This window comes from Streptomyces sp. NPDC041191, from assembly GCF_055591945.1.
Window position 1 is genome coordinate 1 of record NZ_JBVIZC010000001.1, and the last position, 54,433, is coordinate 54,433.

Consider the following 54,433-nt stretch of genomic DNA (forward strand, 5'->3'; position numbering starts at 1 on the left):
CACCCTCGTCGGGCTTTCCTCCGGGCTTTTCCCTTCGGTCTTGCGTTTCCGACTCTATCAGATCTTTCCGATCCGATTTCCCCGGTGCTTTCCGGCCCCGTTCGCTTTCGCTCCGGGCCCTTCCGGCGTGTTCACTACGTTAGCCGATTTCTCCGGCGACTCATAATCGAGCCATTCGAAACGAATTTCGGCATGCCGAAATACGCCCCAGCCGGGGATTCGTCTTGAGTAGTGGGTGGCCGTCTCGGGGTGCTTGAACAAGCGGACCCGTCTCCAACGGCTCGGACTACATTACGCACCGGGACGGCGCGAGTCAAGGCGCCTCTTGCGGGGCGTGTGGGCGCGGTACGGGCTGACCGTCGGGTCCCCGTCGATCCAGAAGCGCCAGGGGTGGGGAGCGCCGTCGCCGCCGACGCCCGTGCGGGGGCCGGCGAGGACGCGGTCCGGGGTCGGCGGGGTGCCGGTGAGGACGGTGAGCGGGGCGTCCGGGCCGGCGCAGGCGTCCTCTCCGTTCAGGGTGAGGGCGATGTCGAGGGCGGTGGCCAGGCGTGCCGGACCCTTGGCCAGCTCGTTGTCGTTGCGGGCCGAGCGGCGGCGGGGGCGGGCCTGCTCGGCGCCGCTCACGATCTCCCCCGCGCGCAGCAGGACCCCGCTCGCGCTGCCCTCGGGGCCGCACACCAGGTTGAGGCAGTGCCACATGCCGTAGGTGAAGTAGACGTACACGTGTCCGGGCGGGCCGAACATGACGGCGTTGCGCGGCGTCCGACCCCGGAAGGCGTGCGAGCCCGGGTCGATCTCCCCGGCGTACGCCTCCACCTCCGTGAGGCGCAGTTCGATCCGTCCCTCCTCCGTGGTGCGGACCAGGGTGCGGCCCAGGAGGTCGGGGGCGACCTCCAGGACGGGGCGGTCGAAGAAGGAGCGCGGGAGCGGCGTACGGTCGGGGCTTTCGTTCATGCCGTCCGAGCGTAACGGGGTGCGGCGGGGAACCGGCTACGGTCGTCGCGCGTATGTAGGGGTCAGGACCGAGAAGGAGTGAAGACCATGGGATTCAAGAAGCTGCTCGCGAGCCTGGGTGCCGGCGGGGCCACGGTGGAGACGGTGCTCACCGAGGAGAACGTGGTCCCCGGCGGGGTCGTCCAGGGCGAGGTGCGCATTCAGGGCGGCAGCGTCGACCAGCGGATCGAGGGGCTCTCCGTCGGGCTCCAGGCGCGGGTGGAGGTCGAGGGCGGCGACCAGGAGCACAAGCAGGACATCGAGTTCGTGAAGGTGCGTCTGGGCGGGGCCTTCGAGGTGAAGGCCGGCGCGGTGCACGTGGTGCCGTTCGGTCTGGACATCCCGTGGGAGACGCCGGTCACCGCCGTCTCCGGCCAGCAGCTGCGCGGCATGCACATCGGTGTGACGACGGAGCTGGAGATCGCGCGCGCCGTGGACTCCGGTGACCTGGACCCGATCAACGTGCACCCGCTGCCGGCGCAGCAGGCGATCCTGGACGCCTTCCTCCAGCTGGGCTTCCGGTTCAAGAGCGCGGACATGGAGCGCGGGCACATCCGGGGGACGCGGCAGAGGCTGCCCTTCTACCAGGAGATCGAGTTCTTCGCGCCGCAGCAGTACCGCGGACTGAACCAGGTCGAGGTCAGCTTCGTCGCCGACGACCGCGAGATGGACGTCGTCCTGGAGATGGACAAGAAGCCGGGCCTCTTCACCGAGGGCAGCGACTCCTTCCGGTCCTTCACGGTGGGGCTGCACGACTTCCACACCACCGATTGGGCGGCTTACCTGAACCAGTGGCTCGCCGAGGTCGGCGGCCGTCGCAACTGGCTCTAGGCTCGCGTCCGTAAGGCCGCCGCGGCAGGGCTGCCGGGCGGCGACGGGCGATACGGAGGGTTTCGACGTGTCCGAGGGCAAGAGGGCGCCGCTCCCCCACGACTTCCATCCGCCGGTGGCGGCGTTCACCGTGGTGAGCGACGATGTCACGCCGAGCGGAGTACTGAAGGACGCGCAGGTGTACGCGGAGGGGAACACCTCCCCGCAGCTGCGGTGGGAGGGGTTCCCGGCGGAGACCAGGAGCTTCGCCGTCACCTGCTTCGACCCGGACGCCCCGACGGGCAGCGGGTTCTGGCACTGGGTGCTGTTCGACATCCCGGCGTCGGTGACGGAGCTGCCGGCCGGTGCCGGGTCGGGTTCGTTCGAGGGGCTGCCGACCGGGGCCGTGCACGCGCGGAACGACTACGGCGCGAAGGAGTTCGGCGGCGCGGCTCCCCCGGCCGGGGACCCGGCGCACCGCTACGTGTTCACGGTGTACGCGGTGGACAGCGAGAAGCTCGGGCCGGACGCCGACGCCTCGCCGGCGGCCGTCGGGTTCAACCTGCGGTTCCACACGCTGGGCCGCGCGCAGTTGATCGGTGAGTACGCCGCTCCCGCGGAGGGCTGATCGTTCGTTTGTTGTTTGCCCGCTTCTGGTCTTGGAGAGATCAGAAGCGGGCACCTTTTGTTTCGCGAGAAATTGCGTTGTCCGACCCGGCCGGCCCGGCCATCGTTGTTCCAAGCCCGCCGGGGAGTGGGCCGGCATACGGGAGGTGGGCAACATGCGGGACACGCTGGTACTCAACGCGAGCTTCGAACCGCTTTCGACGATCACGCTCAACCGTGCGGTGGTGCTCGTGCTGCAGGCCAAGGCCGTCGTCGAGCAGGCCCATCCCGAGCTGCGGGTGCGCGGTGCCGCCGTCGATCTGCCGGTGCCCCGGGTGATCAGACTCTGCCGGTACGTCCGGGTGCCCTTCCGAAGACAGGCGCCGTGGTCGAGGCGGGGGGTCCTGGTCCGGGACCAGCACCGGTGCGCGTACTGCGGGAGGCGGGCGACGACGGTGGACCACGTCGTGCCGAGGGCCCAGGGCGGCAAGGACACCTGGCTGAACACCGTGGCCTCCTGCGCCGAGGACAACCACCGCAAGGCCGACCGGACCCCGGAGCAGGCGGGAATGCCACTGCTGCACCAGCCGTTCGAGCCGACTCCGGCCGACGCGATGCTGCTCGCGATGCGGGCGAGCGAGCGGTCCTCGCTGCCGGAGTGGCTGGCGGCCTCGGCCGCGTAGACGCGTACCGCGGATCCGGCACGTACCCGCGGATCCGGCCGATGGGCGAGGGGCCCGTCTCCCCCCGGGGGGCGACGGGCCCCTCGCCGCGTCCCGCCGTACGCGCCGCTACTTGAGGGTCAGCTGGAGGATCGCGACGACGCCGACGGCGATGATCACGCCCCGCAGGACGGTGGGCGACAGTCTGCGGCCGACCTTGGCACCGAGCTGGCCGCCGATGGTGGAGCCGACCGCGATGAGCAGGACCGCCGTCCAGTCGAACTCGGCGACGAAGAGGAAGAAGACGGCGGCGACGCCGTTGACGAGCGCTCCGAGGATGTTCTTGACGGCGTTGATCCGCTGGATGTCGTCGTGGAGCAGCAGGCCCATGAGGGAGAGGTAGAGCACGCCCTGCGCGGCGCCGAAGTAGCCGCCGTACGCGCTGGCGAGGAAGAGGCCGGTGAGGAGGGCGGGGCCGCCGTCCGGGTGGCCCTCGGTGCCGGTCCGTTCGCGCCGGCGCTTCACGGCCGCCGCGATGCGGGGCTGCACCAGGACCAGGATCAGCGCGAGCCCGATGAGGACGGGGACGATCGCGTCGAAGGCGTCGGACGGGAGGGCGAGGAGCAGGACCGCGCCGAGGAGACCGCCGAGGAGGGCGGCGGCGCCGAGGCGGAGGACGCGCTTCTTCTGACCCTTGAGTTCCCTGCGGTAGCCGATGGCTCCGCTGACGGAGCCGGGGACGAGGCCGAGGGCGTTGGAGACGTTCGCGGTGATCGGCGGCAGTCCGGTCGCGAGGAGGACCGGGAACGTGATCAGCGTTCCCGATCCCACGATCGTGTTGATGGTGCCGGCGCCGATGCCGGCGGCGAAGACCGCCAGGGCTTCCCAGATGGACAACGCCCTCTCCTTACAGGGTCGGTGAGTCGCCTCCCCGCTCCGGTGCCACCGGGGTCGAGGGGCTCGTACCGATCATGCACGAGAGTTACGTGTACGTGTCAGTCGACCGGGGGTTCGTCTCGCCGTTCGGTACCGCCGGACCTGGTGTTGAAGCCGGGGGCGCCGCCGCCGATGTTGCCGAAGGCGCCGGAGAGGCCCTTGAGGGCGTCGCCGATCTCGCTGGGGACGATCCAGAGCTTGTTGGCGTCGCCCTCGGCGATCTTGGGGAGCATCTGGAGGTACTGGTACGAGAGGAGCTTCTGGTCGGGGTCGCCGGCGTGGATGGCCTCGAAGACCGTGCGCACGGCCTGGGCCTCGCCCTCGGCGCGCAGGGCGGCGGCCTTGGCGTCGCCCTCGGCGCGGAGGATCTGCGACTGCTTCTCGCCCTCGGCCGTGAGGATCGCGGACTGGCGGGTTCCCTCGGCGGTGAGGATCGCGGCGCGCTTGTCGCGTTCGGCGCGCATCTGCTTCTCCATCGAGTCCTGGATGGAGGTCGGCGGCTCGATCGCCTTGAGTTCGACGCGGTTGACGCGGATGCCCCACTTGCCGGTGGCCTCGTCCAGGACGCCGCGCAGGGCCGCGTTGATCTCCTCGCGGGAGGTGAGGGTCCGCTCCAGGTCCATGCCGCCGATGATGTTGCGGAGGGTGGTGACGGTGAGCTGCTCGATCGCCTGGATGTAGCTGGCGACCTCGTAGGTCGCGGCCCGGGCGTCGGTGACCTGGTAGTAGATGACCGTGTCGATGTTGACGACCAGGTTGTCCTGGGTGATCACCGGCTGCGGGGGGAACGGGACGACCTGTTCGCGGAGGTCGATCCGGTTGCGGATCGAGTCGATGAACGGGACGACGATGTTCAGTCCCGCGTTGAGCGTGCGCGTGTAGCGGCCGAAGCGCTCCACGATCGCCGCGCTCGCCTGCGGGATGACCTGGATCGTCTTGATCAGGGCGATGAAGACGAGCACCACCAGAATGATCAGGACGATGATGACTGCTGACATCGTGTTCCCCGTGCCCTTCGCTGCCGGTTGACTGCCGGGTTGCTTTCGATGATCGAGTCTCGCAGACGTCGGAACGTCATGGGCGGGGTTCGGTCACATGACCACGGCGGTCGCCCCGTCGATCTCGACCACGTCGACCTGTTCGCCCGGCTCGAAGGTCTGTCCGGCGTCGAGCGCGCGGGCGGACCAGATCTCCCCGGCGAGCTTGATGCGGCCCCCTCCGGCACCGTCGACCCGTTCCAGGACGACGGCCTGACGCCCTTTCAGGGCGTCGATCCCGCTGGAGAGCCCGGGGGCGTCACCTCGGTGCCGGGCGGCGATCGGGCGCACCACCGCGACGAGCGCCACCGAGACGACGACGAAGACGAGCACCTGGGGAACGACGCCGAAGCCGAGGGCGGCGGTCACCGCCCCCGCGACCGCTCCCACGGAGAACATGCCGAACTCCGGCATGGCGGTGAGGACCAGCGGAATGCCGAGTCCCACCGCGCCGATCAGCCACCAGACCCACGCGTCGAAATCCACAGGGCCATGGTAGGGCGGCGGGTCCTCCCGGGACAGGGCGCGGGGCGGCGGGAAACCCCGGGGCGGGCGCGGTGCCGTGCGGTCACGGCGCCCGGCCGGGTCACTTCAGGGGCAGGCCGTGCGCGGTCCAGCGGTCGCCGACGCGCTCGACCACGAGCGGGAGGCCGAAGCAGAGCGAGAGGTTGCGGGAGGTGAGTTCGGTCTCGACGGGACCGGCGGCGAGCACCTTTCCCTGACGGATCATCAGGACGTGGGTGAAGCCCGGGGCGATCTCCTCGACGTGGTGGGTGACCATGATCATCGAGGGGGCGTACGGGTCGCGGGCGAGGCGGCCGAGGCGGCGGACCAGGTCCTCGCGGCCGCCGAGGTCGAGGCCGGCGGCGGGCTCGTCCAGGAGGAGCAGCTCGGGGTCGGTCATCATCGCGCGGGCGATGAGGGTGCGCTTGCGCTCGCCCTCGGAGAGCGTCCCGAACTTCCGGTCCAGGTAGTCGTTCATGCCGAGGCGGTCGAGGAACGCCTTGGCGCGCGCCTCGTCGACCGGGTCGTAGTCCTCGTTCCAGGTGGCGGTCATGCCGTACGCGGCGGTGAGGACGGTCTGGAGGACGGTCTGGCGCTTGGGGAGCTTCTCGGCCATGGCGATGCCGGCCATGCCGATGCGGGGACGGAGGTCGAAGACGTCGGTGCCGACGCCGCCGAGCCGTTCGCCCAGGACGCGGGCGGTGCCCTTGGTGGGGAAGAGATAGCTGGAGGCGACGTTCAGGAGGGTGGTCTTGCCGGCGCCGTTGGGCCCGAGGATCACCCAGCGCTCGCCCTCCTTGACCGACCAGGAGACCTCGTCCACCAGAGCCCGTCCGTCGCGGACCACGGATACGTCCACCAGCTCCAGTACATCGCTCATGAGCGCGTTGTCTCCCCTTGCGGTCGAGTGTCGTCGCCTTGCGCCGGTGGGCGCGGCGTCCAGGGGAAAACCTACGTTATCGGCGGAGCGGGCCGGTCCCTAGGGCTTCCTTCGGGTCCTTAATCTGGGGGGATGCTTTCGGAACCACGCTCAGGACGCCTGGCCGCCTGGGGCAATGCCCTGCTGGCCGGGACGGTGTCGCCGGACGAGGCGGCGCTCGCCATTGTCGGGGAGGACGCGGTGCACCGCGTGGAGGGGCTGCCGGGTGAGACGGGGCCGGTGGGGCTGACGCTGGCGCTCGGCCGGCTGCGGCGGCTGGGGGTGACCGGGTGGCGGGTGGCGCTGCCGGCGCCGGGCCATCCGCTGGGGCTGAGCGGACCGCCGGAGTTCAACGCCCGCGCGCTGGAGGCGGAGGAGGCGGCGGTGGGCTTCGGCGCGCCCTACGGCCTGGTGCCGGAGGTCTCGGAGGCGGGGCCGGCCGGTGACGTGCGCGTGGAGGTGGTCTGGCGCTGTCTGGCGGTGCGGGAGGCGCCGCCCGCGGACGTACCGTCGCTCGGTGAGGCGGAACGGGAGCTCGCGGAGGCGCTGCGGGACGCGACGGCGGTGCTGACCCGGCTCGACGTGGCGGCCTCGGGACCGGTGGCGGACGCGGCGCGGGAGGCGTACCGGGCGCGGACGGAGACGGGGGGCGAGGTCCTGGCGCCGGGCTATCCGCAGCGCGCGGTGCGGGTCCTGGAGCTGGCGCGCCGGGTCGGCCTCCTGGTGGACCTGGCGCACGGCCACGGCCACGGGGGCGCGGTCAGCGCTTCGGAGATGGCGGCGCGGGGGGAGGCGCTGCGGCCGGTGGAGCGGGTGGCCCGGCGGGCGCGGGTCGCCGCGTACAACGCGTACGTGGAGGAGAGGGAGCGGGAGCGGGGGTTCTGAAGGCCCGGCGCCGGGCGTGCTCGGCGCGCGGGTACGACCGTCGCACAGGTATGACCGTCGTACGGGCGCGCCCGGCCGGGCGAGGCGGCCGTGGTGCCGGGGACGGGCGCGGGGTACGGGGTGCGGGCCTGCCCCGGGGCCACCGGAGGGAGGCGGCGCGCGTCAGCGGGTGAGGCCGTGACGGACCGCCCAGAGGGCCGCCTGGGTCCGGTCCGCGAGGTCGAGCTTCATGAGGATGTTCGAGACGTGGGTCTTGACCGTCTTCTCGGAGAGGACGAGGGCGCGGGCGATCTCGCGGTTGGACCGTCCGTCGGCGATCAGGCCGAGGACCTCGCGCTCGCGTTCCGTGAGGGAGGGGCCGCGCCCCGTACCACCGGGGGAGTCGTCCTGGGAGAGGAGCGCGCCGGCGACCTCGGGCTGAAGGAGGACGTGCCCGGCGTGGACGGAGCGGATGGCGCCGGCCAGGGCGTCGGGGTCGATGTCCTTGTAGACGTATCCGGAGGCGCCGGCGCGGAGGGCGGGGACGACCGTGCGCTGCTCGGTGAAGCTGGTGACGATCAGGACCCTGGCGGGGTTGGCCAGCTCGCGGAGCCGCTTCAGGGCCTCGATCCCGTCCGTGCCGGGCATCCTCACGTCCATGAGGACCACGTCGGGGCGCAGCTCCTCGGCGCGGGCGACGCCCTCGTCGCCGTCGGACGCCTCCCCCACGACCTCTATGTCGTCCTGCACCTCCAGGAAGGTGCGCAGACCGCGCCGGACGACCTGGTGGTCGTCCACCAGCAGGACACGGATCGGCTTCTCAGCCACCGGGGACCTCCATCTCGATCGTGGTGCCCTCGCCCGGGGCCGAGGTCACGGTGAGCCGTCCGCCGACGCCGCCCGCCCGGTCCCGCATGGAGACCAGGCCGAGGTGGCGGCCGGCGCTGCGGACCGCGCGCGGGTCGAAGCCCCTGCCGTCGTCGGTGACGGTGAGCCGCGCGCCCTGGCCGCTGCGGGCGAGGGTGACGCCGACCAGGCGGGCGTCCGCGTGCCGCAGGGCGTTGTGCAGGGCCTCCTGGGCGACCCGGAGGACGGCTTCCTCCTGGGCGGCCGGCAGGGCGCGGGTGCCGGAGCTCTCGAAGGTGACCCGGGCGGAGTGGGCGCGGTCCAGGACCTGGATCTGGGTACGGAGGGTGTGGACGAGGCCGTCCTCGTCCAGGGCGGCGGGGCGCAGCTCGACCACGGCGGCGCGCAGCTCGTCGGCGGCCTCGGCGGCGAGCGCGGCGACCTGCTGGAGCTCGCCCTTGGCGCGGACCGGGTCCCGGTCCACCAGGGCCGCGGCGGCCTGGGCGGTGAGCCGGAGCGAGAAGAGCTTCTGGCTGACGGCGTCGTGCAGCTCGTGGGCCAGGCGGGAGCGCTCCTCGGCGATGGTGAGCTCGCGGCTGCGCTCGTACAGGCGCGCGTTGGTGAGGGCGATGGCGGCGTGCTGGGCGAGGATCGAGAGCAGTTCCTCGTCCTCGGCGGTGAAGCCGCAGCCGCCCTCTTCCCGGGGGCAGCGCTTGTTGGCGAGGAAGAGGGCGCCGAGGATCTCGTCGCCGTCCCGGACGGGCAGGCCGAGGAAGTCGGACATCTCGGGGTGGGCGTCGGGCCACCCCCCGAAGCGGGGGTCCTCGCGGACGTCGGCGAGCCGCTCGGGTTCGGCCTTGTGGAGCATCGAGGCGAGGATGCCGTGCTGGCGGGGCAGCGGGCCGATCGCCCGCCACTGCTCGTCGCTGACGCCGTCGACCACGAACTGGGCGAAACCGCCGTGGTCGTCGGGGACGCCCAGGGCCGCGTACTCGGCGTCGAGCAGCTCACGGGCGGAGGCCACGATCGTCTTGAGGACGTCGCGCACCTCCAGGTGGCGGCTCATCGCCAGGAGGGCGGTGCTCACGGCGGCCAGGCCGGAGCTCGGTCGATGGCTCATGCCCTCACCGTACCGGCGGGGCGTGACGGTCCGTATCCGTCCGGGGGCGAGGCCGGGACGGGACTCCGGTCCTAGGCCGTGTCCGGGAGGCAGCGCCGTCCGCACGGCGGACGGGCCCCGGGGTCGCCCGTCCTCCTCCACCGGGAAGGCGCCTCACCGTATGCGTTGCTCCAGCAACCCGGGGTGAGGTCGATGCCCCCCGCCTGTGAGGCGGCACATAGGACGCACGTCACTTACGAAGCTCCCTAGTGGTGACCTCAAGGACGGATAAGGACGGAGAAAACGGGTCATCACACCTGCCCCGGCAGCCATACCCGACCCCCTGATCCACTACCCGGCTTCGTACGTCACACCTTTGCCAAGGGATTTTGCCGCCGCTAAGAATTGCATCCGTCGCCGCCCAGTGAGGCGCAGTGCCGCCCCGGCCGAGCGACCCCCTGCGATTCGAAGAGGTAGTCCTGCATGTCTGCGAACACCCCTGATCACAGTCGTCGTGCCCTGAAGAAGACCCACAAGGCCACGATCGCCGGCGTCGCCGCCCTGGGCGCCGCGGCCATCACGCTCTCCCTGGTCCCCGGCAACGGCTCCACCGAGACCGAGCCCCAGGCCCTCTCCGGCACGCAGCGGGTCGCGTGGTCCTACGACGCCCACAGCCCCCAGGCCAAGGCCCTGGCCGCCAGCCTCAACGAGCAGCAGACCACCATCGGTCTGAAGGCCCAGCAGGAGGCGCGGGCGAAGGCGAACCTCGCCGCGCAGGCGAAGGCCGCCGCCGAGGCCAAGGCCGCCAAGGCCCGGGCCGTCGCCAAGGCCCAGGCCACCGCCAGGGCCAAGGCGGCTGCGGCGAAGGCCGCCGCGAAGAAGCGCGCCGCGGCGAAGGCGGCCGCGAGCCGTTCCGCCACCCGCACCCCGGTCTTCGCGAACAACCTCGACGGCTGGATCCGCGAGGCGCTGTTCATCATGGACAAGCACAACATCCCGGGCACCTACTCGGGCATCCACCGCAACATCATGCGGGAGTCCAGCGGCAACCCCCGGGCCATCAACAACTGGGACATCAACGCCATCAACGGCATCCCCTCGAAGGGTCTGCTCCAGGTCATCCAGCCGACCTTCGCGCGGTACCACGTCAAGGGCACCAAGTTCGACCTGTACGACCCGGTCGCCAACATCGTCGCGGCCTGCAACTACGCCGCCCACCGCTACGGCTCGATGGACAACGTCAACAGCGCGTACTGATCGCGTTCGCGCCCCGGTGCGCCGGAGGGCGGCACCCCGTGCGGGGTGCCGCCCTCCGGCGTGCCGGTCCCCCGGTCGCCTACTTGCGCATGACCTCGGGCTCGTGGCGGCGCAGCAGCCGCGCCACGAAGACGCAGCAGACGGCGGCCATCAGGAGCTGGACGCCGAGGTCCATGCCCCACTGGCCGGCCGTGTGCTCCCACAGGGGGTCGGTGTCCGTCGGGTTCTTCGGGTCCCACGGCGGCATGAGGCGCCCCAGGTCGAGGGTGGTGCCCGCGCCGGCGATGCCCCAGCGCGAGGGCATCAGCCAGGCGAACTGCTCCAGGCCGGGCGAGCCGTACACCTGGAACAGGATGCCGGTGAAGACGACCTGGACGATCGCGAACATCACCAGGAGCGGCATGGTCTTCTCCGCGGTCTTCACGAGCGCGGAGATGACCAGGCCGAACATCATCGAGGTGAGGCCCAGGGCGATGACCTGGACGCACAGCTCGACGGCGGGCGGCATGAAGAGGCCCTCCGCGGGCAGCGCCCGGGTGGAGAAGCCGATGCCGCAGATGATCAGGCCCTGGAAGGCCGTGATCAGGCCGAGGACGATGACCTTGGACATCAGGTAGGCCGAGCGGGACAGGCCGGTGGCGCGCTCCCGCTCGTAGATGACCCGTTCCTTGATCAGTTCGCGGACCGAGTTGGCGGCGCCGCTGAAGCACATGCCGACCGCGAGGATCAGCATGATCGTTCCGGCGTCCCCGTTGAAGCGGGACGGCGGCGTCGGCGAGCCGAGGCCGAAGTCCGCCGGGATGACGACCGAGACCGCGCCGAGGACGGCGGGCAGGATCACCATCAGGCCCATGAAGCCCTTGTCGGAGGCGATGACCGAGACGTAGCGGCGGATCAGGGTCCACAGCTGGGATCCCCAGCCCTGCGGCTTGGGCGGGCGGGCCATCGCCTGCTGCGGCACCTGGACGGGCTGGGCGGCGACGGCGTCGATGTCCGCGGCGTACATCTGGTAGTGCTGCGAGCCCTTCCAGCGGCCCGCCCAGTCGTAGTCGCGGTAGTTCTCGAAGGCGGAGAAGACGTCGGCCCACGTGGAGTAGCCGAAGAAGTTCAGCGCCTCCTCCGGCGGCCCGAAGTACGCCACCGAACCGCCGGGCGCCATGACGAGCAGCTTGTCGCACAGGCCCAGCTCGGCCACCGAGTGGGTGACGACGAGAACCGTGCGGCCGTCGTCCGCGAGGCCGCGCAGGAGCTGCATGACGTCGCGGTCCATGCCCGGGTCGAGGCCGGAGGTCGGCTCGTCCAGGAAGATCAGCGAGGGCTTGGTGAGGAGCTCCAGGGCGACGGAGACGCGCTTGCGCTGGCCGCCGGAGAGGGAGGTGACCTTCTTCTCCTTGTGGATGTCCAGCTTGAGCTCGCGCAGCACCTCGTCGATGCGGGCCTCGCGCTCGGCGGTGGCGGTGTCGCCGGGGAAGCGGAGCTTGGCCGCGTAGCGGAGCGCCTTCTGAACGGTCAGCTCCTTGTGCAGGATGTCGTCCTGCGGGACCAGGCCGATGCGCTGGCGCAGCTCGGCGAACTGCTTGTAGAGGCTGCGGTTGTCGTAGAGGACGTCGCCCTCGTTGGCCGGGCGGTAGCCGGTCAGCGCCTTGAGGAGCGTGGACTTCCCGGAACCGGACGGGCCGATGACGCCGATCAGCGACTTCTCCGGTACGCCGAAGGTGACGTCCTTGAGGATCTGCTTGCCGCCGTCGACGGTGACCGTGAGGTGGCGGGCCGAGAAGGAGACCGAACCGGTGTCGACGAACTCTTCCAGCTGGCCGCCGACGATCCGGAAGGTCGAGTGGCCGACGCCGACGATGTCCTGCGGGCCCAGGAGGGCGGTGCCGCCCTTGGGGATCGGCTGGCCGTTGACGTACGTGCCGTTGTGCGAGCCGAGGTCGCGGATCTCGAAGCGGCCGTCGGGCGTCGCGTGGAACTCGGCGTGGTGCCGCGAGACCTGGAGGTCGGAGACGACCAGCTCGTTCTCCAGGGCACGGCCGATGCGCATGACGTGGCCGAGGGCCAGCTGGTGGAACGTGGTGGGGCTGCGGTCGGCGTAGGCCGACGACGCCCCCGCGGCGACGCCGGGGTGACCGTTTCCGGGACCCTGCTGCTGGTGCGGGACCTGCGGGTTCACGGGCTGCGGCGCCGGCTGGTGCTGCTGGTACGGCTGCGCCGGCTGGTGCTGCTGCGGCGGCTGGTACTGCGGCTGTGCCTGCTGCGGCTGCTGCCGGTGCGCGGCCCACTCGGCCTGCTCCGCGGCCGGGTGGCCGGGGACGGGCTGGGCCACCGGCGGCTGGTGGTGCTCCGGGGGCCGGTGACCCGCCTGGCCGGCCTGCGCGCCCCGGTCCCCGGCGGTGAGGTCCAGCCGGGGACCGTCGGTCGCGTTGCCCAGGTGGACGGCCGAGCCGGGGCCGATCTCCAGGTGGTGGATCCGCTGCCCCCGGACGAACGTGCCGTTGGTGGAGCCGTGGTCCTCGATGACCCAGCTCCGGCCGTCCCAGCTGATCGTGGCGTGACGCCACGAGACCCTGGCGTCGTCGATGACCAGGTCGCCCTGGGGATCACGCCCCAGGGTGTACGACCTGGACGGGTCGAGGGTCCAGGTCCTTCCATTCAATTCCAGTACGAGTTCTGGCACTCCACGCCCCACTACTTGTCCCCCGGTGTACCCCCGTCGCAGGGAGTCTGGGGATGGTGAACATCCGGGGGAACTATTTCAGGCCCGGTCCCCTCTCCGAAAGTCGGGCCGCGTGAACACCGGGCGGAAACCGCCCGCGACCGCCGCGGCCGGCCGGCCCGGAGGACCCGCGGCCGTCCGGCTGTCCGGTACGCGGGACGGGGGGCCGGGCGGCGGGCGGCGCCCGATACGGTGGAAGCACCATGAGCGCATCGCAGACCTCAGACGTTCCCACCCTTCTCGTCAAGATCTTCGGGAAGGACCGTCCCGGGATCACCGCGGGACTCTTCGACACCCTCGCCGCCTACTCCGTCGACGTCGTGGACATCGAGCAGGTGGTCTCCCGCGGCCGCCTCGTCCTGTGCGCGCTCGTCACCGAGCCGACCGTCGTGCCGCAGGGCGAGCTCCGGGCCACCGTGCACAGCTGGGCCGAGTCGATGAAGCTCCAGGCCGAGATCATCTCGGGCACGGGCGACAACCGTCCCCGGGGCGAGGGCCGCTCCCACGTCACCGTGCTCGGCAACCCGCTCACCGCCGAGCAGACCGCCGCCATAGCGGCCAGGATCGCGGAGACCGGCGGCAACATCGACCGCGTCTTCCGCCTCGCGAAGTACCCGGTGACGGCGGTCGAGTTCGCCGTCTCGGGGTGCGGGACCGAGGCGCTGCGGACCGCGCTCGCCACCGAGGCGCACACCATCGGGGTCGACGTGGCCGTGGTCTCCGCCGGGCTGCACCGGCGGGCCCAGCGGCTCGTCGTCATGGACGTCGACTCCACCCTGATCCAGGACGAGGTGATCGAGCTCTTCGCGGCGCACGCGGGCTGCGAGGACAAGGTCGCCGAGGTGACGGAGGCCGCGATGCGCGGCGAGCTGGACTTCGAGCAGTCCCTGCACGCGCGGGTGGCGCTGCTCGCCGGTCTCGACGCCTCGGTGGTGGACAAGGTCCGCGCCGAGGTGCGGCTGACGCCGGGGGCCCGCACCCTGATCCGTACGCTCAAGCGGCTCGGCTACCAGGTGGGGGTCGTCTCCGGCGGGTTCACGCAGGTCACCGACGACTTGAAGGAGCGGCTCGGCCTCGACTTCGCCTCCGCCAACACCCTGGAGATCGTGGACGGCAGGCTCACCGGCCGGGTGACCGGTGAGGTCGTGGACCGGGCGGGCAAGGCGCGGCTGCTGCGCCGGTTCGCCGCGGAGGCGGGAGTGCCGCTGGCGCAGACCGTGGCCGTCGGCGACGGGGCGAACGACCTGGACATGCTGAACGCGGCCGGGCTCGGGGTGGCGTTCAACGCCAAGCCGGTGGTCCGCAGGGCGGCCGACACGGCGGTGAACGTGCCGTTCCTGGACACCGTCCTCTACCTGCTCGGGATCACGCGCGAAGAGGTCGAGGCGGCAGACGGCGGTGAGGACCTGCTGCACTGAGCCGCACCGGCGCGGACCGTGCGGATCCGGTCGCGCGACCGGACCGGGTGGCCGGGCCGTACGCCGTACGGTCCGGCGATGGGGGTCCGGCCGTCCCGGGACGGCCGGACCCCGTGCGTGCGGGGCGGGCGGGGATCCGTCGGGTCGTGCGGAGGCGGGCCCCGTCAGTCGTGCGGGGTCCAGAACTCGACGAGACGGCCCACGCCGTGCTCCACCGACTTCCAGGAGCCGTCGAAGGCGATGACGGCGAAGGCGGAGGTGGGGAAGCCGCTGCGGTTCATCCGGGTCGCGGTGTCGCCCTCGGCCGTGCCCGCCAGGGCGTCGGCGAGGGCGTGCATGCCGGGGTTGTGGCCGATGACCAGGAGGTCGGAGACGTCTTCCGGGACGTCGTTGAGCAGGGCGATGAGCTCGCCGAGCGACGCCTCGTACAGCCGGTCCTCGTACACGGTCCTGGGGCGCTCCGGCAGTTCCTGCACGGCGAGCTTCCAGGTCTCCCGGGTTCTGACGGCGGTCGAGCAGAGGGCCAGGTCGAAGCCGATGCCGGACTCGGCGAGTCTGCGGCCCGCGACGGGGGCGTCCGAGCGGCCTCGTTCGGCGAGGGGCCGCTCGTGGTCGGACACCTGGGGCCAGTCTGCCTTCGCGTGCCGGAGCAGCACGATCCTGCGGGGTGTGTCGACGCTCATGGTCCACAGCTTCGCACGAAAAGGGGCGCGTCGGCTCAGAGGAAGAGCGTGTGCCGGATGCTCTCCAGGAGCCGGCCGACCGTCGCGTCGCTCGCGGTCGCGCCGGTCCCTCCCGGTCCGGTCACGAGCAGCAGCAGGGCGACGAACGCGGCCGCCGGAAGGGCCAGGGCCCACCAGGGCAGGCGGGTGTCGATGCCGACCGTCGTGGTCCGGGTGCCGCTGCGCGTACGGGTCGGCATGGCCGCCTCCAGGGGTGTGATCTCGCTTCCGCCGTGATCTCCACGGTACGGAGCGCGGGGGCCGCGGCCCATCCGGTGATCCACCCACTCGACCCTGACACCCGCCCCCTAGGGGATACGGGGGCTGTCCCCCCTCCGGGGGCCGGACCGGAGCTGTTGCCCGTCCTGGTCCTGTCCCGGTTCCGGTTCCGGCCCTGCCCCGGTTCCGGCCCGGCGCCGGGCCGGTGCGGGAGGCCGGACCCGCCCGGCGTGCGACGCCGGGGGTCACGTCACGGGGAGGCGACCGACGCGATGACGGCGATGACGACCGTGATGGCGAGCATCGCGCCGAGGACGACGAGCAGCTTCTTCTGCCCGTTCTGGGGATCGGGTTCGAGGACTGGCATGGGAACAGTCTCGCACTCCGGTGTCCGCCCCGGCGGCCCGGCCCCGCCCGGCGGGCGCTCCCCGCCGTCCGGACCCGTTCAGCACTCGTCCTCGACCGTCCGGTCCCTGCCCGCCAGGGTGCCGACGATCATCTGCGGCACCATCAGTCCGCCCACGAGGGCGATGGGCAGTCCCCAGCCGCCGCTGTGCTGGTAGAGCACGCCGACCAGGAGGGGGCCGGGGATGGAGATGAGGTAGCCGACGCTCTGGGCGAAGGCCGAGAGGCGGGCGACACCGGCGCCGGTGCGCGAGCGCATGCCGATCATGGTGAGGGCGAGCGGGAAGGCGCAGTTGGAGACGCCGAGCAGCAGCGCCCAGGCCCAGGCCCCGGCGGCCGGGGCGAGCAGGAGGCCGGTGTAGCCGCCGAGGCCGCACAGGCCGAGGACGACGACGATCGGACCCTGGTTCCTCATGCGGGTCGCGAGCCGGGGGATGACGAAGGCCAGCGGGACGCCCATCACCATGGTGACGGCGAGGAGCACGCCGGCGGTGGAGGCGGGGACGCCCGCATCACGGAAGATCTGCGGCATCCAGCCCATGGTGACGTAGGCGCCGGTGGCCTGGAGGCCGAAGAAGACGCCGAGGGCCCAGGCGGTACGGCTGCGGGCGACGCGCGGCGGGGCGGCGGGGGCGGCGGTCTCCGGGGAGGCGGCCGGGACGGCCGTCCCGGCGGGAGCGCCGGTCCCGGTCGCGGTCCCCTCCCCCGCACGGCGGGCGCGGCCGTCGCGCACGAGCGGAAGCCAGGACAGGACGGCGAGCGCGGCGAGCGCCGCCCAGATTCCGAGTCCGAGGCGCCAGTCGCCACCGAGGGCGTCGGTCAGCGGGACGGTCGCGGCCGCGGCGACGGAGGTGCCGAGGGCGAGCGCCATGGAGTAGAGGCCGGTCATGGTGCCGACGCGGTCGGGGAAGTACCGCTTGACGACGACGGGCATCAGGACGTTGCTGACGGCGATGCCCACGAGCGCGAGGGCGCTGGCGGCGAGGAAGGCCGCGGTGCCACCGGCGAGGGGCCTCAGGAGGAGGCCGGCGAAGATCGCGGCCATGCCCGCGCAGACGACGGTGGCGGGACCGAAGCGGCGGGCGAGGCGCGGGGCGGTGATGCCGAAGACCGCGAAGCAGAGGGACGGCACGGAGGTGAGGACGCCGGCGACGCTGCCGCTCATGTGGAGTCCGTCGCCGACCTCTTCGAGGAGGGCGCCGAGGCTGGTGATGGCGGGGCGCAGGTTGACCGCGGCCAGGACGAGCCCGACGGCGACCAGGACGAGGAGCCGGCGGTGCGCCCGGTCCTCCGCGCCGGTGGCGCGGTCCGCGGCGGGAGGGTCGCCGACGGCCTTCCGGACGGTCACGGTGGCCGCCGGGGCCGTGGTGGCCGTTCGCGCGGCGGGGTCGAGGGGCTGGGGCTCGTCAGGCATGACTCCATCATAGAATCATGGGATGATTGGTTGTCCAATCTCGAACGAACGGGAAGGTGTCCCATGGCCCTCGGCCATCCCCGGCGCACGGGTCTCTCCGACCAGGTGATCACCCAGCTGCGCAACCAGATCACCTCCGGCGAGTGGCCGGTGGGCTCGCGCATCCCGACCGAACCCGAACTGGTCGAGCAACTGGGCGTGGCCCGCAACACCGTGCGCGAGGCGGTCCGCGCGCTCGCGCACAACGGCCTGCTCGACATCCGGCAGGGCTCCGGGACCTACGTCGCCGCCACCAGCGAACTGGCGGGCGTCATGCACCGGCGCTTCACGGGCTCCGACCCCCGGCACGTCGCGGAGCTGCGCTCGACCCTGGAGGCCGCGGCGGCGCGGTTCGCGGCGGAGCGGCGCTCGGAGCGGGACCTGGGACAGCTCGAAGCCCTGCTCGCACGGCGCGAGGAGGCGTGGGAGTCGGGGGACGCGGAGCGGTTCGTGACCGTGGACGCGGCCTTCCACCAGGCGGTCGTCTCCGCCGCGGGCAACGAGGTCCTGACGGAGCTCTACGCGGACCTGGGCGGTCTGCTGCGGCAGTGGCTGCGGGACGACGTGGGGCGGGAGCTGCGGCCGGAGAACCACATGGACCACGCGCGCCTGGTGGAGGCGATCCGGGACGGCGACGCCGAGCGCGCCGGCGCGGAGGCGGCCCGCTACCCCTTCCTCTGCCTCAGGAGCCCGGCACGGGACCGGGAGCCGGGGCGGGGCCCCGGGGCGTCCCAGGAACCGGAGCCGGGTCCGCCGGCTGGTGCGTGATCCAGGCGGACCGGACCTCCTTCCAGCAGCGGCCGGCGATCCGGGCGTAGTCGGCGGGGGCGACGTCCACGGGGGCGCTGTCGGTGTCCACGTCCCACCAGCGCGCGCACTCGACGTGGAGGCGGACCCGGTCGGTCCGCGGGTACGGGTTCTGGCAGTGGGCGGTGACGCGGGAGCCCTCGACGTCGGTGCGGCAGGAGGCGCCGAAGTCCTCCGGTTCCCCCGCCGCCACGGCCGGGACGGTCGCCGCGCGCACTTCGGCGACGGCTCCGGTCAGCAGGACGGCGACCGAGACGAACGCCCCGATTCCGTGGCGCATCACGTGCATGTCCGTACCTCCTCCCCGCCAGCGGCAGACCTTCACGCTCCGCACCAGTCTGGGGCCGTTCGGGCCACTTTTCGAGTCGAGCGGTCCGGGGGCCCGGGAGGCGGGACGCGGAAAGGGCCGTGCGGGCCGCCCTCGGGGCGGCGCGCACGGCCCTCGGCCGTAGGGGCGGGTGTCAGGCGCCGATCGCGTGCAGGCCGCCGTCGACGTGGATGATCTCGCCCGTCGTCTTCGGGAACCAGTCGGAGAGCAGCGCCACGATGCCGCGGCCGGCCGGCTCCGGGTCGGTGAGGTCCCACGCCAGCGGGGAGCGGTCGTCCCAGACGGCGGCGAGGTCGCCAAAGCCCGGGATGGACTTGGCGGCCATCGATCCGAGCGGGCCCGCCGAGATCAGGTTGCAGCGGATGTCCTGCTTGCCCAGGTCACGCGCCATGTAGCGGCTGGTGGCCTCCAGGGCGGCCTTGGCCGGGCCCATCCAGTCGTACTGCGGCCAGGCGTACTGCGCGTCGAAGGTGAGGCCGACGACGGAGCCGCCCTCGCTCATCAGCGGCAGCAGCGCCATCGTCAGGGACTTCAGGGAGAAGGCCGAGACGTGCATGGCGGTGGCGACGGACTCGAACGGCGTGTTGAGGAAGTTGCCGCCGAGCGCGTCCTGCGGGGCGAAGCCGATCGAGTGCACGACGCCGTCGAGGCGGTCGCCGAGGTGCTCGCGGACCTGCCCCTCCAGGCGTGCGAGGTGCTCGTCGTTGGAGACGTCGAGCTCCAGGACCTTGACGTCCCCGGGCCGGGGGAGCTTCTTGGCGATGCGCTCGGTGAGCGTGGGCCGGGGCCAGGCGGTGAGGATGATCTCCGCGCCCTGCTCCTGGGCCAGCTTCGCGGCGTGGAAGGCGATGGAGGACTCCATCAGCACACCGGTGATGAGGATGCGCTTGCCCTCGAGGATTCCACTCATGGTGATCAGTGACCCATGCCCAATCCGCCGTCAACCGGGATGACGGCTCCAGTGATGTACGCGGCGTCGTCGGAGGCGAGGAACCTCACCGCGGCGGCGATCTCCTCGGGCTGCGCGTAACGGCCCAGCGGGACCTGGGCCACGATGCCCGCGCGCTGCTCGTCGGTGAGCACCGAGGTCATGTCGGTGTCGACGAAGCCGGGGGCGACGACGTTGAAGGTGATGTTGCGGGAGCCCAGCTCGCGCGCGAGCGAGCGGGCGAAACCGACCAGACCGGCCTTGGAGGCGGCGTAGTTGGCCTGCCCCGCGGAGCCGAGCAGTCCGACGACCGAGGAGATGAGGACGACGCGGCCCTTCTTGGCGCGCAGCATTCCCCGGTTGGCCCGCTTGACGACCCGGAAGGTGCCGGTGAGGTTGGTGTCGACGACGGAGGTGAAGTCCTCCTCGGACATGCGCATGAGGAGCTGGTCCTTCGTCACGCCGGCGTTGGCCACGAGGACCTCCACCGGACCGTGCTTCTCCTCGATCTCCTTGTACGCCCGCTCGACCTGCTCGCCGTCGGTGATGTCGCACTTCACGGCCAGGCAGCCGAGCCCGGCCAGGACGGCCGGCGGCTCGCCGGAACGGTAGGTGTACGCGACCCTGTCGCCGGCCTCGGCGAACGCGCGGGCGATGGCGAGGCCGATGCCCCGGTTTCCTCCGGTGACGAGAACCGAGCGGCTCAACGGATCACCCTTTCGATAGCGGTCTGGTAGCCGAAAACCTATCGGTACCGCTCCCGACATGAGGAATCGACCTCCGACAGTGGCGTACGGGCCGTGCTGTCGGGTCCCTACAGACCGGGAGCGCCGGGGGCGGCCGTCCGACGGGTCCGGTCCGGTCCCCGGGAGGCGCGGGACGGCCCGTGCGCTCCGGCCGGGGTCCGGTGGCCGGGGCACCGGCGGGGGCGCGTCCGGGGTGCGGGCGGACCGGCGCGGGAGCACCGGTGGGCCGCCCCGGGGGAACCGGCGCGTCTTGTACCGCTCCTCCAACGCTCCCCCGGCGCCCTTCCGGCGTCCTCCCCGCCCCCTTCCAAAACCCTTCACCAGGAACCCCGTTGGGCGGGACCCGCCGGGCTCCCGTCCGGAACGCGGCGCCCCGGCCGCCCCTCCCGTGATTGACTTCCCGGACAGTTCCATGCCGTCTTCCGATCACCGAGAGCGAGGCCGCTCGTGGTCCATCAGATCGACCCTTCGTTCACCGCGCTGCCCCTGCGGGCGCTCGCCGACGCGGCGCTCGCCCGGGCGCGCGCGCTGGGCGCCGAGCACGCGGACTTCCGTCTGGAACGGGTGCGCAGCGCCTCCTGGCGGCTGCGCGACGCCAGGCCGTCCGGGTCCTCGGACACCACGGACCTCGGCTACGCGGTGCGGGTGGTGCACGGCGGGGCCTGGGGGTTCGCCTCCGGGGTGGACATGACCATGGACGGGGCCGCGCGGGTCGCCTCGCAGGCGGTCGCCATGGCCAGGCTGTCGGCGAAGGTGATCGCGGCGGCCGGCTCGAAGGAGCGCGTGGAGCTGGCGGCGGAGCCGGTGCACGAGGACAAGGTATGGATCTCCTCGTACGAGATCGATCCCTTCTCCGTGCCCGCCGAGGAGAAGAGCGCGCTGCTCGCCGACTGGAGCGCGCGCCTGCTGCGCGCGGAGGGCGTGGCGCACGTGGACGCCTCGCTGCTCACCGTCCACGAGAACAAGTTCTACGCGGACACGGCCGGCACCGTGACCACCCAGCAGCGCGTGCGGCTGCATCCTCAGTTCACGGCGGTGGCCGTGGACGGGGCGACCGGCGGGTTCGACTCGATGCGGACGATCGCGCCGCCGGTCGGGCGCGGCTGGGAGTACCTGACCGGCACGGGCTGGGACTGGGACGGGGAGCTGGACGAGATCCCGGCGCTGCTCGCCGAGAAGATGCGGGCGCCGAGCGTGGAGGCGGGCCGGTACGACCTGGTCGTGGACCCGTCCAACCTGTGGCTGACCATCCACGAGTCGATCGGGCACGCCACCGAGCTGGACCGGGCCCTCGGCTACGAGGCGGCGTACGCGGGCACCTCCTTCGCCACCTTCGACCAGCTGGGAAAGCTGGCATACGGCTCCTCGGTCATGAACGTGACGGGCGACCGGACCGCCGAGCACGGGCTCGCGACCGTCGGCTACGACGACGAGGGCGTCGAGGCGCAGTCCTGGGACCTCGTGCGGAACGGCACGCTCGTCGGCTACCAGACGGACCGGCGGATCGCGAAGCTCACCGGTCTCGGCCGGTCGAACGGCTGCGCCTTCGCGGACTCCCCCGCGCACGTGCCGGTGCAGCGGATGGCGAACGTCTCGCTGCGCCCCGACCCGGGCGGCCTGTCGACGGAGGACCTGATCGGGGGCGTGGAGCGGGGCGTCTACGTGGTCGGCGACCGGTCATGGTCGATCGACATGCAGCGGTACAACTTCCAGTTCACCGGCCAGCGCTTCTTCCGCATCGAGAACGGACGGCTCGCCGGCCAGCTCCGGGACGTCGCGTACCAGGCGACGACCACCGACTTCTGGGGCTCGATGGAGCAGGTCGGCGGCCCGCAGACGTACGTCCTGGGCGGTGCCTTCAACTGCGGCAAGGCCCAGCCGGGCCAGGTCGCCGCCGTCTCGCACGGCTGCCCCTCCGCCCTCTTCCGGGGCGTCAACATCCTGAACACGACGCAGGAGGCCGGTCGATGAGCCGCGTCAGCAAGCCGTACGAGATCGTCGAGCGGGCCCTGGAGCTGTCCCGTGCCGACGGATGTGTCGTCATCGCGGACGAGGAGTCCTCGGCCAACCTGCGCTGGGCCGGGAACGCGCTCACGACGAACGGGGTCACCCGGGGCCGCACGCTCACGGTGATCGCGACCGTCGACGGGGCCCAGGGGACCGCCTCCGGTGTCGTCTCCCGGTCCGCCGTGACCGTCGACGACCTGGAGCCCCTGGTCCGGGCCGCCGAGGAGGCCGCCCGTTCCGCCGGGCCCGCCGAGGACGCGCGGCCGCTGGTGGAGGGCGTGCCCGCCTCCCCCGGCTTCACGGACGCACCGGACGAGACCTCCTCCGCCGTGTTCGGGGACTTCGCGCCCGCGCTCGGCGAGGCGTTCGCACGGGCCCGGTCCGGCGGCCGGGAGCTGTACGGCTTCGCCCACCACCAGTTGACCTCCACCTACCTGGGCACGTCGACGGGGCTGCGGCTCCGCCACGACCAGCCGAACGGGACCCTGGAGCTGAACGCCAAGTCCCCCGACCTCTCGCGCTCCGCCTGGGCCGGGCGCGCGACGCGGGACTTCAAGGACGTGGACCCGGCGGCGCTCGACGCCGACCTGGCGGTCCGGCTCGGCTGGGCGGAGCGGCGGATCGAGCTGCCCGCCGGACGGTACGAGACGCTGCTCCCGCCGACCGCCGTGGCCGACCTGCTGATCTACCAGCAGTGGAACGCGGCGGCCCGGGACGCGGTGGAGGGCCGGACGGTCTTCTCCAGGCCCGGCGGCGGCACCCGGCTCGGCGAGACCCTCTCGCCGCTGCCGCTGACGCTGCGCAGCGACCCGAACGAGCCGGGCCTGGAGTCCGCGCCGTTCGTGATCGCGCACTCCTCCGGCGACGACTCGTCCGTCTTCGACAACGGTCTGCCGCTGACGCCGGTCGACTGGATCCGGGACGGGAAGCTGGAGCGGCTGGTCACCACCCGGCACTCGGCGGAACTTACCCGGTTGCCCGTGGCCCCCGGGGCGGGGAATCTGGTCCTGGACGGCGGCGGGGAGCGTTCCCTGGAGGAGATGGTGGCCTCCACCGGGCGCGGTCTGCTGCTGACCTGCCTCTGGTACATCCGCGAGGTCGATCCGGCGACGCTGCTGCTCACCGGGCTGACCCGGGACGGCGTCTACCTCGTCGAGGACGGCGAGGTGGTCGGCGAGGTGAACAACTTCCGGTTCAACGAGTCGCCGGTGGACCTGCTGTCGCGGGCCTCGGAGGCGGGCCGTACGGAGAAGACGCTGCCGCGCGAGTGGAGCGACTGGTTCACCCGGGCCGCGATGCCCGCCCTGCGGGTGCCGGACTTCCACATGAGCTCGGTCAGCAAGGGGGTCTGACCCGCCTAGACTGAGCCACGGCACCACCCCATTCGACCAAGGAGACGGACGATCGTGACGGACATCGTCGACGAGCTGAAGTGGCGCGGGCTCTTCGCCCAGTCCACCGACGAGGACGCACTGCGCAAGGCTCTCGCGGACGGTCCCGTCACGTTCTATTGCGGTTTCGACCCGACCGCCGCCAGCCTCCACGTGGGCCACCTGGTCCAGGTCCTCACCGTCCGCCGGCTCCAGCGGGCCGGGCACCGGCCGCTGGCGCTCGTCGGCGGGGCCACCGGGCAGATCGGTGACCCGCGTCCGACGGCGGAGCGCACCCTGAACGACCCGGAGACGGTCGCGAACTGGGTGCACCGGCTGCGTTCGCAGATCGAGCCGTTCCTCTCCTTCGAGGGGGAGAACGCCGCGGTCATGGTGAACAACCTGGACTGGACGGCCGGGCTCTCCGCGATCGAGTTCCTGCGGGACATCGGCAAGCACTTCCGGGTCAACAAGATGCTGACCAAGGACTCCGTGGCCCGGCGCCTGGAGTCCGAGCAGGGCATCAGCTACACCGAGTTCAGCTACCAGCTCCTCCAGGGCATGGACTTCCTGGAGCTGTACCGCCGCTACGGCTGCACGCTCCAGCAGGGCGGCTCGGACCAGTGGGGCAACCTGGTGGCCGGGCTGGACCTGATCCACCGCCTGGAGCCGGGGGCCGAGGTCCACGCGCTCGCGACCCCGCTGATGGTCAAGGCGGACGGCACCAAGTTCGGCAAGACCGAGGGCGGGGCCGTCTGGCTGGACCCGGAGATGACCACGCCGTACGCGTTCTACCAGTTCTGGCTGAACGTGGACGACCGGGACATCTCGACGTACATGCGCATCCTGTCCTTCAAGTCCCGCGAGGAGCTGGAGGAGCTGGAGGCGCAGACCGCCGAGCGGCCGCAGGCGCGGGCCGCGCAGCGGGCGCTCGCGGAGGAGCTGACCACCCTGGTGCACGGCGCCGAGCAGTGCGCGGCCGTCGTCGCCGCCTCCAGGGCGCTGTTCGGCCAGGGCGACCTGGCGGAGCTGGACCCGGCCACCCTCGCCGCCGCCCTGTCCGAGCTGCCGCACGCGCGCGTGCCGGAGCTGGGCCCGGTGGTGGACCTGTTCGCGGAGGTCGGCCTGGTGGCGAGCAAGTCGGCGGCGCGCCGGACGGTGAAGGAGGGCGGGGCGTACGTGAACAACGCGAAGGTCACCGCCGAGGACGCCGAGGTGTCGGCGGACGACCTGCTGCACGGCCGCTGGCTGGTGCTGCGGCGCGGGAAGAAGAACCTGGCGGCCGTCGAGTACACGGGCGCCTGACGGGCCCGGCGGGCCCGCGCGGAAACCGGGAGGCCCGGTACGGCACCTGAGGTGCCGTACCGGGCCTCCCGGTTTTCGTCCGTGCGCTCAGGTCCGCTGCCTGTTGCCCCGGAGCGAGGCCCACAGGGTGTCCCCCACGCCGACGACGGCGACGGCGCCGATCAGCTGGAGCAGGTGGCGGATCCAGTCGATGCCCTTGGTGTCGTTCACTCCGATCCAGGTCGCGACCGCGTTGCCGAGGACGCTGCCGAGCATGCCGAACACGACCGTCAGCCAGAGCGGGATCTGCTGTTTGCCCGGCAGGATCGCCTTCGCGATCAGACCGAGGACGAGTCCCACGATGATCGCCCACAACCAACTCATAGTCGCCTCCTTGTACGCACGTGGACCCAGTCTCGGCTCTTCGGGCACGCGCCGCATGTCGGACAGCGCCATACGTGCCCCGGTCTCGTCCGCGCCGGAGGGCGGGCGTACGGTGGGACGAGGACCGGACCGGGGTGGGTCCGGCGCGACCGGCGGGTGGTGAGCGGCGATGCCGAAGCGTGGCGAAACCGAGGTCTTCCGGATCACCGGGGCCCGGCAGGGGCTCGCCGACGACGTCCGGGGGCGGCAGCGGAGGTACGTCATCTCGATGACGGTCCGGACGCTCTCCGTGATCGCCGCCGCGGTCCTCTGGAACGTCGAGCGGCACGTGGCCTTCGTGGCGCTCGCCCTGGGCATCCTCCTGCCGTACGTCGCCGTGGTGATCGCCAACGCGGGACGCGAGACGGCGCCCTCCCTCCCGTCCACGTTCGTGCCGGCCCCGGTGCGGCCCGCGCTCGGCGCCGGCGGGGCGGCGGACACGGACCCGGACCGGGCCCGCCCGTATGGCCGGAACTGATCACGGCCGACGACCGGAAACCTCAAGAAAAGCTCAAATCAATCCTGAGGTTCCCGTGCACCCGACCCGGGGTGCCGTGACATACTTCCTACGCGCTCCGCATCCCCCGTCGGAGCGAGAGACCGATGCCGGGCAGCTCCCCCCGTGGCTGCCCGGCATCGCCTTTGCCGGACAATGACCGGGTGAGCGAAGAGAAGCCGATCTGTTCCGCCAAGGGCTGCCGCGCCGACGCCGTCTGGGTGCTCGCGTGGAACAACCCCAAGCTGCACGCGCCCGAGCGGCGCAAGACCTGGCTCGCGTGCGACGAGCACCGCGAGCACCTCTCCGGGTTCCTCGGCGTACGGGGCTTCCTGAAGGACGTCGTCCCGCTGGCCGACTGGGAGCCCGCGGGCCCGCCGGACGGGTCCTGAGCCCTGTCCGGCGGTCCGGGGCCGCCCCCGGGCCGGGGGCGGGGGCGGACGGCCCCCGGGCGCCTCAGCCGCCGATCGCCGACATCGGGCGGTCGGGCTGGAGGAAGTCCGGGGCGTCGAGGCCGGAGCCGGCCTTCTTGCCCCACATGGCCCTCTTCCAGATCTCCGCGATCTCGGCGTCCTCCGCGCCCGAGCGGAGCGCGGCCCGCAGGTCGGTCTCCTCGGTGGCGAAGAGGCAGGTGCGGACCTGTCCGTCGGCGGTGAGCCGGGTCCGGTCGCAGGCGCGGCAGAACGGGCGGGTGACGGAGGCGATGACGCCGACCGTGTGCGGCCCGCCGTCGACGGTCCAACGCTCGGCGGGGGCCGAGCCGCGCTCGTCGGCCCCTTCCGGAGCGAGGGTGAAGCGGGTGCGCAGGGACTCCAGGATGTCCCCGGCGGTGATCATGCCGTCGCGCTTCCAGCCGTGCTGGGCGTCGAGCGGCATCTGCTCGATGAAGCGCAGCTCGTACCCCTCCTCGATCGCCCAGGCGAGGAGGTCGGGCGCCTCGTCGTCGTTCAGTCCGGGCATCAGGACGGCGTTGACCTTGACCGGGACGAGGCCGGCGTCACGGGCGGCGGCCATGCCGTCGAGGACGTCCCGGTGCCGGTCGCGGCGGGTGAGGGTCTTGAAGACGTCGGGGCGCAGGGTGTCGAGGGAGACGTTGACCCGGTCGAGGCCGGCGGCCTTCAGCGCGGCGGCGGTGCGCTTGAGCCCGATGCCGTTGGTGGTGAGGGACGTCCGGGGGCGGGGCTCCAGGGCCGCGCAGCGCTCGACGATCCCGGTGAGCCCGGGGCGGAGCAGCGGTTCGCCACCGGTGAAGCGGACCTCGGTGACGCCGAGGCCGGTGACGGCGACGCGGACGAGCCGGACGATCTCGTCGTCCGTGAGGAGGTCCGGCTTGGCGAGCCACTGGAGGCCCTCTTCCGGCATGCAGTAGGTGCAGCGCAGGTTGCACCGGTCCGTGAGCGAGACGCGCAGGTCGGTGGCGACCCGGCCGAAGGTGTCGATGAGCACGCTGGGCCCCCTCCCCGTCTGTGGATCGGTTCGTTTCGATCGCCTCTTCCGAGCCTACGCGAGCGGCCCGGCGTCGGGCAGGACCGTTTGTCACGAGGACCGGCGGGGCCGCGTCGTAGAACTCTACGACGCGGCCCTCCGTACGGGGCGGACCGTATACGGTTCAGTGCGCTCCGACGCCGGTGAGGGACTTGACCTCCAGCTCCGCGTACTTGCCCTTGTCCGGTTCCTCCTTGGAGAGGACCGAACCGAGCCAGCCGAGCAGGAAGCCGAGCGGGATGGAGACGAGACCGGGGTTCTCCAGCGGGAACCAGTAGAAGTCGACGCCCTTGAACATCGAGGTCGGCTTGCCGGAGACGACGGGCGAGAACAGGACCAGGACGACGGCGGAGACCAGACCGCCGTAGATGGACCAGAGGGCCCCCCGGGTGGTGAACCGCTTCCAGAAGAGCGAGTAGAGGATCGTCGGCAGGTTGGCGGAGGCGGCGACCGCGAAGGCGAGGGCGACCAGACCGGCGACGTTGAGGTCGCGGGCGAGGGCGCCGAGCGCGATGGAGACGACGCCGATGAGGACCGTCGCCCAGCGGGCGGCCCGCATCTCCTCCTTCTCCGTGGCCTTTCCGCGCCGGATGACGTTGGCGTAGATGTCGTGGGCGAAGGACGACGAGGAGGCCAGGGTCAGTCCGGCGACGACGGCGAGGATGGTCGCGAAGGCGACGGCCGAGATCACGGCGAGGAGGATCGCGCCGCCGGTGGAACCGGCTCCGCCGCCGACCTCCAGGGCCGCGAGCGGGGCGGCCGTGTTGCCGGCCTTGTTGGAGGCGACGATGTCGCTGTTCTTGAGCAGGGCGGCGGCGCCGAAGCCCAGGACGATCGTCATCAGGTAGAAGGCGCCGATGATGCCGATGGCCCAGTTGACCGACTTGCGGGCGGCCTGGGCGGTCGGGACGGTGTAGAAGCGGATCAGGATGTGGGGCAGGCCGGCGGTGCCGAGGACGAGCGCGATGCCGAGCGAGAGGAAGTCGAGCTTCGAGGTCGCGCTGGCGCCGTACTTGAGTCCGGGCTCCAGGAACGCCTGGCCCTTGCCGCTGTTGGTGGCGGCGGCGCCGAGCAGTTCCGACAGGTTGAAGTGGAACTTCAGCAGGATGAGGAAGGTGATCAGGAGCGTGCCCGCGATGAGCAGGACGGCCTTGACCATCTGCACCCAGGTGGTGCCCTTCATGCCGCCGATGGTGACGTACACGATCATCAGGACGCCGACGAGGGCGACGATCGCGATCTTGCCGCCGTCGCTGGTGATGCCGAGCAGCAGCGAGACGAGGACGCCCGCCCCGGCCATCTGCGCGAGCAGGTAGAAGATCGAGACGACGATGGTGGAGGTGCCGGCGGCGGTGCGGACCGGGCGCTGGCGCATCCGGTAGGCGAGGACGTCGCCCATGGTGAACCGGCCGGAGTTGCGCAGCGGTTCGGCGACCAGGAGCAGGGCGACGAGCCAGGCGACGAGGAAGCCGATCGAGTAGAGGAAGCCGTCGTAGCCGAAGAGGGCGATGGCCCCGGCGATGCCGAGGAAGGACGCGGCGGACATGTAGTCGCCGGAGATCGCCAGGCCGTTCTGGAAGCCGGTGAACTGGCGTCCGCCGGCGTAGAAGTCGGCGGCGCTGCGGGTCTGCCGGCCGGCCCACACGGTGATGACGAGGGTCGCGATCACGAAGGCGCCGAACAGGGCGATGATCAGGGGCCGGTGTTCGCTGGTGGCGTTGCCCGCCGCGAACAGGACGGGGGTGCTCATGCGTCGCCCTCCATACGGGACTTGATGGCCTCGGCCCGGGGGTCGAGCTTGTTCGCCGCGTGCCGCGAGTAGAACCAGGCGATGAGGAACGTGGTGAGGAACTGGCCGAGGCCCAGGACGAGCGCCACGTTGACGTTGCCGAAGAGCCTGGTCCCCATGAAGTCGCCCGCGTAGTTGGAGAGCAGCACGTACAGCAGGTACCAGGCGATGAAGGCGAGGGTGAGGGGGAAGGCGAACGACCGGTGGGCGCGGCGCAGTTCGCCGAACTCCGCGCCCTCCTGCACCTGGATGAACTGTTCCGTGGTGGGTGACGCGGGACCCTGCTCGGTCTCCGTGCCGTGGGGGGCGGGCGGCGGTGGTTCGATAGCCACGGACTCTCCTCGTGACGCGGGACGGACGGCTTGCTCGGAGGGGGCTTCACCGGCGTGTGGGAGCCGGGGGCTCCGGGGAGCCCTCCCCTGCACAACGGCACGGAGGGGGAAGCGAAGCGGTTCACTCCGAGGATTTTCTCGGGCAGATCTTCATGAAGTCTTCTCAACTCATTGATGAGGAAGGAAGACGGCGATAGCTTCACTCGTCATGCACCTGATCGCGCGTAAACCCGCGCGCGGCCAGTACATACGGATGATGTGGAGAACCCATGGCTCATCTGGGATCGAGGCGCGGCCGAGCTCTCGCTCTGCCCGTCGGCCTCGCGCTCACGGCCTCGCTCGGCTTCCTTCCCTCCGGCGCCGCCACCGCCGCGGAACTGAGCGACGCCCCGGCGGCCGCCACGGTGGCGTCGAACGGGCCGACCCTGTCGTACGTCGTGAACGTCGACGGGGGCCGCTCGGCCGCCAGGTCGGTGAAGAAGGCGATAGCCGCCGCGGGCGGCACGATCGTCGTCTCGTACGACCAGATAGGCGTGGTGGTCGTCCACTCGCAGAACCCCGAGTTCGCGAAGACGATCCGCACGGCGCGCGGCGTGGTGTCGGCCGGCGCGACCCGTACCGCTCCGCTGTCCGTGCAGACCGACGACTCCGTCGACGAGGGCTCGCAGACGCTGACCCAGGCCGAGGCCAAGGCCGCCGCGGCCCGGGCGACGGACGAGCAGGACGCCCTCGAGCCCCTGCAGTGGGACCTCCCGGCCATCAAGGCCGACCAGGCGCACCGGCGGACGCTCGGCAGCAAGCGCGTGACCGTCGGCGTCATCGACACGGGTGTGGACGACACCCACCCGGACCTGGCCCCGAACTTCAACGCCGCGAAGTCCGCCAACTGCGTGTCCGGCAAGCCGGACACCACCGCCGGCTCGTGGCGTCCGAACCCGGGCGAGAGCGACCACGGCACGCACGTCGCCGGCACGATCGCCGCCGCCAAGAACGGCATCGGCGTCACCGGCGTCGCGCCGGGCGTGAAGCTCGCCGGCATCAAGGTGTCCACCCCGGACGGCTTCTTCTACACGGAGGCCGTGGTCTGCGGCTTCGTGTGGGCGGCCGAGCACGGCATCGACATCACGAACAACAGCTACTACACCGACCCGTGGATGTTCGCGTGCAAGGACGACGCGGACCAGAAGGCCCTCATCGAGGCCGTCACCCGCGCCACCCGCTACGCGGAGCGCAGGGGCACGGTCAACGTCGCGGCGGCCGGCAACTCCAAGTTCGACCTGGCGGCCGACTCGATCCTCGACAACAGCAGCCCGAACGACTCCACGCCGGGCGACCGGGTCATCGACCCGAAGAAGTGCTTCGACTACCCGGCGATGCTGCCGGGCGTCGTCACGGTCTCCGCGACCGGCGCCAAGGACCTGAAGGCGTCCTACTCCAACTACGGCCTCGGCGTGATCGACGTCGCCGCCCCCGGCGGCGACCGCACCGAGTACCAGACCCCGGACGCCCCGGCGGTCAACGGCCGCATCCTGTCGACCACGGTCAACGGCGGCTACAACTACAAGGCGGGCACGTCGATGGCCTCGCCGCACGCGGCGGGCGTCCTGGCGCTCATCAAGTCGACGCACCCGCACGCGAGCCCGGCGGCGCTCAAGGCGCTGCTGTACGCGCAGGCCGACAAGCGCGCCTGCACCAACCCGTACGACATCGAGGGCGACGGGAAGATCGACGCCGTCTGCGAGGGCGGCAAGAACAAGAACGGCTTCTACGGAGCCGGTCTGATCGACGCGCTCGACGCCGTCCGCTGGTAACGACGGTCATCGGGCCCCGGTGCGGTACGCCGCACCGGGGCCCTTTCGCGTGGCACCGGCTGCCATAGTGCGGGCATGGACACCACGGCGCACACGGCGCGCACCGGTACGGAGCTGTTGTGGTCGGCGCTCGGCGGTGACCCCGCCCTGGTCGACCGGGTCGCGTTCACGGGGCCCCCGGGTCTGCTGCCGGCCCGGCTGCCGGTGATGGACCTGGCGCGGGCCTCGGTCGCGGCGGCCGGGCTCGCGGCGGTCGAGCGGGCGGGACTGCCCGGACCGGTCCGGGTGGACGACGGAGCCGTGGCCACGGCCTTCGTGAGCGAGCGTCACCTGCGGATCGACGGGCGGGCGCCGGTGAACTTCGCGCCCCTCTCGCGGTTCTGGCGGGCGGCCGACGGCTGGGTCCGCACCCACGCCAACTACCCGCACCACCGGGCGGCGCTGCTCGCCGCCCTCGGCGTGCCGTCCGGGACGGTCGAGGACGTGGCGGCGGCGATCGGCGGGCGCCGGGCCGCCGAGGTCGAGACGGCGGTGTACGGGGCCGGGGGCCTGGCCGTCGCCGTGCGCACGCCCGGGGAGTGGGCGGCGCACCCGCAGGGCCGGGAGGTGGCGGCACGGCCCCTGCTGACCCGGGAGCGCCTCGACGAGGCGCCGCCCCGGCGCCGTTCGGGGCCGCTCCGGGTCCTGGACCTGACCCGGGTGCTCGCCGGGCCGGTCGCGACCCGGACGCTGGCGCTGCTCGGCGCGGACGTGCTGCGGATCGACCCGCCGGACCGTCCGGAGCTGCCCGACCAGCACGCGGACGCGAACGCCGGCAAGCGGACGGCCGCCCTCGACCTGGACCGCCCCGCGGACCGGCGCACCTTCGACGCGCTCCTCGACGCGGCCGACGTGCTGGTGACCGGCTACCGGCCGGGCGCCCTCGACCGCTTCGGCCTCCACCGCCCGGGGCTCGTCACGGCCCGGGTCTCGGCCTGGGGCGAGGACGGGCCGTGGGGCGGGCGGCGCGGCTTCGACTCCCTGGTGCAGGCGGCGACCGGGATCGCCGTCGTGGAGGGCTCGGCGGAGGAGCCGGGCGCGCTGCCCGCGCAGGCGCTCGACCACGGCACCGGTTACCTCCTGGCGGCGGCGGTCCTGCGGACGCTGACCGAGCAGGACCGGGACGGCGGCACCCGGCTGGTCCGGGTCGCCCTCGCGCGGACGGGCCACTGGCTGACGCACGCGCTGCCCGCGTACGACCCCGAGCGGTACCTCGCCGAGTCGGAGGGCCCGCTCGGGCGGCTGCGGCACGCGCTGTCGCCCGTCGCGTACGAGGGCGGCCCGGCGGGCTGGTCGCGTCCGCCAGGGCTGCCGGGGGCGGACGCGCCGGTGTGGCGGTAGGGGGCGTCCCGGCGTCCGCCCCCGCCGTACGGAGGGCGGACGGAAGGTAGGGACCCCGGGGCCCCTACCTTCCGCTCCGGGACGCGCGGAGGACCCCCGCGGTCAGGAGGCACTGGGCGGCGATGTAGGTCAGCATGATCCAGAAGTCGGGCACCGGCGGCTGCGGCCACGCGGCGACGCCGGTGGCGATGAGGGTGTCGGACAGCAGGAAGAGGGCGCCGCCGAGGCCGGCGAGGGGTCCGAGGGCGCTCGCGCGCCAGGCCGTGGCCGTGAGCAGCAGCGCGTACCCGGCGACCGGGATCCGCAGCCCGGCCGGGAGGTCGGGCCACAGGAGCGCGACGGTGCCGCCGAAGGCGGCCGCGTACAGGGCGCCGAGCGCCGGGGACGTGCGCCGGCGGCCGAAGAGGGCCAGGTAGCAGACGTGTCCGGCGGCGAAGGAGCCCATGCCGGCGAGGAAGGCCCAGTCGGCGCCGAAGAGCAGGAACACGTCGCCGCCCCAGCCGAACAGGAGTGCGGCGAGCAGGAGCTTCGGGGCGCCCCGGGTGGCGGCGTACGCGGCGAGCAGGGGCATGAGGAGCGGCTTGGCGATCTGGTGGCCGGGCCCGGCACCGGCGAGCAGGGAGACCAGGTCGACGGCGGCCGCGAGCCCGAGGGCGGCGAGCAGCGCGCGGGAGAGGGGGGTCGCGCGCGCGTCGGGCGGCGCGGTCCGCGGCGCGGCGGGGGCGCTCACGCGGCGGCCTCCGGGGCGGGCTCCCCGGCGGCGGGGCCGGGCTTCGGGGACGGGGGCGTCCCGGGCTGCCAGCCGGGGCCCCGGAAGAGCCTCCCGGCCCGCTCCCGCCAGTCGCTCGCGGCCCGCAGGTCGCGGGCGATCGCCGCGTACTCGTGGGTGGCGACCCGGAGCGGGTTGTAGGTCTCGATGTTCTTGGTGAGGCCGTAGACGGGCCGCTCGGTCTCGCCGACCCAGGAGCCGAACATCCGGTCCCAGACGATCAGGATGCCGCCGAAGTTCCGGTCCAGGTAGCCGCCCTGGGAGGCGTGGTGGACGCGGTGGTGGGAGGGGGTGTTGAGGACGTACTCGAAGGGCCGGGGCAGCGTGCCGACGCGTTCGGTGTGGATCCAGAACTGGTAGACGAGGTTGACCGAGTAGCAGAAGGCGACGGCCGCCGGGTGCACGCCGAGGGCGATCATCGGCAGGTAGAACGGCCAGGAGGTCACGCTGGTCCACGGCTGGCGCAGGGCGGTGGTGAGGTTGAATTTGCGGCTGCTGTGGTGGACGACGTGGCAGGCCCAGAGGACGCGGACGACGTGGTGCCCGCGGTGCTGCCAGTAGTAGAGGAAGTCCTGCGCGAGCAGCATGAGCGGGATCGTCCCCCAGAGGACGGGGACGCGGAGCGGGGTCAGCTCGTAGACGGCGGTGTAGATCGCGACCACGGGGATCTTCCACAGGGCGTCGAAGGCCAGGCTCCCCAGGCCCATGCCGATGCTGGTGGCGGCGTCCTTGGCCTCGTACCCGGCGGCCTCCTCGTCGGGGTGGAGGCGGTGGCTGATCATCTCCACGACGGTGAGCAGGACGAACGCCGGTATGGACCAGAGCACGACATCGGGCAGGTTCGGCATGCCGTCGACGGTAGAGGCGGGGGCCGGGGCGCGGCTAGACGTTGTTACCAACAAGTATGTGAGACGGGTTGTCAGCGGGCTTTGGCACCTTCCGACAAGAGGAATCCGGGCCGCCGCCCTCCGGGGGAAGGGGGTCCGCGGGGCACCGGGGAGAGAAGTGTCGGTCCCGGCCCGTATCCTCAATGACCATGCCCGACGACCTCACGACAGCAGCAGCGTGGCCGGCCGCCTACCCGCAGGGGTACGCGGTCGTCGACGTGGAGACCACCGGCCTCGCCCGGGACGACCGGATAGTGTCGGCTGCCGTCTACCGGCTGGACGCCCGGGGGAACGTCGAGGACCACTGGTACACCCTCGTCAACCCCGAGCGCGACCCCGGTCCGGTGTGGATCCACGGGCTGACCAGCGACGCCCTGGAGGGCGCGCCGCTCTTCGCGGAGGTCGCGGCCGAGTTCGCGGCCCGCCTCGACGGGCGGGTCCTGGTCGCGCACAACGCGATCTTCGACTGGCAGATGATCGCCCGGGAGTACGCGCGGGCCCGGTCCACCGCCCCCGTGCGGCAGCGCCTGTGCACGATCGCCCTCGCCAAGGAGCTGTCGCTGCCGCTGCCCAACCACAAGCTGGAGTCGCTCGCCGCGCACTTCGGCGTCGTGCAGCAGCGCGCGCACCACGCCCTCGACGACGCCCGGGTGCTCGCCGAGGCGTTCCGGCCGAGCCTCCACGCGGCGGCCGAGCGGGGCGTACGGCTGCCGCTCCTGGAGTGCCGTCCGCTGACGGAGTGGAACGCCTCCCCGGCGGCCCCGTCCCCGTACCCCTCCTCCCGGGCGAACGGCTGGCGTCCCTCGCGGAAGCGGCCGGCCTGCCCGTACCCCAACCCCGGCCGGTACGAGGCGGACAAGCCGCTCAAGCAGGGCATGCGGGTGGCGTTCTCCGGGGACACCTCCATCGACCGCGAACTCCTGGAGGACCGCACCGTCGAGGCCGGCCTCCACGTGTCCGGCAGCGTCTCCCGGCTGACGAGCCTGCTGGTCACCAACGATCCGGACTCCGCCACCTCCAAGACCCTCAAGGCCAGGTCCTTCGGCACGCCCGTCGTGGACGAGGCCGCCTACACCCAGCTCCTGCGCGACGTGGCCCCGGCAGACGGGTGACGTGCGCGGCCCGGCGGGCGCGCCGGACCGCGTCCGCCCGCCGGGGACCGCACCCTGTGGCGCATGGCACGTTGTGAGGTCTGCGGAAACGATTACGGCATGTCCTTCGAGGTCCACGCCCAGGGCGCGGTCCACGTCTTCGACTGCTTCGCCTGCGCCATCCACCGCATGGCGCCCATCTGCGAGCACTGCCGCGTCCAGATCATCGGACAGGGCGTCGAGGTCGAGGGCAGTTGGTACTGCGGCGGCCACTGCGCCCGCGCGGAGGGGAAGGCGGGCATCGTCGACAAGGTCTGAGGAAACGTTTCCGGAAACGGCCTCCCGACGGGGCCGAACCCCCGCGCGTGCACCCCGTGGGCGGAGTTGTACCGTCATGGGGTGTACCGCTTCCTGTTGTCCCGGCAGTGGGTGATCCTCACCCTCGTGGCTCTCGTCCTCGTCCCGACGATGATCGAGCTGGGCTTCTGGCAGTTCCACCGGCACGAACGCCGGACCGCCCAGAACGCCCTGATCGCGGACAGCATCGCGGCGAAGCCCGTCCCGGTCGAGGAACTCACCGCCCCCGGGCACACCGTCCCGCGCGCCGACTACTGGCGTCCGGTCACCGCCACCGGCACCTTCGACACCGCCCACGAGGTGGTCGTCCGCCGTCGCACCTCCGCCGACGACCGGGTGGGCGTGCACGTCCTGACCCCGCTGGTCCTGCGGGACGGCCGGGTCCTCCTGGTCAACCGCGGCTGGGTGCCGGCCGCCGCCGACCAGCGCTCCTATCCCCCGGTGCCGCCGGCCCCCCGGGGCGAGGTCACGGTCACCGGCCGCCTCAAGGCGGACGAGACCACCGGTGCCAGCGGCATCAAGGACCTGAAGGGCCTGCCCGAGCGGCAGGTCATGCTGATCAACAGCCGGCAGCAGGCCGAGCTGACCGGCCGCGAGGTCCTGGGCGGCTACGTCGAGCAGATCGCGCCCGCCCCGGCCGGCGGCACCATCGAACCCGTCCCCGCGCCCGACCACGACTCGATCGGCGCCCACATGGCGTACGCCGTGCAGTGGTGGCTCTTCGCGGCCGGGGTGCCCGTCGGCTGGGTGATCCTGGTCCGCCGGGAGAAGCGCGACCGCGAGCAGGCGGGCGCCGCCGGGCCGCCGGAGCCCTCGGGAGCCCCGGACTCCTCCGGGCCGCCGGAGCCCTCCGGAGCGCCCGCGCCGGACACCGCCGGGTCCCGTCCCGTCGCGTCCCGCTGACCGGGGCGGCGCGCCGTCCCGCCGCCCGGCCCGTCCGCCCGCCGCCCGGCCCGTCCGCCGGGCGGCGCCGCCGTCGCCGCGGCCGATCGCCGTCGCCCCGCTGATTGACCGCCGTCGCATTCGGGAAAAGCCCGAGCGTGACGCAACGCATCGACGACTACGCCCTCATCGGGGACCTCCAGACCGCCGCCCTCGTCGGCCGCGACGGATCGATCGACTGGCTGTGTCTGCCGCGGTTCGATTCGGGCGCCTGCTTCGCCGCCGTCCTCGGCGACGAGGAGAACGGGCACTGGCGGATCGCCCCCAAGGGCGCCACCACCTGCGCCTCCCGCCGGTACGCCGGGGACACCCTCGTCCTGGAGACCTTCTGGGAGACCCGCACCGGCACCGTCAAGGTCGTCGACTTCATGCCGCAGCGGGACGCGTACCCCGACGTGATGCGGATCGTGGAGGGCGTCAGCGGCCGCGTCGAGATGGGCTCCGTCCTGCGGCTCCGCTTCGACTACGGCTCGGTCGTGCCCTGGATGCGCCGGTCCGACGGGCACCGGGTGGCGGTCGCGGGGCCGGACGCGGTCTGGCTGCGCAGCGAGCCGCACGTGAAGACCTGGGGCCAGCAGTTCGCCACCTGCTCCGCCTTCACCGTCGCCGCCGGGGAGAAGGTGGCCTTCGTCCTGACCTGGCACCCCTCGCACCGGCCGCGCCCCGACCTGGTCGACCCCTTCGAGGCCCTGGAGCAGTCGCTCGCGGACTGGCGGGAGTGGTCGGCGCGCTGCACCTACCGGGGCCCCCACCGGGAGGCGGTGCTGCGCTCCCTGATCACCCTCAAGGCGCTCACGTACGCCCCCACCGGCGGGATCGTCGCCGCCCCCACCACCTCCCTGCCGGAGGAGGTCGGCGGCGTGCGGAACTGGGACTACCGCTCCTGCTGGCTGCGCGACTCCTCCCTCACCCTCGGCGCGCTGCTCGCCGCGGGCTACGTGGAGGAGGCGGCCGCCTGGCGGGACTGGCTGCTGCGCTCGGTCGCGGGCGACCCGGCCGACCTCCAGATCATGTACGGCCCGGCCGGGGAGAGACGGCTGCCCGAGACGACCCTGCCGTGGCTGCGGGGGTACGCCGGCTCGGCGCCGGTACGGACCGGGAACGCGGCCGTGGACCAGTTCCAGCTCGACGTGTACGGCGAGGTCATGGACTCGCTCAACCGCGCGCGGGAGGCCGGCATCCCGGCGGAGCGGCACGCCTGGAACCTCCAGCTGAGCCTGCTGGGGTTCCTGGAGTCGACCTGGCGGGAGCCCGACGAGGGGCTGTGGGAGGTGCGCGGGCCGCGCCGCCACTTCACCCACTCCAAGGTGATGGCCTGGGTGGCCGCCGACCGGGCCGTGCGCACCCTGGAGGCCGATCCCTCGCTGCCGGGGGACGCGGCGCGGTGGCGGGCCATGCGGGACGACATCCACGCCCAGGTGTGCGACAGGGCGTACGACCCGGTGCGGAACACCTTCACCCAGTCGTACGGTTCGCGGGAGCTGGACGCCGCCACCCTGCTCATCCCCCAGGTCGGCTTCCTGCCTCCGGAGGACCCCCGGGTGGTGGGCACGGTGGACGCGATCAGGGCGGAGCTGACGCACGACGGCTACGTGCGCCGGTACAGCGCCGACTCGACGTCGGTGGACGGCCTGCCGGGGCAGGAGGGCACCTTCCTGGTCTGCTCGTTCTGGCTGGCGGACGCGCTGCGGCTGACCGGGCGGGCCGGGGAGGCGCGCGAGCTGTTCGACCGGCTCGTCCGGCTCCGCAACGACGTGGGCCTCCTCGCGGAGGAGTACGACCCGGCGACCGGCCGCCAGCTCGGCAACTTCCCGCAGGCGTTCAGCCACATCGGCCTGGTGGGCACGGCGTTCGCGCTGGCCGGGGAGGACGGGGACCCGGCAGGATAGGGCCATGGATCTGGGACTGAAGGACCGTGTGTACGTGGTGACCGGCGCGACGCGGGGGCTCGGCCGGGCCTCGGCGGAGGCACTGCTCGCCGAGGGCGCCAAGGTGCTGGTCACCGGGCGCGAGGAGAAGACGGTCGCCGAGGCGGTGGACGCGCTGGGCCCGGACGCGGCCGGGATCGCCGCCGACAACGCCGACCCGGGGACCCCGGCCCGGCTGGTCGCGGAGGCCAGGTCCCGGTTCGGCGGCTTCGACGGCATCCTGATCAGCGTCGGCGGCCCGGCGCCCGGCTTCGCGGCGGACAACACCGACGAGCAGTGGACCACCGCCTTCGACACCGTCTTCCTGGGGGCGGTCCGGCTGGCCCGCGCGGCGGCCGGGACGCTGGGCGAGGGCGGGGTGATCGGCTTCGTCCTGTCCGGGTCGGTGCACGAGCCGATCCCCGGTCTGGCCCTCTCCAACGGGCTGCGTCCGGGGCTCGCGGGGTTCGCCAAGTCCCTCGCCAACGACCTGGGGCCGCGCGGGGTCCGGGTCGTCGGGCTGCTGCCGGGCCGGATCGACACGGACCGGGTGCGCTCGCTCGACGCGCTCTCCGGGGACGCGGACGCGGCCCGCGCGGCGAACGAGGCCGCGGTGCCGCTGCGCCGGTACGGCACGCCGGAGGAGTTCGGGCGGACGGCGGCGTTCCTGCTGTCGCCGGCCGCCTCGTACCTGACGGGCCTGATGCTGCCGGTGGACGGCGGGGCCCGCGGCGGCTTCTGAACCGGCCGGCCCGCCGTCCCGTCCTCAGGAGACCCGGCGGGCCCGGTGCTTCACCGCGCGCAGGCGCGCCTCGGTGGGCAGGGACGGCAGGCCCGTCGCGGTGCGGGCGTGGGCGAGGGTCCGGGCGCTGAGGGTGGTGAGCACGTCGCCCGGCGAGGCGTGCGGTTCGAGCCGCAGCCGTACCCGGGCGCGGGGGGCGTCCCGGCGGCCGGTGAGGGAGAACCGGGCGCGGGCCACGCCGTCCTGGTCGGCGGTGTCCGCCTCCAGGACGTCCTCCAGGGCCCGGCCGCGCAGGTTCACCTCCTCGCCGTCGCCGCTGTCGACGACGACCTCGGAGAGCCTGGCCCGGCGGAACTGGGCGATCAGCCACCAGAGGGCGAGCAGGACGATCACGCCGAGGACGGCGATGACAACCGGCCACCACCAGCCCTCGTCCCGCCAGCGCTGCCGGTCGGCGGTGGTGAGCAGGACGTCGGAGGGGCCCGACCAGGGCCACCAGGACGGTACGGAGAGGCCGGCGGCGGCCACGAGGACGGAACCGCCGAGGAGGACGAGGATCAGCCCGGCGAGGCCGAGCAGGACGCGGTTGACCCGGCGGAGGACGACGGTCACCTGGCGGTCCTTTCCTGGAGTGTCGGCGTCATGTCCCGGGAGGTCATCGGCTCATCCCTTCTCGGGCGGCCGGGTCACCCGTACCTTCGGCGCGGGCGGGCGGGCGAGGCCGAGGTCGCGGATGCCCGCGCCGACCGCCCGCTCCAGGTCGGTGCGGACCTCGTCGAGGTCCCGGAAGTGCGAGACCGCCCGGACGGTGGCCCGGGAGCGGCGGACGCGCACCCGGGCGGAGCGGACGCCGGAGACCTCCATGGCGCGGTCCCGCAGGGCGAGGGCGGCGGCGTCGCGGTCGAGTCCGGCCCGTACGTCGGTGTGCTCGCGGCGCATCGGGAGGACGGACCGCAGCCCGGGGGTGAGGGCCAGGAGCAGCAGCCAGAGGCCGAGGAGCGCGGCGACGGAGGCGCCCGCGAGGACCCACCCCGAGTCGAGCGGCCGGGTCGCGAGGCCGTCGGCCGTCTCCTTGCGCCAGGCCATGGCGGAGTGGTCGGCCCGTACGGCCGCCACGTCGTAGAGGAGGAGTCCCGCCCCGCCGAGGACGACGGCCGCGAGCAGGGCCGCCGGAACGCGCCGCACCGACCAGAAGCGGCGGGCGCGGGCGACGGGGGCGGTGTCGGGCTCTTCCTCCCGGGCGGGGGAGACGGCCCGTTCCTGGGTGGTGGTCATGAGAGGCGGCCCCTCGGTGAGTCGTCGCGGGTGAGCGCGGAGTGGAGGCGTTCCACGCGGACGGTCACCTCGTGGACCTCCATGCCCACGAGGTGTTCCACCCGGCTGCGGACCCGGCCCCGGACGGCGCCGCACCGGCGGCCGATGTCGGAGGGGTAGTCGAGTTCGAGGTCGATCGCGATCCGGGCGGCGTTCCGGTGGACGTCGACCGAGGCGTGGGGTTTCGAGCCGCCCTTCGGGACGCCGCCCAGCGCCTCCCGGGCCGCCCGTGCCGCGATCTTCGCGACGACCCGGTCGGCGATGTCGGTCGCTCCCCGGTCACGGACCGGGTCCCGTGCCGCGTCCGCCGCCGGGGCCGCTGCCAGCTCCGTCGCCACCCCGCGTCACCGCCGCCGGTCGCCGCGTTCGCGTGCCCGGAACAGGTCGCCGGGTTCGAGGTCTCCGTCGAGGAAACGACCGGCCACGAAGCCGATCGCCCCGAGGGCCGCGATCAGCAGAAACGCTCCGAAGCCGCCGAAGTACCCGGCGAAGCCGAGAGCCATGCCGGCCAACAGGCCGACCACCGCCATGCTCATGTACGAGTCCCTTTCCTGGCCCTGATCACCGGGTTCCGGCGGCCGCCCGGGGCGGCCGCCGGAGGTTGTCACTGGAGACGGCGCTGGTCCTCGTCGTCCCCGTCGTCATCGTCGTCGTCGGGCAGTTTCACGTCGCTGACGGCGATGTTGACCTCCACGACCTCCAGGCCGGTCATCCGTTCCACGGCGTTGATGACGTTCTCCCGGACACTGCCCGCGACGTCGGAGATGGCGTAGCCGTACTCGATCACGATCTCCAGGTCGAGCGCGGTCTGCACCTCGCCGACCTCGGCCTTCACCCCGCGGGTGACGTTCGACTTGCTGCTGCCCCCGGGGACCTTGTCGCGCACGGCGCCGAAGGTGCGGGAGAAGCCGCTGCCCATGTCGTGGACGCCGTCGACGTCGCGCGCCGCGAGCCCGGCGATCTTCTCCACCACGCCGTCGGCAATGGTCGTCTTGCCCCGGGTGGCGGCGGAGCCACTGCGCTTCACCAAGGGAGAGCGGCGCGTCTCGTCGGACGAGGAGCCGCCGGAGTGAGTGGTGTCCGTCATTAGTTTCGCCCCTTCTGGGTTATTTCGGGGTTCTTCGATCACGTTAAGGGCGGTTTCCCCATTTTGCTCACCGAATGCGGCAATCTGGGGGAATGACGACGGCTGAGAGTTGGACGGCGGCGGTCCGGGACCGTCTCGCACCGGGCAGGCTGCTGCCGCTGGGAACGGCGGAGGACGGCGCCTGGATCACGGAACGCGCGGTACGGCGGGTCCTCGACCGGGCCGCCGCGACGGTACGGGGGGTGGTGCCCGGCACGCTCCGGGTCGGGCCAGACCCCGACGGGGGGCAGGGGCCGGAGCCGCTTCCGGTGCCGCCGGGCGGCCTGCCGCCGGGGGCGCTGCGGATCACCGCGGACTTCGGGGCGGTGGTGGGCCGGCCGCTGCCGGAGCTGACCGAGGAGCTGCGGGCGGCCCTGCGCGGATCGGCGGTGGAGGAGATCGGGCTCGCGGTGACCGCCGTGGACCTGCGGGTGACGGATCTGCTCGACGCGCCGCCGGAGGAGGAGCCGGCCGCTCCCCCGCCGGGCCGGCCCTCACCCGCGACGGACGACCCGGTGGCCCTGGCGGTCCTGCGGGTCGAGGGCGTGGCGGGCGTGACGGACGTGCTGGGCCCGCCCGTGCGGCGGGGCGGGGACGGAGTGCGGGTGGAGCTGGCCGTGACGGCGGGCCGCCGCCCCCTGGACGTGGCCCGTGCCGCCCGGAGCGCCGCGACCGCGGCCGCCGAAGGGGCGGCCGCGGTCACGGTGCTGGTGTCGGAACTGCGCTGAACGGGTGCGCGGCCCGGACGCGGGCCGCGCCCACCGGGCGCCCGGTGTCAGTCGCCGAGGCCGGCGAGGTCGCGCAGACGGCGTCCCTGGGCGGCGCGCTCGGCGGCGCGCTGCTCCTCGTAGGAGCGTCCGGAGACGCCCTGCAGGAGCGCCTTGGTCTCGTTGACCGCGTCGCGGGGCGCCGCGAGCAGGGCGGCGGAGAGGTCCCGTACGGCCGCGTCGAGGTCGCCGGCGGGCACGGCCAGGTTGGCGAGGCCGATGCGCTCGGCCTCGTCGGCGTGCACGAAGCGGCCGGTGACGCAGATCTCCAGGGCGCGGGCGTAGCCCACGAGCGAGACGAGCGGGTGCGTCCCGGTGAGGTCCGGGACGAGGCCCAGGCCGGTCTCGCGCATGGCGAACTGGACGTCCTCGGCGACGACCCGCAGGTCGCAGGCGAGGGCGAGCTGGAAGCCCGCGCCGATGGCGTGTCCCTGGACGGCCGCGATCGACACGAGGTCGCTCCGGCGCCACCAGGTGAACGCCTCCTGGTACTCGGCGATGACCGCGTCGAGGTCCTCGCCGGAACCCCGGGCCATGTCGAGGAAGGACGGCTCGCCGTCGAAGCCCTCGGGCGTGAACGCCTGCCGGTCGAGTCCGGCGGAGAAGGACTTGCCCTCCCCGCGCAGGACGACGACCCGCACGCTGCCCGGCAGCGACCGTCCGGCTTCCGTCAACGCCCGCCACAGAGCGGGAGACTGAGCGTTGCGCTTCGCCGGATTGGTCAGGGTCACCGTGGCAACGGCGTCCTCGACGGTGAGCCGCACACCGTCCTTGTCGAGTACGGATTCGCGTACGGGTTCAGAGTCGTCGAGCGTGGTCATGGAGCGCCTCCGGTTCCGGTGCAGCACTGCGTCAGGTACTAAGTGACTGCACAGTAACCACCCGGCCGGGGGCAGGGCCGACCGGGTGGCCACCGGAAGACCCGGTGGCCCGGCCGGACCGCCCCGGCGTCAGGCCGAGGCCGCCTTCTTGCCCCGTGTCGCTCCGCCGCGTCCCCGCAGCGTGACTCCGGACTCGCTGAGCATCCGGTGGACGAATCCGTAGGAGCGGCCGGTTTCCTCGGCCAGCGCCCGGATGCTCGCACCGGAGTCGTACTTCTTCTTCAGGTCTGCCGCGAGCTTGTCGCGCGCGGCGCCGGTCACCCGGCTGCCCTTCTTCAGAGTCTCGGCCACCCGTGCCTCCTCATGGGAAGTGCGCTCTGGACTTCTCATGATCACCCCTCACGTCCGTCCTGGCCACCCATTCGACGAGGTCCATGCCGCTTCGTCGGCGGACGAGTACGGCATCACCACGACCGGAAGCTCATGTTCCACATGATCGCGCGGGCCCTTTCGTCCCGAGGGCGACGAGAAGTGCCAGGTCAGCGCGGGGCCGGGGAGACACGTACGGCGCGGGCCCGCCGGAAGGTTCCGACGGAGCACCGCGCCGATGGGTACGAGACGTCCTCACTCAGATGAAGGACCGCCCATGAGCCGAATGATCCAGCCCCGGGTGATCGTTCCCGGCCCCGGAGGCCCCGCCAGGGGCCCGGGGGGGGCCGCAGCACGGAGCCCCGGGGGATCAGGCCAGGGCCACCAGGTCCGCGTAGTCCGCGCCCCACAGGTCCTCGACGCCGTCCGGGAGCAGGATGATCCGCTCCGGGTCGAGCGCCTCGACGGCGCCCTCGTCGTGGGTGACGAGGACGACGGCGCCCTTGTACGTGCGCAGCGCGCCGAGGATCTCCTCGCGGCTGGCCGGGTCCAGGTTGTTGGTGGGCTCGTCCAGGAGCAGCACGTTCGCCGAGGAGACGACCAGGGTCGCCAGGGCGAGCCGGGTCTTCTCGCCGCCGGAGAGCACCCCGGCCGGCTTGTCGACGTCGTCGCCGGAGAAGAGGAAGGAGCCGAGCGTCTTGCGCACCTCCACCAGGTCCAGGTCGGGCGCGGCCGAGCGCATGTTCTCCAGGACGGTCCGCTCGGGGTCGAGCGTCTCGTGCTCCTGCGCGTAGTAGCCGAGCTTCAGGCCGTGGCCCGGGGTGACCTGGCCGGTGTCGGGCCGCTCGACGCCGCCGAGGAGGCGCAGCAGGGTCGTCTTGCCGGCACCGTTGAGGCCGAGGATGACGACGCGCGAGCCCTTGTCGATGGCCAGGCTCACGTCGGTGAAGATCTCCAGGGAGCCGTACGACTTGGAGAGCCCCTCGGCCGTCAGCGGGGTCTTGCCGCAGGGCGCGGGCTCGGGGAAGCGGAGCTTGGCGACCTTGTCCGAGGCGCGGACCGCCTCCAGACCGGAGAGGAGCCGCTCGGCGCGCTTGGCCATGTTCTGCGCGGCGACCGTCTTGGTCGCCTTGGCGCGCATCTTGTCGGCCTGCGAGTTGAGGGCGGCGGCCTTCTTCTCGGCGTTCTGGCGCTCGCGCCTGCGGCGCTTCTCGTCGGCCTCGCGCTGCTGCTGGTAGAGCTTCCAGCCCATGTTGTAGACGTCGATCACGGAGCGGTTGGCGTCCAGGTAGAAGACCTTGTTGACGACGGTCTCGACCAGGTCGACGTCGTGGGAGATGACGATGAAGCCGCCCCGGTAGGTCTTCAGGTAGTCCCGCAGCCAGACGATGGAGTCGGCGTCGAGGTGGTTCGTCGGCTCGTCCAGGAGGAGCGTGTCGGCGTCCGAGAAGAGGATGCGGGCGAGCTCGACGCGGCGGCGCTGACCGCCGGAGAGGGTGTGCAGCGGCTGGCCGACGACCCGGTCGGGCAGGCCGAGGGCGGCGGCGATGGTGGACGCCTCGGCCTCGGCCGCGTACCCGCCCTTGGTGAGGAACTCGGTCTCCTGGCGCTCGTACTGGCGCAGGGCCTTCTCGCGGGTGGCGCCGGAGCCGGTGGCGATGCGCTCCTCGTTCATCCGCATCTTCTTGAGCAGGGTGTCGAGGCCGCGGGCGGAGAGGATGCGGTCGCGGGCCAGGACGTCGAGGTCGCCGGTGCGCGGGTCCTGCGGCAGATAGCCGACCTCACCGGAGCGGGTGATGGTGCCGGCGGCGGGCTGTCCCTCGCCCGCGAGGCACTTGGTGAGGGTGGTCTTGCCCGCTCCGTTGCGGCCGACCAGGCCGATGCGGTCGCCCTTGGCGACGCGGAAGGAAGCGGACTCGATGAGGACACGGGCACCGGCGCGCAGCTCGATGCCGGAAGCGGTGATCACGGACAGACTCCAGAGCGGTGGGGAACGGCGGAAGGACGGGGTGGAGGGCTTCGACGCCGCTAATGCACGGGGAGAATGGCCATACGGCCAGTCTAACGGGCTCCTGCAACTGGTTTTCGGCCGTGCGGGCACGCCCCGCGGGGCCCGGGGGCGCGCCCGGCGTCCTCCCGGGCACGCGCCGGCGCATCGCAGGAGGGGCGGCGGGTAGAAGCGCGTCCGATACTCGGCGCGGGACGGTGACCGTCCCGCGGACACGTGGAGGGTGGTGGGCCGTGCAGTTCGACGACGACGCCGATCTGGACACCTCGGAGGTCAACGACGTCAGGGGCAGCCGCATCCCGGGCGGCGGGGCGACCATCGGCGGCGGCATCGTCGGCCTCGTCGCGCTGGTCCTGGGGCTGTTCTTCGGCGTGGGCCCGGACCAGCTGGGACTCTCCGACGGCGGCGACCAGCCGGCCGCGACCTCCTCCTCGGCGGCGCAGGTGAACCGGACCTGCCGGAAGGGCTCCGACGCCAACGCGCGCGAGGACTGCCGGATCGTGGCGGTCGTCAACAGCGTGCAGGACTACTGGCGGGGCGAGTACCCGCGCCGGGGCGGCCGCTACACCACGGCCCCCACCGAACTGTTCACCCAGCGGGTCGGGACCGCGTGCGGCACCGCGACCTCGGCGGTGGGCCCGTTCTACTGCCCCGGCGACCGGCAGGTCTACCTGGACCTGGACTTCTTCGACGAGCTGCGCACCAAGTTCGGGGCGAGCGGCGGCCCCTTCGCCCAGGCGTACGTGGTGGCGCACGAGTACGGCCACCACGTCCAGAACCTGATGGGCACCCTGGACAGGGCCCAGGACGGCCGGACCGGCGAGAACTCCAACTCCGTACGGGTCGAACTCCAGGCCGACTGCTACGCGGGCGTGTGGGCGCGGCACGCGACGACCACGCCCGACGAGAAGACGGGCAGGCCCCTGCTGACGAAGCTCACCGACCAGGACATCCAGGACGGCCTGAACGCGGCGGCCGCGGTGGGCGACGACCGCATCCAGGAGAAGTTCCAGGGCCGGGTGACGCCGGAGAGCTGGACCCACGGTTCGGCGGCCCAGCGGCAGCGGTGGTTCTACACGGGCTACGAGAGCGGCGACATGGCCCGTTGCGACACCTTCCGCTGAGCGGGGCACCCGGGTCCGGCGCGGCGGGGCGACCGCGCGCCGGGCCCGTTCCGTTCCCGCGTCCCCCCGTCGCGCCTCACGCTCCCCCGGTGTGGACCTGGAAGGCGGCCCGGCGGACCGCCTTGGCCAGGGCCGGGTCCGGGTGGGCGGCGGCGAGGGCGACCAGGACCTGGACGGTGCGGGGATGGCCGACCGCCCTGACCTCGTCGAGCAGCGCGGGGACGGTGCCCTGCACGGCGGCGTCGAGGTGGCGGACGAGCAGCGCGCTCTCCCCGTGGTCGGCCACGGCCGCGGCGGTGTCCACCCAGAGCCAGGTCGCCTCCTCGCGGGTCAGCACCTCCTGGGCCTCGTCGGGGTCGGCCCCCTCGTACTCGGCGAGCCAGAGCAGCGCGTACGGGCGCAGCGAGGGCTCGGCGACGGTGGCCCGCACCTCGGCCTCGGCGGGGGCCCCGACGACCCGGAGCGCCTCGAAGGCGAGGCCGCGCAGCAGGGCGTCCTCGCCCCGGGCGACGGCGAGGAGTTCGCTCACGGCGCTGGAGAGGGTGCGGGCCGCGAGCCAGGCGCGGTACTCGTCGCGGGCCGGGCCCGGGGTGAGCCGGGCGCAGCCGCGGAGCATGTCCTCGGCGGACCGCTCGATGTTGCCCGCGGGGCTCTGCGCGGCGACGCAGATCTGCTCCAGCTTGACCCAGACCGCCCAGTTGCCGAGCGGGGTCAGGGTGGCGTGACGTCCGTCCGCGCCGGAGTCCAGGGTGAGGGCGCCGACGGCGGCCAGCCCCTCCAGGGCCCAGTCGAGGAGGGCGGGAAGGCCGTCGGTGTCCGCCTGCGCGGAGATCTCCGGGGCCTGTTCGGGGGCCGGGACCTCGCAGCGCTCCCCGCGCAGCTCCACGACCCGCTGGCCGAGGAGGTCGAGGAGGGCCGGGACGAGGACCGGGCCCTGGGAGAGCTGGAGCAGCGAGAGGACCTGCGGGAGGGCCTCGACGACCTCGGCGACGGCGCCCGGGGCGACCCCCTCGGGGGCCGGGTGCACCAGGGACCAGGCGTCGAAGAGGGCGACCCAGCCGCGCAGGACGGCGGAGTCGTCGCGGTCCCACGCCCGCAGCCGCCAGCCGGGGCGGGCGGTGTCGCCGTGGAGTTCGACGAGTCCGGCGAGCCGGGCGCGGTCCCAGCCCGCCCGGACCTGTCCGGGCGTCAGGTCCAGCGCGGCGGCGGCCCGCTCCTGGACGGGGACGGCTCCGGGACCGGTGCGGAGGGGCGTCCCGGGTCCGGGGCGGGTGCGGGAGGCCGTCCCGGGGCCGGCGGCCGGTGCGGTTCCGCACTCGGCGGCGGCCCAGCGGGCGATCCGTACGGCGTCGGCGAGGACGTGCCGGGCCTGTCGGGCGAGCTCCGCGCGGGGCGGGGTGCCCTCGGGCGGCCGCGGCGTCGGCCGGGTGCGCCGGGTCGTCACGGCCCGTCGGGCGGTGGCCAGCGCCCGCGGACGGACGAGTCGGAGTCTGGAGTTGCGCGCCAATGGTTCATCGGGCTTTCGAGACGTCACGGGGGCAGTCTTCCCGCTGACGGCCCGAAAGCCCAATCGGAATCCTCCGGCCCGTCGGAGACGGGGCGGAGACGGGGCGGGGACGGGCCTCCGGGCCGCCCCGGGACCGGGAACGGCCCCGGGGCGGGCGGGCCTCAGAGCAGGGGGGTGAGGAAGCGGCGGAGGGACTCCTCGTAGCGGGACGGGTCGGGGTTCCACATCGCCGCGTGCGGGGCGTCCCGGACGGTCCGCAGGCTGATCGTGCCGGGATGGTGGGCCGCGAGGTCGACGGACGGCTCCCAGGGGGCGATCGTGTCCTCGGGGCCGTGGAAGAGGAGGACCGGGGCGCGCAGGGCGCCCGGCACCGAGGCGGCGCGGAGGCGGTCGCCGTGCGGGCCGGTCCTGCCCATGGCGGCCCGGACGGCGAACGGGACCAGGGGGCCGGGGACGTGGCGGGCCGCGGCGAGGGCGCGGAAGGTGGCCTCCCAGTCCAGGACCGGGGAGTCCAGGACGAGGCCGGCGATCCGGTCGCGCACCCCCGACTCGGCGGCGGCGCGCAGGGCCATCGACGCCCCGGTCCCCCAGCCGTGCAGGACGATCTTCCCGGCGCCCCGGCGGACGGCGAACCGGAGGGCGGCGTCGACGTCGCGCCACTCGGAGTCGCCGAGATGGGTGAGGCCGCCGGGGACGGGGGGCGCCCCCTCGTCCCCCCGGTAGGTGGGGACGAGGACGGGGATCTGGCGGCGGTGGTAGAAGGGGACGAGGTTCAGCGGGTGCTCGCGGGTGGCGCCGAGCCCGTGCAGGGCGATCACCCAGACGGAGCGCGGGGCGGGCACGAGCCAGGCGGGCAGGGGGCCGAGCTCGCCCGGGATCTCCACGTCCTCGTGGACGAGTCCGAGGGCGGTCGTCGGCGTCCCCCGGTGCAGCGCGGGGGTGAGCCGGACGCGGGCGCCGGGGCCGGGGGTGCCGAGCTCGACCCGTTCCAGGCGCCGGACGACGGTGTCGGCGGTGTGCGGGGTGCGGGCGAGGACGGGTCCGAGGACGGCGTGCAGGCCGGGGGCCTCCATGCCGTACGTGCCGGGCCGCAGCGAGGCGAGGCTGCGGGTGAGGGTGATCCGGTCGGGGGTCGTGGCGTGCACGGTCAGTCTCGGATCACCGGGCAGGGGCCGCTCCGACGGCACCTTGAGGGCGAGGTCGCTGGCGTACCGGCCGGCCGCCACCGCGGCCGCGCCGACACCGATCAGGGTGGTGACGGCCGTTGCCGTCGCTGTAGCCGGGCGCACGCTCCCAGTGTCCGCAGGGTGGGGGCGGACTGCCACCCGACGTGCGGGGCGGGCGGCCGGGACGACCCGTACGGCCCCGGGGCGGGCGAACGGGACCGGCCGTACGGCCCCGGGGCGGGCGCGGGGCGGTCCGCCGCCCGGGGAGACGCGGGCCGCCCCGGGAGGCGCGGGCGGGCCCGGGTCCCGGGCGGGGCCCGGGAGCCCTCCGGGACCTAAGCGGAATCTCCCGGCACCGGATAGGGACACCATGCCGCCCGCCCCAGTTCATCTTCCGTTCATCCAGGTTGCTTACGTTCGACGAGCCACTGACGTCAAACGATTGCCTGGGTAAATGGAACACATCACGCTGCTGCTCGCCATTGTGGTCGTGACAGCTCTCGTGTTCGATTTCACGAACGGTTTCCACGACACCGCCAACGCGATGGCCACGACCATCTCGACCGGTGCGCTCAAGCCCAAGACGGCGGTGGCCATGTCCGCCGCGCTGAACCTCGTCGGCGCGTTCCTGTCCGTGGAGGTCGCCAGGACGATCTCCGGCGGGATCATCAACGAAGAGGGCATCCGCACGGAGGTGATCTTCGCCGCGCTGGTCGGCGCCATCCTGTGGAACCTGCTGACCTGGCTGCTCGGACTCCCGTCCAGCTCCTCCCACGCCCTCTTCGGCGGTCTCATCGGCGCCGCGGTCATGTCGGCCGGCTGGTCGGCCGTGAACGGCTCCACCATCGTCACCAAGGTCCTCATCCCGGCCGTCGCCGCGCCGATCGTCGCCGGCCTCGCCGCGATGGCCGCCACCCGGCTGACGTACCTGATCAAGGCCGACCCCGGGGCGAAGGCCACGGCCAAGGGCTACCGGGCCGGCCAGATCGCCTCCGCCGGTCTCGTCTCCCTCGCCCACGGCACCAACGACGCCCAGAAGACGATGGGCATCATCACCCTGGCCCTGGTCACCCAGGGCGTCGTCGCCCCCGGCTCGAACCCGCCCCTGTGGGTCGTCGTCTCCGCCGGCGTCGCCATCGCGCTCGGCACCTACCTCGGCGGCTGGCGCATCATCCGCACCATGGGCAAGGGCCTCACCGACCTCCGGCCGCAGCAGGGCTTCGCCGCCCAGACCAGCGCCGCCACGGTCATCCTGGCCTCCTCGCACCTCGGCTTCTCCCTCTCCACCACCCAGTCCTGCTCGGGTGCCGTGATGGGCGCGGGCCTGGGCCGCAAGGGCGGTGTCGTCCGCTGGTCGACCGCGACCCGGATGTTCGTCGCCTGGGGCCTGACCCTGCCCGCCGCGGGCCTGGTCGGCGCCGGTGCCGAGTTCCTCACCCAGCAGGGCCCCTGGGGCATCGCCGCCGTCGCGGTCCTGCTGATCGCCGGGTCGGCCGTGATCTGGTCGCTCTCCCGCCGCAAGCCGGTCGACCACCACAACGTCACGGCCGACGACCCGCACGCCGAGGAGCCCGCGGGCGTCGTGACCACCGCCGTCGCGGCCGTCACCCCGCCGCCGGCCGGCTCCTTCACCGCCGTCACGGACGAGGACCTCAAGGCGACCATCCCCGCCCCGGTCCCCACCGACCCGACCGCTCCCCCGGCCCCGGCCGCGAAGGTCTAAGGAAAGAACCGCATGAAGATCGACTGGGCAGCCCTCGGCTCCGTCTTCGGAGTCAGCCTCGTGGCGACCGTCGCCCTGGTGGGCCTCTTCTCCCTCGGCATCGTCGGCCTCACCAAGCAGGAGGAGGCCGCCGCCCGGGGGGACTCCGCCGCCCCGGCCCGCGCCGGTGCCTACGCCTGCTTCGGACTGTGCCTGGCGGCCGTGGCCTACGGCATCCACCTGATCGTCGCCTGACGGTCCCCGCTCCGCCGGCCGGGCGGTCCGCACCTCCGGGTGCGGGCCGCCCGGTTTCCGTGTCTGTGGCACTCCGCACAGTGCGCCGCCGCAGGTCAAGGGGGAGTTGACGCCCGTTCTCGGGGCGTGGTGGACTGCCGGGGCCATAAGAGCGCGTGCCGTGAACGGCGTCGTCCGCCCCGGAGGGCGGGCGGCACTTCCGGCACACGCCCTACGGCGGCAGCAGAGGAAGTCCGGTGCGAATCCGGCGCGGTCCCGCCACTGTGACCGGCCCCCCAGGGGGCCGGGAGTCAGGAACTCTCGCCGCCGGTCACGTCGATCCGGGGCGCGGACCCTGAGTGAGGACACAGCACCATGCCCGGCCGCTCCAGAGCCACCGGCGTCTTCGCGTACGGCGCGGCCGCGGGTCTCGCCGTCGACCTGGTCCTCGGCGACCCCCGCCGCGGACACCCCGTCGCCGCCTTCGGCCGCGCGGCCGCCGCCGTCGAACGGCGCCTCCACCACGACCACCGGGGCTGGGGCGCCCTGCACGCCGCCGTCTGCGCCGGTTCCACCGTCGCGCTCGGCGCCCTCGCCGCCCGGGCCGTGCGCGACCGGCCGGCCGCCTCCGCGGCGCTGACCGCCGCCTCCGTCTGGGCCGTCGTCGGCGGGACCACCCTGGGCCGGGAGGCCCGCGCGATCGGCGGGGCGCTGGCCGCCGGGGACCTGGAGGCGGCCCGCGAGCGGCTGCCGCACCTGTGCGGGCGCGACCCGCAGTCCCTGGACGGGCCCGCGACGGCCCGCGCGGTCGTCGAGTCGGTCGCCGAGAACACCTCGGACGCCGTGGTCGGCGCCCTCTTCTGGGGGGCGGTCGCGGGCGTGCCGGGGCTCGTCGGCTTCCGGGCCGTCAACACCCTGGACGCGATGGTGGGCCACACGTCCCCCCGGTACCGCCGCTTCGGCTGGGCCTCGGCCCGCCTGGACGACCTGGCCGGCTGGCCCGGGGCCCGGCTGACGGCCGTGCTCGCGGCCGTCGCGGGCGGGAACCCGCGCGGGGCCGTACGGGCCTGGCGGGCGGACGCGCCGAAGCATCCGAGCCCCAACGCGGGCCCGGTCGAGGCGTCCTTCGCGGGCGCGCTGGGCGTACGGCTCGGCGGCACCCTCTCGTACGGCGGCCGGGTCGAGCACCGGCCGGTCCTGAACGGGACGGGGCGGGCCGTCGAGGTGGCCGACATCGAACGGGCGGTGGCGCTCTCGCGCCGGGTGACCGCGCTGACCCTGGCCGCCTGCGTGGGCGGCCGTCTGATCGCCGACGCCGTGCGGCGCGGGAAGCGGAGGGCTTCATGAGGGGCGGGGGACTGCTGGTCGCCGGGACCACGTCCGACGCGGGCAAGAGCGTCGTGACGGCCGGGATCTGCCGCTGGCTGGTCCGCAGGGGCCTGAAGGTGGCACCGTTCAAGGGGCAGAACATGTCCCTCAACTCCTTCGTCACCCGCGAGGGCGCCGAGATCGGACGGGCCCAGGCCATGCAGGCGCGGGCCGCCCGGGTCGAGCCGACCGCGCTGATGAACCCGGTGCTGCTCAAGCCGGGCGGCGACCGCTCCAGCCAGGTCGTCCTGATGGGGAAGCCGGTGGGCGAGCTGAGCGCCAAGGGGTTCTTCGGGGGGCCCGGGGGGTCGTCCCCCGGGAAGGCACTGCACGGGGGGCGCCAGAAGGACCTGTTCGAGCCGGTCATGGCGTGCCTGGAGGAGCTGCGGAGCACGTACGACGCGGTGATCTGCGAGGGCGCCGGCAGTCCGGCCGAGATCAACCTGCGGCGCACCGACATCGTGAACATGGGCGTGGCGCGGGCCGCGCGGCTGCCCGTGGTGGTGGTCGGGGACATCGACCGGGGCGGGGTCTTCGCCCAGTTCTTCGGCACGACGGCGCTGCTGTCCCCCGAGGACCAGGCGCTCGTCGCCGGATACCTGGTGAACAAGTTCCGGGGCGACGTGAGCCTGCTCGAACCGGGTCTCGACATGCTGCACGGCCTGACCGGGCGCCGGACCCTCGGCGTCCTGCCGTACGCGCACGGGCTCGGCATCGACGAGGAGGACGGCCTGCGCGTGTCGCTGCGGGGCGCCGTCCGGGAGTCGGTGGTGGCGCCGCCGGTCGGCGCGGACGTGCTGCGGGTCGCCGTGTGCGCCGTACCGCTGATGTCGAACTTCACGGACGTGGACGCGCTCGCGGCCGAGCCGGGCGTGGTCGTCCGGTTCGTGGACCGTCCCGAGGAGCTGGCCGACGCGGACCTGGTGGTCGTCCCGGGCACGCGCGGCACGGTGAAGGCGCTCGCCTGGCTGCGGGAGCGCGGGATCGCGGACGCCCTGGCCCGGCGCGCGGCCGAGGGCCGGCCGGTGCTCGGCGTCTGCGGCGGCTTCCAGGTCCTCGGCGAGCGGATCGAGGACGAGGTCGAGTCGAGGGCCGGTGTGGTGGACGGGCTCGGACTGCTTCCCGTACGGGTGCGGTTCGGGACCGAGAAAACCCTGGCCCGGCCGGTCGGCGAGGCGCTGGGCGAACGGGTGGAGGGGTACGAGATCCACCACGGCGTCGCGGACGTGCGGGGCGGCGAGGCGTTCCTGGACGGCTGCCGGGTCGGCTCCGTGTGGGGCACCCACTGGCACGGCTCGCTGGAGAGCGACGGCTTCCGGCGGGCCTTCCTGCGGGAGGTCGCGGCGGTGGCGGGGCGGCGGTTCGTCCCGGCCCCCGACACGTCGTTCGACGCGCTGCGCGAGGAACAGCTCGACCGGCTCGGTGACCTGATCGAGGAGCACGCGGACACGGACGCGCTGCTGCGGCTGATCGAGGAGGGCGCCCCGGCGGGGCTGCCGTTCGTGCCGCCGGGGGCGCCGTGAGCACGGGAGGCCGCCGCCGGCCCCTCACCGGCGGCCGTGTGCCGTCGTTCGAACATC

56 protein-coding genes and 1 riboswitch are annotated in these 54,433 nt (G+C 73.2%); of the genes, 25 read left to right on the plus strand and 31 right to left on the minus strand.

Features of this window, described 5'->3' with window-relative positions:
- Positions 1-291: 291 nt before the first annotated feature.
- Positions 292-954 carry a DNA-3-methyladenine glycosylase gene (locus tag ACZ6AQ_RS00005; RefSeq protein WP_468756277.1) on the minus strand — a complete coding sequence of 221 codons (663 nt, stop codon included), beginning with the start codon at positions 952-954 and terminating at the stop codon, positions 292-294.
- Between the two features lie 87 nt (positions 955-1,041).
- Here ACZ6AQ_RS00005 and ACZ6AQ_RS00010 point away from each other — a divergent pair, with 87 nt between their 5' ends.
- The 3 genes from ACZ6AQ_RS00010 to ACZ6AQ_RS00020 all read left to right on the plus strand — a co-directional run bounded on the left by ACZ6AQ_RS00010 (position 1,042) and on the right by ACZ6AQ_RS00020 (position 3,092).
- Positions 1,042-1,824: a sporulation protein gene (locus tag ACZ6AQ_RS00010; protein WP_468756278.1), complete on the plus strand. Its 783-nt coding sequence runs from the start codon at positions 1,042-1,044 to the stop codon at positions 1,822-1,824.
- A 67-nt stretch (positions 1,825-1,891) separates the two neighbouring features.
- The gene (locus tag ACZ6AQ_RS00015) at positions 1,892-2,431 is read left to right on the plus strand and encodes a YbhB/YbcL family Raf kinase inhibitor-like protein (RefSeq protein WP_468756279.1); all 540 of its coding nucleotides are present in this window, start codon (positions 1,892-1,894) and stop codon (positions 2,429-2,431) included.
- 154 nt (positions 2,432-2,585) lie between these two features.
- Entirely contained in the window at positions 2,586-3,092 is a 507-nt protein-coding gene (locus ACZ6AQ_RS00020; protein ID WP_388700111.1) for an HNH endonuclease, read from the plus strand.
- 108 nt (positions 3,093-3,200) lie between these two features.
- Here ACZ6AQ_RS00020 and ACZ6AQ_RS00025 read toward each other — a convergent pair whose 3' ends face one another.
- The 4 genes from ACZ6AQ_RS00025 to ACZ6AQ_RS00040 all read right to left on the minus strand — a co-directional run bounded on the left by ACZ6AQ_RS00025 (position 3,201) and on the right by ACZ6AQ_RS00040 (position 6,428).
- Entirely contained in the window at positions 3,201-3,968 is a 768-nt protein-coding gene (locus ACZ6AQ_RS00025) for a sulfite exporter TauE/SafE family protein (RefSeq protein WP_468756281.1), read from the minus strand.
- A 98-nt stretch (positions 3,969-4,066) separates the two neighbouring features.
- Positions 4,067-5,005: an SPFH domain-containing protein gene (locus ACZ6AQ_RS00030; protein WP_388700105.1), complete on the minus strand. Its 939-nt coding sequence runs from the start codon at positions 5,003-5,005 to the stop codon at positions 4,067-4,069.
- Positions 5,006-5,098: 93 nt separating this feature from the next.
- Entirely contained in the window at positions 5,099-5,530 is a 432-nt protein-coding gene (locus ACZ6AQ_RS00035) for an NfeD family protein (protein WP_468756283.1), read from the minus strand.
- Positions 5,531-5,630: 100 nt separating this feature from the next.
- Positions 5,631-6,428, minus strand: coding sequence for an ABC transporter ATP-binding protein (locus ACZ6AQ_RS00040; protein WP_388700101.1), 798 nt, complete (start codon positions 6,426-6,428; stop codon positions 5,631-5,633).
- Positions 6,429-6,560: 132 nt separating this feature from the next.
- Here ACZ6AQ_RS00040 and ACZ6AQ_RS00045 point away from each other — a divergent pair, with 132 nt between their 5' ends.
- On the plus strand, positions 6,561-7,352 hold the full coding sequence (locus ACZ6AQ_RS00045) for a hypothetical protein (RefSeq protein ID WP_468756284.1): 792 nt from the start codon (positions 6,561-6,563) through the stop codon (positions 7,350-7,352).
- 162 nt (positions 7,353-7,514) lie between these two features.
- Here ACZ6AQ_RS00045 and ACZ6AQ_RS00050 read toward each other — a convergent pair whose 3' ends face one another.
- Positions 7,515-8,159, minus strand: coding sequence for a response regulator (locus ACZ6AQ_RS00050; protein WP_468756285.1), 645 nt, complete (start codon positions 8,157-8,159; stop codon positions 7,515-7,517).
- On the minus strand, positions 8,152-9,297 hold the full coding sequence (locus tag ACZ6AQ_RS00055) for a GAF domain-containing sensor histidine kinase (protein ID WP_388700093.1): 1,146 nt from the start codon (positions 9,295-9,297) through the stop codon (positions 8,152-8,154). The genes ACZ6AQ_RS00050 and ACZ6AQ_RS00055 overlap by 8 nt, the downstream gene beginning before the upstream one ends.
- A gap of 462 nt (positions 9,298-9,759) precedes the next feature.
- Here ACZ6AQ_RS00055 and ACZ6AQ_RS00060 point away from each other — a divergent pair, with 462 nt between their 5' ends.
- The gene (locus tag ACZ6AQ_RS00060; protein WP_468756286.1) at positions 9,760-10,533 is read left to right on the plus strand and encodes a transglycosylase SLT domain-containing protein; all 774 of its coding nucleotides are present in this window, start codon (positions 9,760-9,762) and stop codon (positions 10,531-10,533) included.
- Positions 10,534-10,612: 79 nt separating this feature from the next.
- Here the strand turns inward: ACZ6AQ_RS00060 and ACZ6AQ_RS00065 are convergent, their stop codons facing one another.
- Complete coding sequence (locus tag ACZ6AQ_RS00065) at positions 10,613-13,222, minus strand: FHA domain-containing protein (protein WP_468756288.1); 2,610 nt, start codon at positions 13,220-13,222, stop codon at positions 10,613-10,615.
- 230 nt (positions 13,223-13,452) lie between these two features.
- Here ACZ6AQ_RS00065 and serB point away from each other — a divergent pair, with 230 nt between their 5' ends.
- On the plus strand, positions 13,453-14,667 hold the full coding sequence (gene serB / locus ACZ6AQ_RS00070) for a phosphoserine phosphatase SerB (protein ID WP_468756289.1): 1,215 nt from the start codon (positions 13,453-13,455) through the stop codon (positions 14,665-14,667).
- Between the two features lie 164 nt (positions 14,668-14,831).
- Here serB and ACZ6AQ_RS00075 read toward each other — a convergent pair whose 3' ends face one another.
- The 4 genes from ACZ6AQ_RS00075 to ACZ6AQ_RS00090 form a co-directional block, all read right to left on the minus strand.
- Entirely contained in the window at positions 14,832-15,350 is a 519-nt protein-coding gene (locus ACZ6AQ_RS00075; RefSeq protein ID WP_468756290.1) for a SixA phosphatase family protein, read from the minus strand.
- Positions 15,351-15,385: 35 nt separating this feature from the next.
- Positions 15,386-15,589 (minus strand): hypothetical protein, encoded by a 204-nt coding sequence (locus ACZ6AQ_RS00080; RefSeq protein ID WP_468756291.1) that lies wholly within the window; start codon positions 15,587-15,589, stop codon positions 15,386-15,388.
- A 269-nt stretch (positions 15,590-15,858) separates the two neighbouring features.
- Positions 15,859-15,975 (minus strand): SGM_5486 family transporter-associated protein, encoded by a 117-nt coding sequence (locus tag ACZ6AQ_RS00085; protein ID WP_388700081.1) that lies wholly within the window; start codon positions 15,973-15,975, stop codon positions 15,859-15,861.
- Between the two features lie 78 nt (positions 15,976-16,053).
- A complete protein-coding gene (locus tag ACZ6AQ_RS00090) occupies positions 16,054-17,427 on the minus strand; it encodes a CynX/NimT family MFS transporter (protein ID WP_468756292.1) in 1,374 nt (457 codons plus the stop codon).
- A 63-nt stretch (positions 17,428-17,490) separates the two neighbouring features.
- Between ACZ6AQ_RS00090 and ACZ6AQ_RS00095 the strand changes: the two genes are divergently transcribed.
- Positions 17,491-18,234, plus strand: coding sequence for a FadR/GntR family transcriptional regulator (locus ACZ6AQ_RS00095; RefSeq protein WP_468756293.1), 744 nt, complete (start codon positions 17,491-17,493; stop codon positions 18,232-18,234).
- Here the strand turns inward: ACZ6AQ_RS00095 and ACZ6AQ_RS00100 are convergent.
- The 3 genes from ACZ6AQ_RS00100 to fabG all read right to left on the minus strand — a co-directional run bounded on the left by ACZ6AQ_RS00100 (position 18,149) and on the right by fabG (position 20,236).
- The gene (locus ACZ6AQ_RS00100) at positions 18,149-18,562 is read right to left on the minus strand and encodes a hypothetical protein (RefSeq protein ID WP_468756294.1); all 414 of its coding nucleotides are present in this window, start codon (positions 18,560-18,562) and stop codon (positions 18,149-18,151) included. The genes ACZ6AQ_RS00095 and ACZ6AQ_RS00100 overlap by 86 nt on opposite strands.
- 172 nt (positions 18,563-18,734) lie before the next feature.
- Positions 18,735-19,511: an enoyl-ACP reductase FabI gene (gene fabI, locus ACZ6AQ_RS00105; RefSeq protein WP_468756295.1), complete on the minus strand. Its 777-nt coding sequence runs from the start codon at positions 19,509-19,511 to the stop codon at positions 18,735-18,737.
- 5 nt (positions 19,512-19,516) lie between these two features.
- A complete protein-coding gene (gene fabG, locus ACZ6AQ_RS00110) occupies positions 19,517-20,236 on the minus strand; it encodes a 3-oxoacyl-[acyl-carrier-protein] reductase (protein ID WP_468756296.1) in 720 nt (239 codons plus the stop codon).
- A gap of 486 nt (positions 20,237-20,722) precedes the next feature.
- Between fabG and ACZ6AQ_RS00115 the strand changes: the two genes are divergently transcribed.
- Genes ACZ6AQ_RS00115 through tyrS form a run of 3 tightly spaced genes read left to right on the plus strand, consistent with a single transcriptional unit; the run spans position 20,723 to position 24,957 of the window.
- Entirely contained in the window at positions 20,723-22,246 is a 1,524-nt protein-coding gene (locus tag ACZ6AQ_RS00115; protein WP_468756297.1) for a TldD/PmbA family protein, read from the plus strand.
- Positions 22,243-23,634: a metallopeptidase TldD-related protein gene (locus ACZ6AQ_RS00120; protein WP_468756298.1), complete on the plus strand. Its 1,392-nt coding sequence runs from the start codon at positions 22,243-22,245 to the stop codon at positions 23,632-23,634. The genes ACZ6AQ_RS00115 and ACZ6AQ_RS00120 overlap by 4 nt, the downstream gene beginning before the upstream one ends.
- Before the next feature lie 54 nt (positions 23,635-23,688).
- Positions 23,689-24,957 carry a tyrosine--tRNA ligase gene (gene tyrS / locus ACZ6AQ_RS00125; protein WP_468756299.1) on the plus strand — a complete coding sequence of 423 codons (1,269 nt, stop codon included), beginning with the start codon at positions 23,689-23,691 and terminating at the stop codon, positions 24,955-24,957.
- Positions 24,958-25,044: 87 nt separating this feature from the next.
- On the opposite strand, the gene ACZ6AQ_RS00130 is transcribed toward tyrS, so the two are convergent.
- The gene (locus ACZ6AQ_RS00130; RefSeq protein ID WP_388691943.1) at positions 25,045-25,320 is read right to left on the minus strand and encodes a GlsB/YeaQ/YmgE family stress response membrane protein; all 276 of its coding nucleotides are present in this window, start codon (positions 25,318-25,320) and stop codon (positions 25,045-25,047) included.
- Positions 25,321-25,489: 169 nt separating this feature from the next.
- Here ACZ6AQ_RS00130 and ACZ6AQ_RS00135 point away from each other — a divergent pair, with 169 nt between their 5' ends.
- Together ACZ6AQ_RS00135 and ACZ6AQ_RS00140 are read left to right on the plus strand one after the other, a co-directional pair.
- Complete coding sequence (locus ACZ6AQ_RS00135) at positions 25,490-25,837, plus strand: DUF3099 domain-containing protein (RefSeq protein ID WP_468756300.1); 348 nt, start codon at positions 25,490-25,492, stop codon at positions 25,835-25,837.
- Between the two features lie 182 nt (positions 25,838-26,019).
- A complete protein-coding gene (locus ACZ6AQ_RS00140) occupies positions 26,020-26,247 on the plus strand; it encodes a hypothetical protein (RefSeq protein WP_468756302.1) in 228 nt (75 codons plus the stop codon).
- Positions 26,248-26,311: 64 nt separating this feature from the next.
- Here ACZ6AQ_RS00140 and moaA read toward each other — a convergent pair whose 3' ends face one another.
- From moaA to ACZ6AQ_RS00155, 3 genes are all read right to left on the minus strand, one after another.
- Positions 26,312-27,301 carry a GTP 3',8-cyclase MoaA gene (gene moaA / locus ACZ6AQ_RS00145; protein WP_468756304.1) on the minus strand — a complete coding sequence of 330 codons (990 nt, stop codon included), beginning with the start codon at positions 27,299-27,301 and terminating at the stop codon, positions 26,312-26,314.
- Positions 27,302-27,464: 163 nt separating this feature from the next.
- Entirely contained in the window at positions 27,465-29,090 is a 1,626-nt protein-coding gene (locus ACZ6AQ_RS00150) for a solute symporter family protein (protein WP_388691934.1), read from the minus strand.
- Positions 29,087-29,461, minus strand: coding sequence for a DUF485 domain-containing protein (locus ACZ6AQ_RS00155; RefSeq protein ID WP_468756305.1), 375 nt, complete (start codon positions 29,459-29,461; stop codon positions 29,087-29,089). Before ACZ6AQ_RS00155 ends, ACZ6AQ_RS00150 begins: the two co-directional genes overlap by 4 nt.
- Positions 29,462-29,730: 269 nt before the next feature.
- On the opposite strand from ACZ6AQ_RS00155, the gene ACZ6AQ_RS00160 reads away from it, so the two are divergent.
- Positions 29,731-31,272, plus strand: coding sequence for a S8 family peptidase (locus ACZ6AQ_RS00160; protein ID WP_468756306.1), 1,542 nt, complete (start codon positions 29,731-29,733; stop codon positions 31,270-31,272).
- Positions 31,273-31,347: 75 nt separating this feature from the next.
- A complete protein-coding gene (locus ACZ6AQ_RS00165) occupies positions 31,348-32,652 on the plus strand; it encodes a CoA transferase (RefSeq protein WP_468756307.1) in 1,305 nt (434 codons plus the stop codon).
- 64 nt (positions 32,653-32,716) lie between these two features.
- Here ACZ6AQ_RS00165 and ACZ6AQ_RS00170 read toward each other — a convergent pair whose 3' ends face one another.
- Positions 32,717-33,382: a lysoplasmalogenase gene (locus tag ACZ6AQ_RS00170; protein WP_468756309.1), complete on the minus strand. Its 666-nt coding sequence runs from the start codon at positions 33,380-33,382 to the stop codon at positions 32,717-32,719.
- Positions 33,379-34,269: a sterol desaturase family protein gene (locus ACZ6AQ_RS00175; protein WP_468756310.1), complete on the minus strand. Its 891-nt coding sequence runs from the start codon at positions 34,267-34,269 to the stop codon at positions 33,379-33,381. Before ACZ6AQ_RS00175 ends, ACZ6AQ_RS00170 begins: the two co-directional genes overlap by 4 nt.
- 182 nt (positions 34,270-34,451) lie before the next feature.
- On the opposite strand from ACZ6AQ_RS00175, the gene ACZ6AQ_RS00180 reads away from it, so the two are divergent.
- The 5 genes from ACZ6AQ_RS00180 (at position 34,452) to ACZ6AQ_RS00200 (ending at position 39,347) form a co-directional block, all read left to right on the plus strand.
- Positions 34,452-35,420, plus strand: coding sequence for a DEDDh family exonuclease (locus ACZ6AQ_RS00180; RefSeq protein WP_388691918.1), 969 nt, complete (start codon positions 34,452-34,454; stop codon positions 35,418-35,420).
- A 63-nt stretch (positions 35,421-35,483) separates the two neighbouring features.
- Positions 35,484-35,717: a hypothetical protein gene (locus tag ACZ6AQ_RS00185; RefSeq protein ID WP_388691915.1), complete on the plus strand. Its 234-nt coding sequence runs from the start codon at positions 35,484-35,486 to the stop codon at positions 35,715-35,717.
- Between the two features lie 81 nt (positions 35,718-35,798).
- Positions 35,799-36,659: an SURF1 family cytochrome oxidase biogenesis protein gene (locus ACZ6AQ_RS00190; protein ID WP_468756311.1), complete on the plus strand. Its 861-nt coding sequence runs from the start codon at positions 35,799-35,801 to the stop codon at positions 36,657-36,659.
- Positions 36,660-36,796: 137 nt separating this feature from the next.
- Positions 36,797-38,587, plus strand: a complete 1,791-nt coding sequence (locus tag ACZ6AQ_RS00195) for a glycoside hydrolase family 15 protein (RefSeq protein WP_468756312.1) — start codon at positions 36,797-36,799, stop codon at positions 38,585-38,587.
- A 4-nt stretch (positions 38,588-38,591) separates the two neighbouring features.
- Positions 38,592-39,347, plus strand: a complete 756-nt coding sequence (locus ACZ6AQ_RS00200; protein ID WP_468756313.1) for an SDR family oxidoreductase — start codon at positions 38,592-38,594, stop codon at positions 39,345-39,347.
- Positions 39,348-39,371: 24 nt separating this feature from the next.
- Here the strand turns inward: ACZ6AQ_RS00200 and amaP are convergent, their stop codons facing one another.
- The 5 genes from amaP to ACZ6AQ_RS00225 form a co-directional block, all read right to left on the minus strand.
- The gene (amaP, locus tag ACZ6AQ_RS00205) at positions 39,372-39,959 is read right to left on the minus strand and encodes an alkaline shock response membrane anchor protein AmaP (RefSeq protein WP_468756314.1); all 588 of its coding nucleotides are present in this window, start codon (positions 39,957-39,959) and stop codon (positions 39,372-39,374) included.
- A 51-nt stretch (positions 39,960-40,010) separates the two neighbouring features.
- Positions 40,011-40,622: a DUF6286 domain-containing protein gene (locus ACZ6AQ_RS00210; protein ID WP_468756316.1), complete on the minus strand. Its 612-nt coding sequence runs from the start codon at positions 40,620-40,622 to the stop codon at positions 40,011-40,013.
- Positions 40,619-40,999, minus strand: a complete 381-nt coding sequence (locus ACZ6AQ_RS00215) for an Asp23/Gls24 family envelope stress response protein (RefSeq protein ID WP_468756317.1) — start codon at positions 40,997-40,999, stop codon at positions 40,619-40,621. Before ACZ6AQ_RS00215 ends, ACZ6AQ_RS00210 begins: the two co-directional genes overlap by 4 nt.
- Before the next feature lie 6 nt (positions 41,000-41,005).
- A complete protein-coding gene (locus ACZ6AQ_RS00220; protein WP_468756319.1) occupies positions 41,006-41,197 on the minus strand; it encodes a hypothetical protein in 192 nt (63 codons plus the stop codon).
- A 68-nt stretch (positions 41,198-41,265) separates the two neighbouring features.
- On the minus strand, positions 41,266-41,748 hold the full coding sequence (locus tag ACZ6AQ_RS00225; protein ID WP_468756320.1) for an Asp23/Gls24 family envelope stress response protein: 483 nt from the start codon (positions 41,746-41,748) through the stop codon (positions 41,266-41,268).
- Between the two features lie 92 nt (positions 41,749-41,840).
- On the opposite strand from ACZ6AQ_RS00225, the gene ACZ6AQ_RS00230 reads away from it, so the two are divergent.
- Entirely contained in the window at positions 41,841-42,515 is a 675-nt protein-coding gene (locus ACZ6AQ_RS00230; RefSeq protein WP_468756321.1) for a hypothetical protein, read from the plus strand.
- 47 nt (positions 42,516-42,562) lie between these two features.
- Here ACZ6AQ_RS00230 and ACZ6AQ_RS00235 read toward each other — a convergent pair whose 3' ends face one another.
- The 3 genes from ACZ6AQ_RS00235 to ACZ6AQ_RS00245 all read right to left on the minus strand — a co-directional run bounded on the left by ACZ6AQ_RS00235 (position 42,563) and on the right by ACZ6AQ_RS00245 (position 45,713).
- Positions 42,563-43,375, minus strand: coding sequence for an enoyl-CoA hydratase/isomerase family protein (locus tag ACZ6AQ_RS00235; RefSeq protein WP_468756323.1), 813 nt, complete (start codon positions 43,373-43,375; stop codon positions 42,563-42,565).
- A 129-nt stretch (positions 43,376-43,504) separates the two neighbouring features.
- Positions 43,505-43,726, minus strand: coding sequence for a helix-turn-helix domain-containing protein (locus ACZ6AQ_RS00240; protein ID WP_006123601.1), 222 nt, complete (start codon positions 43,724-43,726; stop codon positions 43,505-43,507).
- A gap of 388 nt (positions 43,727-44,114) precedes the next feature.
- Positions 44,115-45,713 carry an ABC-F family ATP-binding cassette domain-containing protein gene (locus tag ACZ6AQ_RS00245; RefSeq protein ID WP_468756325.1) on the minus strand — a complete coding sequence of 533 codons (1,599 nt, stop codon included), beginning with the start codon at positions 45,711-45,713 and terminating at the stop codon, positions 44,115-44,117.
- A 272-nt stretch (positions 45,714-45,985) separates the two neighbouring features.
- Here ACZ6AQ_RS00245 and ypfJ point away from each other — a divergent pair, with 272 nt between their 5' ends.
- Positions 45,986-46,876, plus strand: a complete 891-nt coding sequence (gene ypfJ / locus ACZ6AQ_RS00250; protein WP_388691880.1) for a KPN_02809 family neutral zinc metallopeptidase — start codon at positions 45,986-45,988, stop codon at positions 46,874-46,876.
- Positions 46,877-46,952: 76 nt separating this feature from the next.
- On the opposite strand, the gene ACZ6AQ_RS00255 is transcribed toward ypfJ, so the two are convergent.
- Both ACZ6AQ_RS00255 and ACZ6AQ_RS00260 read right to left on the minus strand, forming a co-directional pair.
- On the minus strand, positions 46,953-48,320 hold the full coding sequence (locus ACZ6AQ_RS00255) for a hypothetical protein (RefSeq protein ID WP_468756327.1): 1,368 nt from the start codon (positions 48,318-48,320) through the stop codon (positions 46,953-46,955).
- Between the two features lie 224 nt (positions 48,321-48,544).
- Entirely contained in the window at positions 48,545-49,672 is a 1,128-nt protein-coding gene (locus ACZ6AQ_RS00260; RefSeq protein WP_468756329.1) for an alpha/beta hydrolase, read from the minus strand.
- A 331-nt stretch (positions 49,673-50,003) separates the two neighbouring features.
- Here ACZ6AQ_RS00260 and ACZ6AQ_RS00265 point away from each other — a divergent pair, with 331 nt between their 5' ends.
- From ACZ6AQ_RS00265 to ACZ6AQ_RS00280, 4 genes are all read left to right on the plus strand, one after another.
- Positions 50,004-51,272 carry an inorganic phosphate transporter gene (locus tag ACZ6AQ_RS00265; RefSeq protein ID WP_468756331.1) on the plus strand — a complete coding sequence of 423 codons (1,269 nt, stop codon included), beginning with the start codon at positions 50,004-50,006 and terminating at the stop codon, positions 51,270-51,272.
- A gap of 12 nt (positions 51,273-51,284) precedes the next feature.
- Positions 51,285-51,506, plus strand: a complete 222-nt coding sequence (locus ACZ6AQ_RS00270; protein ID WP_388691870.1) for a hypothetical protein — start codon at positions 51,285-51,287, stop codon at positions 51,504-51,506.
- Between the two features lie 224 nt (positions 51,507-51,730).
- Positions 51,731-51,807, plus strand: a riboswitch (adenosylcobalamin (AdoCbl) riboswitch).
- A 53-nt stretch (positions 51,808-51,860) separates the two neighbouring features.
- Entirely contained in the window at positions 51,861-52,832 is a 972-nt protein-coding gene (locus ACZ6AQ_RS00275; protein ID WP_468756333.1) for a cobalamin biosynthesis protein, read from the plus strand.
- Positions 52,829-54,376: a cobyric acid synthase gene (locus ACZ6AQ_RS00280; protein ID WP_468756335.1), complete on the plus strand. Its 1,548-nt coding sequence runs from the start codon at positions 52,829-52,831 to the stop codon at positions 54,374-54,376. Before ACZ6AQ_RS00275 ends, ACZ6AQ_RS00280 begins: the two co-directional genes overlap by 4 nt.
- Positions 54,377-54,433 lie beyond the last annotated feature (57 nt).

What these genes read in the sequence shown, in the direction of transcription:
- ACZ6AQ_RS00005 (WP_468756277.1), bottom strand. Translation starts at nt 954, where the DNA reads ATGAACGAAAGCCCCGACCGTACGCCGCTCCCGCGCTCCTTCTTCGAC.
- ACZ6AQ_RS00010 (WP_468756278.1), top strand. Translation starts at nt 1,042, where the DNA reads ATGGGATTCAAGAAGCTGCTCGCGAGCCTGGGTGCCGGCGGGGCCACG.
- ACZ6AQ_RS00020 (WP_388700111.1), top strand. Translation starts at nt 2,586, where the DNA reads ATGCGGGACACGCTGGTACTCAACGCGAGCTTCGAACCGCTTTCGACG.
- ACZ6AQ_RS00030 (WP_388700105.1), bottom strand. Translation starts at nt 5,005, where the DNA reads ATGTCAGCAGTCATCATCGTCCTGATCATTCTGGTGGTGCTCGTCTTC.
- ACZ6AQ_RS00040 (WP_388700101.1), bottom strand. Translation starts at nt 6,428, where the DNA reads ATGAGCGATGTACTGGAGCTGGTGGACGTATCCGTGGTCCGCGACGGA.
- ACZ6AQ_RS00045 (WP_468756284.1), top strand. Translation starts at nt 6,561, where the DNA reads ATGCTTTCGGAACCACGCTCAGGACGCCTGGCCGCCTGGGGCAATGCC.
- ACZ6AQ_RS00055 (WP_388700093.1), bottom strand. Translation starts at nt 9,297, where the DNA reads ATGAGCCATCGACCGAGCTCCGGCCTGGCCGCCGTGAGCACCGCCCTC.
- ACZ6AQ_RS00060 (WP_468756286.1), top strand. Translation starts at nt 9,760, where the DNA reads ATGTCTGCGAACACCCCTGATCACAGTCGTCGTGCCCTGAAGAAGACC.
- serB (WP_468756289.1), top strand. Translation starts at nt 13,453, where the DNA reads ATGAGCGCATCGCAGACCTCAGACGTTCCCACCCTTCTCGTCAAGATC.
- ACZ6AQ_RS00075 (WP_468756290.1), bottom strand. Translation starts at nt 15,350, where the DNA reads ATGAGCGTCGACACACCCCGCAGGATCGTGCTGCTCCGGCACGCGAAG.
- ACZ6AQ_RS00080 (WP_468756291.1), bottom strand. Translation starts at nt 15,589, where the DNA reads ATGCCGACCCGTACGCGCAGCGGCACCCGGACCACGACGGTCGGCATC.
- ACZ6AQ_RS00085 (WP_388700081.1), bottom strand. Translation starts at nt 15,975, where the DNA reads ATGCCAGTCCTCGAACCCGATCCCCAGAACGGGCAGAAGAAGCTGCTC.
- ACZ6AQ_RS00090 (WP_468756292.1), bottom strand. Translation starts at nt 17,427, where the DNA reads ATGCCTGACGAGCCCCAGCCCCTCGACCCCGCCGCGCGAACGGCCACC.
- ACZ6AQ_RS00095 (WP_468756293.1), top strand. Translation starts at nt 17,491, where the DNA reads ATGGCCCTCGGCCATCCCCGGCGCACGGGTCTCTCCGACCAGGTGATC.
- ACZ6AQ_RS00100 (WP_468756294.1), bottom strand. Translation starts at nt 18,562, where the DNA reads ATGCACGTGATGCGCCACGGAATCGGGGCGTTCGTCTCGGTCGCCGTC.
- fabI (WP_468756295.1), bottom strand. Translation starts at nt 19,511, where the DNA reads ATGAGTGGAATCCTCGAGGGCAAGCGCATCCTCATCACCGGTGTGCTG.
- ACZ6AQ_RS00120 (WP_468756298.1), top strand. Translation starts at nt 22,243, where the DNA reads ATGAGCCGCGTCAGCAAGCCGTACGAGATCGTCGAGCGGGCCCTGGAG.
- ACZ6AQ_RS00130 (WP_388691943.1), bottom strand. Translation starts at nt 25,320, where the DNA reads ATGAGTTGGTTGTGGGCGATCATCGTGGGACTCGTCCTCGGTCTGATC.
- ACZ6AQ_RS00135 (WP_468756300.1), top strand. Translation starts at nt 25,490, where the DNA reads ATGCCGAAGCGTGGCGAAACCGAGGTCTTCCGGATCACCGGGGCCCGG.
- ACZ6AQ_RS00150 (WP_388691934.1), bottom strand. Translation starts at nt 29,090, where the DNA reads ATGAGCACCCCCGTCCTGTTCGCGGCGGGCAACGCCACCAGCGAACAC.
- ACZ6AQ_RS00160 (WP_468756306.1), top strand. Translation starts at nt 29,731, where the DNA reads ATGGCTCATCTGGGATCGAGGCGCGGCCGAGCTCTCGCTCTGCCCGTC.
- ACZ6AQ_RS00165 (WP_468756307.1), top strand. Translation starts at nt 31,348, where the DNA reads ATGGACACCACGGCGCACACGGCGCGCACCGGTACGGAGCTGTTGTGG.
- ACZ6AQ_RS00175 (WP_468756310.1), bottom strand. Translation starts at nt 34,269, where the DNA reads ATGCCGAACCTGCCCGATGTCGTGCTCTGGTCCATACCGGCGTTCGTC.
- ACZ6AQ_RS00180 (WP_388691918.1), top strand. Translation starts at nt 34,452, where the DNA reads ATGACCATGCCCGACGACCTCACGACAGCAGCAGCGTGGCCGGCCGCC.
- ACZ6AQ_RS00185 (WP_388691915.1), top strand. Translation starts at nt 35,484, where the DNA reads ATGGCACGTTGTGAGGTCTGCGGAAACGATTACGGCATGTCCTTCGAG.
- ACZ6AQ_RS00200 (WP_468756313.1), top strand. Translation starts at nt 38,592, where the DNA reads ATGGATCTGGGACTGAAGGACCGTGTGTACGTGGTGACCGGCGCGACG.
- ACZ6AQ_RS00210 (WP_468756316.1), bottom strand. Translation starts at nt 40,622, where the DNA reads ATGACCACCACCCAGGAACGGGCCGTCTCCCCCGCCCGGGAGGAAGAG.
- ACZ6AQ_RS00220 (WP_468756319.1), bottom strand. Translation starts at nt 41,197, where the DNA reads ATGAGCATGGCGGTGGTCGGCCTGTTGGCCGGCATGGCTCTCGGCTTC.
- ACZ6AQ_RS00225 (WP_468756320.1), bottom strand. Translation starts at nt 41,748, where the DNA reads ATGACGGACACCACTCACTCCGGCGGCTCCTCGTCCGACGAGACGCGC.
- ACZ6AQ_RS00230 (WP_468756321.1), top strand. Translation starts at nt 41,841, where the DNA reads ATGACGACGGCTGAGAGTTGGACGGCGGCGGTCCGGGACCGTCTCGCA.
- ACZ6AQ_RS00235 (WP_468756323.1), bottom strand. Translation starts at nt 43,375, where the DNA reads ATGACCACGCTCGACGACTCTGAACCCGTACGCGAATCCGTACTCGAC.
- ACZ6AQ_RS00265 (WP_468756331.1), top strand. Translation starts at nt 50,004, where the DNA reads ATGGAACACATCACGCTGCTGCTCGCCATTGTGGTCGTGACAGCTCTC.
- ACZ6AQ_RS00270 (WP_388691870.1), top strand. Translation starts at nt 51,285, where the DNA reads ATGAAGATCGACTGGGCAGCCCTCGGCTCCGTCTTCGGAGTCAGCCTC.
- ACZ6AQ_RS00275 (WP_468756333.1), top strand. Translation starts at nt 51,861, where the DNA reads ATGCCCGGCCGCTCCAGAGCCACCGGCGTCTTCGCGTACGGCGCGGCC.
- ACZ6AQ_RS00280 (WP_468756335.1), top strand. Translation starts at nt 52,829, where the DNA reads ATGAGGGGCGGGGGACTGCTGGTCGCCGGGACCACGTCCGACGCGGGC.